Here is a 56,813-nt window from a genome sequence, read left to right on the forward strand (position 1 = left end):
CCCTCATGCGGTCAGCCGCTCGCCGCGCGACTTCCTGGAACTGCTGCACCGCGAGGGCGTGACCGTCCTCAACCAGACACCCTCCGCCTTCGAACGGCTCATCGAGGCGGACAGCGAGCAGGGGGCCGAGGCCGCGCCGACCCCGGCGGACACACTGCGGTACGTCATCCTGGATGGACAGCCCTCGCGTCCCGAGCGGCTGCGGCCGTGGGCCGACCGGCACGGCCTGGACAGCCCGGCACTGGTGAACATGTACGGCTTCACCGAGACCACCGGATTCGTCACGCACCACCGCGTCACTCCGGCGGACCTGGCGGATCCCCATGGCAGCCCGATCGGCAGGCCGTTGGCGGATCTGCGGGTGTACCTGCTGGACGCCGCGGGGTGTCCGGTGCCGCCCGGCGCGACCGGCGAGATGTACGTGGCCGGTGCGGGCGTGGCCGCCGGATACCTGGGCCGGCCCGAGCTGACCGCCGAACGCTTCCTGGACGACCCCTTCGGCCCGCCCGGCGCCCGGATGTACCGCTCCGGCGACCTGGCTCGGCGCCGCGCCGACGGCACCCTCGACTACCTCGGCCGCGCCGACGCACAGGTGCAGATCCATGGTTTCCGCGTCGAGCCGGGGGAGATCGAGGCCGTCCTGGCCGCTCACCCGCAGGTCTCCCGGGCCGCCGTGGTGGTCCGCAGTGCCGAAAGCGGCGCCCAGCAGCTCGTCGCCTACACCGTCCCCGCCGGGCAGGAACCGCCGAGCCCTGCCGACCTGCGCGCCCACGCCGCCGCGCACCTGCCCGAGCACATGGTCCCCGCGGCCTGCGTCTCCGTGGAGGCGCTCCCGCTGACCGCCGACGGCAAGCTCGACACCGATGCCCTGCCCGCGCCCGAAGACTTCACCGCCGCCGCGGCCGACACACGCCCCACCACGCCTCAGCAGGTCCTCGTGTGCTCCCTGTTCGAGGAGTTCCTGCAGTTGCCCCCCAACACGGTCGGCACCGACGCCGACTTCTTCGACCTGGGCGGCGATTCGCTGCTCGCCGCCCGTCTGCTGGCCCGGCTGCGCCAGGACAGCGGCGTCAAAGTGTCCCTCACCACCCTCTTCGAAAGGCCGACTCCCGCTGCCCTCGCGCAGCGGCTCGCCGACCGGCCTGGGAAGGCTCCCGCACGCCCGGCCCTCGGCGCCATGGACCGTCCGGAGCGCGTGCCGCTGTCCTACGCCCAGGAACGCATGTGGTTCCTGAACCGGCTCGACGACTCGGCGGCCACCTACAACATTCCGCTGGTCGTGCCGCTGGTACCGGACGTGGACGCCGACGCGTTGCGCGCGGCGCTCGGCGACCTGGTCGACAGGCACGAGAGCCTGCGCACGGTCTTCGCCGAGCAGGACGGCGACCTCCACCAGCGCATCCTGCCGCCTGGCGAGCTGCGCCCCCGGTGGCACCGCGTGGACTGTCCGGCCGACGAGGTCGCCGCCCACGTCTCGGCGGCCTGCCGGTACCGCTTCGACCTGACCGGCGAAAGCCCTCTGGCCGCTTTCCTGTTCGGGCCTGAACAGGAGCGGACCCTGCTGCTCGTTCTCCATCACAGTGTCGCCGACGGCTGGTCGATGCGCCCCTTCGCCGAGGACCTGACCGCCGCCTATGCGGCGCGGTGCGCGGGCCGGGCGCCGGAGTGGGTCCCGCTGCCGGTGCAGTACGCCGACTACGCCCTGTGGCAGCGCGCCCTGCTGGCACCCGCCCCGGACGGCACGGGGCGGCTGGAGCGGCTGACCGCGCACTGGCGCGAGACGCTGGCCGGTCTGCCCGAGGAGTGCACCCTGCCCGGCGACCGGCCCCGTCCCGCAGCCTTGCGCGGTGGCGGCGCCCACGTCACCGTGGCTGTGGACGCCGCCCTGCACCGAGACCTGCTGGAGCTGGCCGAACGGGAGGGCGCCAGCCTGTTCATGGTGCTGCACGCCGCGGTCAGCGCCCTGCTCACCCGTTGCGGCGCGGGTGAGGACATCGTCCTGGGCACCCCTGTGGCGGGCCGCACCGAGCCCGCCCTGGACCAGATGATCGGCCTGATCACCAACACCCTGGTGCTGCGGGCCGACACCTCGGGCGACCCCGCCTTCCGGGACCTGCTCGCCCGGCTGCGCACGGGTGACCTGGCGGCCCTGGACCACCAGGACCTGCCCTTCGACCGGCTGGTGGAGGAGCTCAACCCGCCCCGCAGGCCCGGCCGTCACCCGCTGTTCCAGGTCATGCTGGCCCTGCAGAACAACGAGCCCGCCGTGCTCCGGCTGGGGGAGCACGAGGTGCCGCTGCGGCCGACGGCCACCGGCACCGCCAAGTTCGACCTCTTCGTCGACGTCTTCCAACGGCACCTCGACGAGGGCGCCCCCGCCGGCTTGGATCTGCACGTCGAGTACGCCACGGACCTGTACGACGCCGGTACCGCCGAGGCGTTCGCCCGTGCCCTGAACGACGTCCTGCGCACGGTGTGCGCCGATCCCGGCGTCCGTGTCGGTGAACTCCCGGCACTGCCGGAGCGCACCCCCGCTCCGTCCGGGCCCGATACCGCGGAGCTGGAGGGCACGGCGCTGTCCGTGCCCGGCATCCGCGACGCGGTCGCCCTGCCCGGCGCCGACGGTGCGCCGTCGTGCCTGTACGTGGTGCCGGGCCGCGCGGACGCCGCGGAACGTGTCGAGGAGGTCTTGCACCGCGCGGGCCACGGTACGGTCCGCGTCACGGCGGTCAACACGCTGCCGCTCGACGGTGACGGTGTGCTGGACGCCGAAGCGCTGCGTGCCCTGCCTCTCGTGGACCGCGTCGCGGCCGAGGCCTGGCGGGACCGTCTGACCCGTGTCCCCGGCGTCTCCACCGTCGAGGTGTCGGTGGAGAACACCCCCGAGGAGCTGGGTCGTCGGCATGTCGGTCTGCCCGGCCGTGCCGAACCGCCCGCCCAGCCCACCGACACCGGTGCTGCCTCCGTCGTTCCGGCGCTCAGTGAGGGGCCGGGGCTGGTCGAGCCGTCGGTGTCGGGCTGGGCGCAGGCTTTGGTGCGGGCGGCGGAGCGGGGCCGGGGTGACATCGTGCATGTGCATGCCGATGGCAGTGAGCACCGGCGCAGCTACGCCTCCTTGATCCCGGAGGCTTCGCGGGTGCTGGCGGGTCTGCGGCGGGCCGGGCTGCGCCCGGGCGATCAGGTGATCTTGCAGTGTGATGCCAGCGAGGATTTCCTGGCGGTGCTGTGGGGCTGCATCCTGGGTGGTTTCGTCGCGGTGCCGCTGACGGTGCCGGCCTCTTATGACACGTCGTCGGCGGCGCTGGCGAAGCTGGAGGGGATCTGGCGGATGCTGGGCCGGCCCTGGGTGGTGTGTTCGGCGGGGCTGGAGGCGGGGCTGCGCGGCCTGGCGGCCCGGCAGGGCTGGCCGGGGCTGCGGCTGGTCACGGCCGACGCGCTGCGCCAGGCGCCCGAGGACCGGGACTGGCATGCGGCCGGGCCCGATGAGCTGATCTTGATGCTGATGACGTCGGGCAGCACGGGCCTGCCCAAGGCGGTGCGGCTGACCCACCGCAACGTGCTGACCCGGTCGGCGGCCACCGAGCAGCTCAACGGGCTGGGCGAGCGGGATGTGTCCTTGAACTGGATCCCGCTGGACCATGTCACCGGGGTGGTGATGTTCCATCTGCGGGATGTGTATCTGGGCTGCCGGCAGATCCACGCACCGACCTCGTTCATCCTGCAGGATCCGCTGCGCTGGATGGATCTGGCCGACCGGCACCGGGTGAGTGTGACCTGGGCGCCCAACTTCGCCTTCGGCCTGCTGGCCGGGCAGGCCGAGCGGTTCGCCGGCCGGGCCTGGGACCTGTCGGCGATGCGGCTGGTGATGAACGCCGGCGAGGTGGTGGTGGCCGCCGCGGCCCGGCGCTTCCTGCACGTGTTGAAGCCGTTCGGGCTGGCGCAGGATGTGATGCATCCGGGCTGGGGCATGTCGGAGACCTGTTCGGTGGTCACCGATGCGGTGCTGGCGGACCAGGCACCGGCCGACGGGGATGAGACGTTCGTCAGCTGCGGCCTGCCCTATCCCGGCTTCGCCATGCGGGTGGTGGACGAGCACGGCACGGTGCTGGCCGAGGGGGAGGTGGGCCGGCTGCAGGTGCGCGGCACCTCGGTGACCGGCGGCTATCACGACAACGCGGCGGCCAACGCCGAGGCGTTCACCGGCGACGGCTGGTTCGACACCGGTGACCTGGCCTTCCTGCGCGGGGGCGAGCTGTATATCACCGGCCGGGCCAAGGACGTCATCATCGTCAACGGCGTCAACCACTACAGCCACGAGATCGAGGCGTGTGTGGAGGAACTGCCGCAGGTGGTGCGCAGTTTCACCGCCGCGGTCGCGGTGCGTTCCCACCCGGCGGCCACCACCGACGAGCTGGCCCTGTTCTTCCACCCGGCCCCCGGCCACGACCTGGCCGCGGTGCTGCGGGAGATCGCGGGCAAGGTGACCCGGGAGATCGGCGTCAGCCCGGCCTTCTTGGTCCCGGTGCAGCCCGGGGCGATCCCCAAGACCGAGATCGGCAAGATCCAGCGCACCAGGCTGCGCAAGAGCTTCGAGGCGGGCGACTTCGACGACACCGTCCGCGAAACCCAGCTGCTGACCGGCAGCGCCGCCACCCTGCCCGACTGGTTCCTGCAACCGGTATGGCAACGGGCCCGTGCGTACCGGACCGCCGCGGTCCCGCCCGGTCGGCACACCCTCCTCCTGGCGGGCGGTGACCCGGATATCCACCGGCTCGCCGGGCGGGTCGCCGGCGCGCTGCGGGCCGGGGGCGGGCTGTGCACCGTGGTGACCGACGGGACGTCGTATGCCCGGCTGGACGCCGCCCACTACCGGATCCGGCCCGCCGAGGAAGCCGACTACACGGCACTGCTGCGGGCCCTGGAGGCCGACGGGCGACCGGTCGACGCCATCGTGCACCTCGACGGGCTGAGCAACGCCGGGGCGCCGGAGACGGCACCGGCCGACGACACCGGTACGGAACGCCTGCTCGCCCTGGGCCGGGTCCTCGCCGCCCGGTCCGGCTCACAGCGTCCGGTCGATCTGCTGTATGTGACGGCGGGCGCCCAGGCGGTCAGCGACACCGACCGCCCCTCTCCGGTGCGGGCCATGGCCGGTGCCGTGCTGAAGTCGCTGGGGGAGGAACTGAGCGGGCTGCGGTGCGTCCACCTCGACCTCGACCCGCACGGCGAGCAGGACCCGCTGCCCGTGCTGCTGGCCGAGGCGGGCGGTGTCCCGGCCGACACCGAGGTCGCCCACCGCGGCGGACACCGCTACGTGCGCCGCCTGGCCCCGCTGCCGGACACGCCGTCCCGGACCGAACCGTCCGCCGCCGACGGCTTCACCCTGATCACCGGCGGCCTGGGCGGGGTGGGCGCCGAGCTGGCCGCCCACCTGCTGCACACCCCCGGCACCCGGCTGCTGATCCTGGGCCGCACCCCGCTGCCCGCCCAGGGAATTGAGGCCGCCCAGGAAAGCGTGGCCGCCCGTATCGAGGCCTACCGGCGGCTGCGGGAGCTGGGTGAGGTGCGCTACGCGTGTGCCGACGTCACCGACGAACACCAGGTGCGCGAGGCGGTCCGGGCGGCCGCCGAGCGCTGGCAGGCGCCGCTGACGGCGGTGCTGCACCTGGCCGGCGCCCTCGTCGAGCGCCCCGTGGGCGACCTGGATCCCGCCGCCTGGCGCCAGGCTCTGGCGGCGAAGGTGCACGGGGCCTGGACCCTGCACCGGCTCACCGAGGAGCATCCGGTGGCCTCTTTTGTCACCTTCTCCTCGGTCAACGGCTACTTCGGCGGCGCGCTGAACACCGCCTACGCCGCCGCCAACGCCTACCTCGACGCGCTCGCGGTGCACCGCCGCGCCCTGGGCCTGCCCGCGCAGAGCCTGGCCTGGAGCATGTGGCGCGAGCGCGGCATGAGCCGCGGCTACCGCCTGAGCGCGCTCACCGAGGCCCGCGGCTACCGGCTGCTGGATGCCGGTGCCGCGCTGCGCTCCTTCGACCTGGCCCGCACCCTGGACGAGCCCCACCTGCTGATCGGCGCCGACCGCAGCGCCCCCTGGATCCGCAGCCACCTGGCCGCCCCCGCCCGCCAGGTGCGCCGCCTGGCCGCCCGCCTCACCCTGGAGGAGGGCACCGACCTGGGCGCCCTCTACCGCACCGCAGCCGACGCCGCCCGCGCCGCGGGCGTGTCCGACGGGGAGCACTGGGTGCTGCGCGCGGCCGGAAGCGCCGAACACCGCGGCCCGGCGGACCCGGGCGAGGACCTGCGGGCGCTGGAGCGCCGCCTGGCCGGGCTGTGGTGCGAGGTGCTGGGCCGCGACCGGGTCGGCCGGGAGGAGAACTTCTTCGACCTGGGCGGCAACTCGCTGCTGCTGGTCGCCGCCCAGAGCGCCGTCAACCGCACCTTCGCAACCGACTTGCCGGTCGTCGACCTGTTCGCCCACCCCACCGTGCGTGACCTGGCCCGCCACCTGTCGACCCTCACCGGCTCGGGAAGCACCGACGCCGTCGCCGAAGCAGAGCCCCAGGCGCCGCTGAGCCCCGCCGCGAGGACCGGGGCCAGCGGCCTGGACCGAGCCAAGGAGCAGGCCCAGCGGCAGCGCGCGGCCCGCGCCCGCCGCTCCGCACGGCACGGGAGGGACCGAGGCCGTGCCTGAGACCACCGAACCGCAGGACGGGCCGACACCGGCCACGGACGGAATGCCCGGTGCTGCCGCTGTCCACGCGCACCGCTGCGGCCCCGAGCGACCAGCCCGCGGTCTTGGTCCGCGGCCTCGGGCGGGATCCGGAACCGCGCCTGGCCGGCATCGCCCACGCGCTCCGCGCCCGCTCGGCCGCGCTGCGCGCCGCTCGCTGCCCACCGCCCCTCCCGGGCGAACCGGTACGGGTGGCATGCCGAATACCGGGGGCGGATCCCAGGAGCACGGCGTGGGCGTGACGCTCACCTCGACCACGGTGCCCGCCGGAACTCCGCGCACCGCCCGATGGTGCCGGGCCGGCCTTCGGCGGGGCGTCCAGGGGGCCGGCCCTGAGTGGCCGGGACATGGAGCATCGAGGCCGCTCGAATTCCATTTGGCGTCACCCTCAGGAGATGTGCAGTGGTCATTCTGGATGACTTTTTGAAAACCGCCGAAGTCGCCGTGGTCGACTCGTTCTCGCTGTATCGGATCGCCGTGGGGCACACGCCGGACGGAGCGGCTCTCGGGGAAGCGGCGCGGGCGGGAAGGATCCGCCTCGTCACGCCCGCAGTGGCGTTCGCCGTCGCCTGCAGTATGCGCACTTGCTGGGACGAGTCGTGCGACGAGAGCCACAAAGACGGCACGGGCCTCCCGGTTCGCAAGTTCCTGGAGCTCGGGGGCGTTGAGATGGTCGACCTCACTCCCGCGGAGACGGTTTCGGCCGGAAAGCTGTACGCCGGCTGTCTGGACCGCCGCGTCACGGGTGCCGAGGTCCTGGCGGCCTGCCACTCCGCGTTACTCGCCAAGACATGGGAAGTGCCACTCATCTCCGCGGTGAGAGCAGCGTACTGCTATTCGGCTCTCGACCGGACGGAGATGGACTTCGGTATCGAACTGATCTGACACAAGGCGTAGCCACGCTCGCCACACGGCGGGCGTGGCGTTCGCGTCGGTGCCGGGCCCGCCTTCGAGGCGGCGGTCCCCGCCTCGGCCCCGTCGGGGATCCGCGGGTCGTGCGGTGCTTTCTCGCCGCTGAGGCGGGGATCCGTCCTGCGCTTGCGGCCGGTGTCCGGACGGCGGGGCGAGGCCCGCGGGCCGTCGCGTTTTCGTCTTGCGCGGGGATACCGCCCGCGCTTCCCGGTGGGGCTCCCGGGCTGCGCCGAGCACACGGCCGGATGCGCTTCGGGGCCGTCCCCCAGGCCGGCCGTCGGCACCGGGCACGCGGCGGGAGGCCTGATCACTGCGCTCACTCCGCGCGCCGGGGTACCGGACCACTCGGCCGGCCGGGAAATCAGGTCCCCTCGATGCGGATGACGCTCGTGACGCACCGGACGTGGTCCGCGGTGCGAAGGGCGCGGACCGCGGCGGACAGCGAGGCGTCCGTGGCGTGGTGTGTGGACACGGTCAGCGAGAAACCGCCGTCCCCGTGCCGCCGGGAGAGGGTCGCTATGGACACACCGTGCCGGCCGAGGACGGCGGCCACCTCGGCCAGGGCGTCCGGCTGATCGGTCGTGTCGAGGCCGAGGTGGTACCGGGTGACGACATCCGCCATGGGAGACACGGCGAGCCGGTTGTGGACCGCGTCGCCGGGCCCCGTGACGCCGGCCAGCCTGTTGCGGCAGACCGCGACCAGGTCGCCCAGTACGGCGCCGGCGGTGGGCGCCCCGCCCGCGCCCGGGCCGTGGAACATCAGCTGTCCTGCCGCGTCGGCCTCCACGAGGACGGCGTTGAACGCGCCGCGCACCGCTGCGAGCGGGTGACCCGACGGGATCATCGCGGGGTGGACGCGGGCGTTGACGGAGGATCCGCCGGCGCCGCGTTCGCAGACGGCCACGAGTTTGATCACGCTGCCCGCGGCCTTGGCGTTGTCGATGTCGGCCGAGGTGATCGCGGTGATGCCCTCGCGGTGCACCTCCTCGACACGCACCCGGGTGCCGAAGGCGAAACCGGCGAGGATGGCGGCCTTGGCGGCGGCGTCGTGCCCCTCGACGTCGGCGGTGGGGTCGGCTTCGGCGTAGCCGAGAGCGGTCGCCTCCTTCAACGCCTGGGGGTAGTCCGCGCCGGAGGAGTGCATTCTGTCGAGGATGAAGTTGGTGGTGCCGTTGACGATGCCGAGGACACGGTTGACCCGGTCTCCCGCCAGGGACTCGCGCAGCGGCCGCAGCAACGGGACGGCGCCGGCCACGGCGGCCTCGTAGTAGAGGTCCGCGCCGTGTGCCGCCGCGGCGGCGTGCAGTGCGGCGCCTTCCGCGGCGATGAGCGCCTTGTTGGCGCTGACCACGGACGCGCCGTGCTCGAACGCGGTCATGATCAGGTCGCGGGCGCGGTCGACCCCGCCGATGACCTCGATCACGACATCGATGTCGCCTCGCCGCACCAGCGCGTCCGCGTCGGTGGTGACGAGGTGCTCCGGCGCACCGGGGCGCGGCAGACCGGCCTGGCGGACCGCGATCCCGGCCAGCTCCACCGGGGCTCCGATGCGGGCGGTGAGGTCGGCGGCATGCCTCGTCATGTAGCGGACGACGTCGCTGCCGACGGTTCCGCAGCCAAGCAGCGCTACTTTCAGCGTGCGCATGTCCGACCACTCCACTTCAGAGCCCGTGTCGATGTGCGTGCGAGGGTGGCGCAGGTCCCGGCCCGGCGCGGACGCCGCGCCGGGCCGGCGGTTCGAGAGGGGACTACACGGTGATGAGCGCGGCGATCGCCCGCACGCTCGAGTCCTCGAGGATCTTCTTGAGCCGCAGCCGGACGCCACTGCGCCGGTGGATCTCGTTGATCAGCCGGCTGGCGAGCAGGGAGTCGCCGCCCAGCTCGAAGAATTCCTGGTCGACGTCGACCGAGGAGACCCCCAGTACCTCGCTGAACAGCTCGGCCACGAGGACTTCCTCGGGTGTGGACGGCTCGCGGCCGGCCTGTCGCACCGGCGCCTGCGGCTTGGGCAGCGCCTTCCGGTCCAGCTTCTCGTTCGGGGTGAGCGGCAGCTCGTCCAGAACGACGAACGCGGTGGGCACCATGTAGTCGGGTAGTGTCGCCACGGCCTGTGCGCGGAGCTTGTCCACGTCCGGGACGGTGCCGGGCACCGGGACGACGTACGCCACCAGCCGCTGATCGCCGGGCACGTCCTCGCGTACGAGGCAGACGGCCTGGCTGAGCTGCCCGTCCCGCAGCAGCACCGACTCGATCTCCCCGAGCTCGACCCGGAAGCCGCGGATCTTCACCTGGTGGTCGAGCCGGCCGAAGAACTCGATGACGCCGTCGGCACGCCAGCGGGCCGCGTCCCCCGAGCGGTACATGCGGGAGCCGGGCTCGCCGAACGGATCACTGACGAAGCGGTCGGCCGTCAGTTCGGGCTGTCCCAGGTAGCCCTCGGCGAGCTGCACGCCGGCGATGTACAGCTCGCCGGTCACCCCGGGCGGCAGCATGCGGCGCCGCTCGTCGAGGACGTACAGCTTCGTGTTCCACACCGGGCGCCCGATCAGCACCGGCCCTGGCTCGGGGTTCCTCGGGCACAGCATCGACGAGACGTCCACGGCCGCCTCGGTGGGGCCGTACACGTTGAACAGGTCGGCCTCCAGCACGGAGGCGAACCAGGCCTGCAGCTCGGCGGGCAGGGCCTCGCCGCCGCACACGACACGGCGCAGGCTGACGCACTTGGCCGCGTCGGGTTCCTGGAGGAACACCTTGAGTCCGGACGGCACGAAGTGGGCGATGGTGATGTTCTCGGCCACGATCGTCTCGACCAGGTAGGCGGGGTCGCGGTGACCGTCGGGATCGGCGACCACGATCGACGCCCCCGCCAGCAGCGGCCAGAAGACCTCGCGCACGGTGACGTCGAACCCGGCGGGAGTCTTCTGCAGCAGCCTGTCGTCCGGTCCCAGCGGTATCTGGTGCTGCATGTGGTGCAGCCGGTTGGTGATCGCACGGTGGGCGACCACGACCCCCTTCGGGCGGCCGGTGGAGCCCGAGGTGTACAGCACGTAGGCCGCGGCGTCGGGAGTGAGCGGCGCCCGCCGGTCGGCATCGGTCGGGCGGCTCGGGTCGGTGTCCGCCAGGAGGGCCCGGGTGGCCTCCTGGTCGAGCACGATCCGGGCGGCGCCCACCTGGAGCGAGTCCGACAGCGCGGTGACGGTCACCACGTGCGAGACGCCCGCGTCGGACAGCACCTGGTCGATGCGCTGCACCGGGTAGCCGGTGTCCACGGGCAGGTAGGCCGCGCCCGTCTTGACGATGGCCAGCGCGGTGACGACGTAGTCGATCGAACGGGGCAGCACCATCGCCACGATGTCCCCGGCGCCCGCACCGCGGCCGATCAGCAGCCGGGCGATCCGGTTCGCCCGCGCGTCCAGCTCCGCGTAGGTCAGCCGCTCGTCGTGGTGGCTGATGGCGAGCCGGTCCGGGTGGGCGGCCGCATTCGCTTCCACCAGTTCCGGGAGTGTGAGCTGCGGGACCTCGTGAGCGGTGGCGTTCCACTCGTGCATGATCCGGTGGTACTCCGCCGGGGTGAGCAGGTCCGCCTCGCCCACCTCGGCGGCCGCGCCGGCCTCGAACAGGCGATGGGCGAAGTGGCCGATGCGCTCGGTGTGTTCGGCCGGCTGCCCGTCGGCCGAGCGGCTGGGACCGCCCTCGGCCCGGACCCGCAGCGTCCCCCCGCGGTGCTCGAACACGAAGGCCAGGTCGTTCAAGGGCGCCGGGGCGTCCACGCAGACGACCCGGACACGCGCCGGCAGGGCGTCGCTCCCGGGCTGCGGCGACTCGCCCCCACCGGCCCGCGACCGGCGCTCCCGTACCTCGGCCACCAGGTCGGAAACGGTGGTCGAGGGCTCGACGGTCAGCCGTACGGGCACGGAGTCCACGGCGAGCACGATGTCGCGGGCCGCCGTCATCCGGTGCCGATAGGCCGCCGTGGCGGCGACCGCCAAGTCGGTCCAGTCGGGCGAGGCGACCTCCAGGAGGCCTTCGATCGGGATCTCGCGGGGCCCTACCGCGTCCAGCACGTCCGTGGTGCTCCGTTCCGTTCGGATCTCCTCCATCCCGATCACGCACCGCGCTTCTGGAGGAAACGATGCGCGGCTTCGGCCACGTCCGGGTTCCTCAGCAGTTCCCCGGTGCCGATGGGGAAGCTCTGCTCCCAGAGGGCGTGCGGGGCACCGGGGCTCGACTGCGCCGAGGTCAGCGCACCGGCCGTGGCCCAGCCCTCCTCCGGGCTCAACTGCCGGGCGGCGAACAGGTAGGACACGTACGAGCGGAAGACCCCCCGCAGATCCTCGCTCGCCTCCTCGTCCAGGCCCAGCCGGTCGAAGACGACGCCCACGGCGGTCTCGTAGACCTTGATCACCTGTGTGGCGACCGCGTGGAAGTCCCCCTGCTCCGCCTCGCACAGGGCCCGCACCTCCGCGACGTGGCCGGCCCGTTCCTCCTCGGACAAGGTCGACATCGTGCCGACCGCCTTTTTGAAGTCGCGGTAGAGGGACAGCCGGTCCACCGGCTCCGGATCGAACAGCAGGAGAGCCGGCCGGGTGCCCGTGTCCTCGGCGATCCTGTCGGCCAGCGCCGAGGCGAACACGCCGCCCACGCAGTAGCCCATGACGGTGTCCACGTGGCCGTGCACCTCTTCGGGCAACTCCCGCCACCACTGCAGATACGTCTCGGCGGACAGCAATTCGTTCTCGGCCGCGTCCGGCTGGACGCTCTGCCAGATTTCCCGGTTCGGTTTCAGCAGCGCGGCGAACTGGCGGAAGTCCGCCTCCGACCGTGCCGTCGAGCCGAAATCGACCGCGAGGACCGTCTTCTTCGGGTCGCCTTCACTGATACGCCGCCACGAATCCGTGCTCATGAATGTCCACCTCTGTCCATGTCGAGAATCCGCCCCGCTTTTCCGGCCGGATGAGCCCCGCTGTGCGCCCGCGGTCCAGCCCCTGGTCCGCGTTCGCACCGGGAATGCCGGCGCCGACTTCCCGGGAGGGGTGCTGCCGGGGCCCGCACCGACCGCCTCGCGGGGCGGTGCGCCATGAGCCGTAAGGACACCGCGGCCCGCACCGGCAGCCGCTCGGCTCCGCGCCGCACCCGGGCCCGGCCTCCTCCGGCGGACACGGCCGGTGCCGACCGGGTCCACCGTCCCCGCGCAGTCGGCACACGTGCGCGGTGACGGATCCGCCCCGGTGACGGCGTCGAGCACCGCGGGCAGCGGTCCCACGCGCCGAGGCGACCGCGCCGAGCGAGGGAGACCACTGCCGTGCTGTGCGTCATCGGCCGGACGCGCAGCGTCTCGGCCGGACACCGCGCACAGTGCATGTCGCCTGCTCTCTTTCCTTGGCTCGGCTTCCTGCGTACGCCGTGGCGGCGGTCTGCCGCAAAGCATCGTCCCCGGGGCTCGGCGTCGTCCGAGAATGCATCACCGAGAGCGGCGGATTCCACTCGCGCGGGAGCGCCGGGAGGAAGTTGCGGAGATTCCCTAAACGTGGTCCAGGAGTGGCGCTATCCCGGTTCTCCCTTTCTTCAGGGGAACACCTAGATTCTGTTTGGAACGCTGACCGAGATGTCACGGCGGCTGCCGTATCAGGGCGAGTCGCACGGCCGTCCCGTAGCGCACGGCGAGCTCGTCGTGACGGGGCGCCACGCCGCGGGTCCGTTCGCGGCGGCCGATCCGGCACCCGGCCCTGTGGCGGTTCTTGTGCCCGTCGGTGTCGGTGCCGGCCGGGCGGGCGGCCGTCTGCCGAACCATGACGGACCCGCCGGGCTTCGCGGACGACGTCGCCCCTCCCGCCGGAGGCCGGGGGAGAGGCCGCGCCCGCCGGGGCGATCATCGCGTCGGCGCTGTCGGTGCCGTGCCGCCGGTGATCGCGCGGCGGATGCCGTCCGCGGATCAGATCTGGTTCTCGCCGCCGTCCACGTACCAGTTGGCGCCGAGGACGTAGCTGCTCTGCTCGGAGGCGAGGAACGCCACTACCGCGGCGACCTCCTCAGGGCGCCCCATCCGGCCTATCGCGGCAGTGGTGGCGAGGTGCGCCTTGACGCCGGGTGCGTTCTCCTCGCCGAAGAGGTCCGTGATCCCGGTGGTGTCGATCGGGCCCGGCGAGATGGCGTTGACCCGGATGCCGCGGCCCTTGAGTTCGTTGGCCCAGCCCCGCGCGAAGGACCGGACGGCGGCTTTGGACGCCGCGTACAGGCTGAACGCCTCCGTACCGTTGTCGGCGGCGGTGGAGGCGTTCAGGATCACCGAGGCGCCGCGGTTGAGCAGCGGCAGTGCCTTCTGCACGGTGAGCAGCGTGCCCCGCACGTTGACGCCGAAGGTCTGGTCGATCTGCTCCTCGGTGATCTGCTCCAGGGGCGCGAGTGAGGCGGTCGCCGCGTTCGCGAAGACCACGTCCAGCCCTCGGCCCCGGGCGCGGACCGCGTCGTACAGCCGGTCCAGGTCGGCCGGGTTGGTGATGTCACCCGCCACCGCGGTGGCCCTCGCCGAGCCGATGGTCTCCACGGCCGCGTCCAGCTCGGCCTTGCGCCGGCCGGTGATGAACACGTGCGCGCCCTCGGCCGCCAGCCGGACAGAGGTGGCCAGGCCGATCCCGGTATGGCCGCCGGTGATGACGGCGGTCTTGCCTTCGAGCTGTCCCATGCGAATGACCTCCACGGATTTCAGTACCGATCGGTACTGAAAGAGACCGTAACACATCTGCACCGTTCGGTACGGAAGAGATATGGTGGACGGCATGGAGACACGGCAGAAGGCGTCGATCGGCCGGCCGAGAGGTTTTGACGCCGACGAGGCCCTGGAACGTGCCATGCGGGTCTTCTGGGAACAGGGCTACGAAGGCGCCAGCCTCACCGACCTGACCAACGCCATGGGCATCACCCGCACGAGCATGTACGCGGCCTTCGGCAACAAGGAGGACCTGTTCCGCAAGGCCCTGGAACGCTACGCCGAAGGCCCCGCCTCGTACGGGGCCCGGGCCCTGCGGGAACCGACCGCCCGGCAGGTGGCCACCGCGTTCCTGGAGGGCTCCGTCCGGGCCACCACCCGTCCCGGCTGCCCCGCCGGATGCCTCGGCGTCCAAGCCTCCCTCGCGGCCGGCGACCCCGGACGCAGCGCCCGGGACGCCCTCGTCGCCTGGCGCAACGAAGGCACCGCCCACCTTCGCGCCCGGTTCCGGCAAGCCGTCGACGAAGGCGACCTGCCTCCCGACACCGATCCCGGACTGCTCGCCCGCTACGTCATGACGGTGGCGAACGGCATCGCGGTCCAGGCCGCCAGCGGCGCCACCCGCGACGAGCTGCAGCAGGTGGCCGACATGGCTCTGCGGAACTGGCCGTCCGCCTGAGTGGTCGAGGTCGGCCAGGCCGCTGCCGACGTGGCTGACGGGCTAGCGGTGGTGGTGCGCGGACGAGACCTCGTACGAAGGACGCAATTCGCCGCAGGGGCTTGAGCCGGGTGCGCAGGAGGCGGAACTCGTCGCCCTGGAGTGGTCGCCGCCGAGCCGGACGAGTTCGTCCTCGACGAGGAGGGCGAAGCGGCGCGGCGGGTCCCGTCGGTCCGGAGGCCGGATTCATGGCTCTCGGGGTCCGGCGGCGGCCGGCCGCCGCCGGGGGAGGCGAGTACGAGATCGGCGCGGGCCGCGTGCGGCGGTCGGGATTACAGCAGGTGCAGGAGGCGGCGGGTGACCGTCATCGTGGTGTCGAGGGGACTGATGTCCCGGTGGATCTTGGCCATGACGCTGGCTCCGAGCCACATGTCGTACAGGACCTGCGCGGTGGCGCGGGGGTCGCCGTCGACGCTCAGCGAGCCGTCCTCGAGGCCGGCGGCGATGGTTCGTTCCAGGCGGTCGACGATGGCGGTGGTGCCCTCCTTCAGCGCGAGTCGCATGGACTCCGACAGGTCGGAGACCTCCGCGCCGAGCTTCACGGCCAGACACTTGCCCTGGCACTCGTCGATGCTCTGCGTCTCGCGCCAGCTCTGCCAGTAGTTCATCAGCCGCTGCGCCGAGGTCAGGCCCGGCTCGGTGAGGATGCGGTCCATGTCGGCGAGGTAGTCGGTGAAGTAGGCCCGCATCATCGCCTCGCCGAAGGCGTCCTTGGAGCCGAAGTAGTGATAGAAGGAGCCCTTGGGCACGCCGGCCTCGCTGAGGACTTCATTGATGCCCACCGCGGAGAATCCCTTGCGGGACATGATCCGCTGGGCGGCGTCGAGGATGCTGCGACGGGTGTCGCCCTGGATGACTGGCATGGCGTCAGGGTACCATCGAATAGACCGGTCGTCTAGTTACCGGAGTGCTGCGAACAGACGGGATTCGAGCATCTCTCGCCTGTCTCGGGATACTCCCGGCGTGGGGAATCCCTCGCGCTCGATCCCCGCGAGCTCGGGCGAGAGGTCCTTGAAGGACGCCTCGAGATCTCCTTCTTCGTGGGCTTTGCGGAGAGCGCCGATCACCTGGACGTCCGGAGAGTCGCGCATTGCGTTTCCCGTTCTGCGAAGAGCCGTCCGGGCCGGCCGGTGTGGACGGCCGGCCCGGACGGTCACCGCGATGTGACGGCGAACGCATTCACACGCCGGCCTTGCTGACCAGCTCGACGAGGGCGGCGGCCGCAGGGCCGGAGAAGGCCGGGTTCTGCCCGGTGATCAGCAGGCCGTCCCGCACGACATGGGGCTCCCAGTCGACGGTCTTGGAGTAGATGCCGCCCAGGCGCTTCAGTTCGTCCTCCACGAGGAAGGGGACGACCTCGGTGAGCGCCACCGCTTCCTCCTCGGAGTTGGCGAACCCGATGACCTTCTTGCCCCGCACCGGCGGTGTGCCGTCCTCGTCGACCGTGTGACGCAGGACGCCGGGGGCGTGGCGGACCACCGCGAGCGGCTTGCCCGAGCGCAGGGTCGCCTCGATCAGCTGCTTGGAGTCCGCGCTCTCGGCCAGATCCCACAGGGGGCCGTGGCCGCCGGGGTAGAAGACCGTGTCGAAGTCCTCGGCCGAGACCGAGTCCAGGCGCACGGTGTCCGCCAGCGCTGCGGTCGCCTCGGCGTCGGGCTCGAACCGCCGGGTTTGCTCGGTCTGGAAACCGGGCTCGTTGCTCTTCGGGTCCAGCGGGGGCCGACCGCCCTTGGGGGAGGCGAGGGTGACCACCCAGCCGGCCTCACGGAAGTGGTAGTAGGACGCCGCCCTGGTTCCACCTCCGTGCGCCGCTACCCGCCGGCCGCCAGCAGGGCCGCACCGGTGAGCACCGTGCGGCGTCGGGCGTGTGAGTCCGGCATACCCCCATCCATCGTCCAAGGGGCACCGGGCCTTGAGGCCGGCACCCGTCACCGAACACGAACAGGTGGCAGGAAGCCGATGCGGAGGACCAGGTGCTGCCGGGCCGGGGCGGCCCGCAAGGACGATGACGGCAAACTGCTCGCGGTCTTCCGGTCCGAGGACGCCGGTGGTGGGGCCGGGTGGTGTGCGGGGGGAAAGGCACGGGCTGCGGTCATGAGGGCGACATGGTGGTGCCGGCCGGGCCGGGACCGGCCTTCGAAGTGGCCCGGGCCCAGGCCGTGAAGGCCGAAGGTGTGCGAGCCGTGTCCGCACCGCAAAGGCCGAGGTGAACCTCGTGCTCTGCGAGTGCGTCGACGGATTCCGTGACGGCCGCCTCGTCGAAAGCGGCTCGACCTGGTCAAGTTCGAGGGGAAACACTACATCTGTAGCGACCGGGCGACGGCCGGGCAAGCGAACCTGAGCGTCCGTCAACCCCGTCCTGACCAGCCGATCAGTGTCTTCTGCAAGGAAGAGGGAACCTCATCTCATCTCTGCGGCAGGTCGAGGCCCGCTTTGCGGGAGACCGCGAGGGCGAGGATCATCAGATGCGCCCGGTTGCTGGCTCCCGTCTTCCCGCGGATCCTGCGCAGGTACGTGTCCACGGTGTGCGGGCTCAAGTTGAGCCTCCGGGCGATGGAGAGGTAGGTGTACCCCTCGGCCAGGTAAGACAGTACTTGGCGTTCGCGGTCGCTGAGGGTGTCCAGGACTTCGACGGCGATGGAACTCACGGGGGGCCTTTCGTGGGAGGCGGAGCCGTACGACGCGGTGGTGCGACGGTTCGGGCGCGGGTTGACCGAATCGACCGGCAAGCCTCTGGCCCGAGTTAGAGTATGAAGATTTTCGTAGACGGCGATCGAGGGTGCGGACTGATTCGTGAAGGCCTGGCTCGAGTGCGAGCAGTGCGTGGCCGGCATCTCGTCGGCGCGTCTGCGGCGGCACGCCGTACCGCCGACGCGGAAGCCGGCCACGCGTCGCCTGCCGGATCAGTCCCAGCCCCAGCCGCTGTCGCCGTTGTCGTCGGCCGCGGTCGCCGAACGGCCCCAACCGCTGTCGCCGTTGTCGTCGGCCGCACTCTCCGAACGCCCCCAACCGCTGTCGCCGTTGTCGTCGGCCGCACTCTCCGAACGCCCCCAGCCACTGTCGCCGTTGTCGTCGGCCGCACTCTCCGAACGGCCCCAGCCACTGTCGCCGTCGGTCCGGGCGGCCGAGGCGGCCGTCATGAGGGCCGGGGAACCCGCCGGGGCGGAGGAGGCGTGCACTCCGCAGAACCCGACCGCGAAGACCGCGACCAACGGCGCGGCGATGGCGAGGTGGGAACGAACGGTTCTCATCGGGGCACTCCTGACGCTGTGTCGGGAACCGGCGGTGCGATTCCGCTGATCTTCGGTGCTTCAAGATTGTCGTGTTAGCGAGTCCATGACTACCGATGACGGTGCTCACCAAGTTGTCCGGCAGCAAGACGAACAGGGATCAGAAGTGTTCACAGCGGACGAAAACTACTCAATCGGGTCGTTGATTCAGCCGAACGAACAGGAAGCGGCGCTCTACCGCTGGATAGCTCGCAACCAGCGCCTCGAACCGGATCGCGCCGCACGTGAACTGGGCCTCGACCGGGAAGAGATAGACGCCGCCCTGCTGTCCCTGACCGGCATGGGGCTGCTCAAGGCGGACGCGGAGGACCCCACCCGGCTGCGGCCGGTCGACCCGGACCTGGTCAGCGCCGTCGTCACCGGCCGCCTGGAGGCCGCGATCCGCACCCAGCAGGCCGAACTGCACCACATCCGCGAGCAGTTCTCCGACCTGCGTGGGCACTACATGGACAGCCTCAACCACGCCTCCGCCGACGTGGAGGTCGTGCCGCGCGTGGAGGAGGTGCGCGCCGCCCTCAACCGTGCCTCCGCCGAGTGCACCGAGGAGATGCTGACCAGCCAGCCCGGCGGCCGGCGGGACCCCGCGGTCCTCCAGGAGGCCCTCGGCCGGGACACCGCCTTACTCGCCCGAGGCGTGCGCATGCGCACCCTCTACCACCACACCGCCCGCTTCAACGGCCCGAGCCAGGCGTACGTCGCCACGATGTCGGCGCTCGGCGCCGAGTACCGCACCGCCCACCAGCTGTTCGGCCGGCTCATCGCCTTCGACCGCAAGATCGCCTTCGTGCCCGAACAGGGGGACTCCGCAGGCGCCGTGGTGGTACGCGAGCCGTCCCTCGTGCACTACCTGTGCGAGGTCTTCGAACAGGCGTGGTCCCTCGCCGAGCCGTTCTCCGACGCCGCCGCCGACGGGCTCGAAGCCGTCGCCAAGGACATCGACCGGACCATTGTGCGGCTGCTCGCCGCGGGGTTCAAGGACGAGACCATCGCCCGCCGTACGGGCATGTCACTGCGCACGGCGCGCAAGCACATCGCGGATATCATGGAGACGCTCGGGGCGGAGAGCCGCTTCCAGGCGGGTTTCCTGGCCGCCCGGAACGGCCTGATCGACTCCAAGGAGCCCGGCCCCGGCAACGGTTGAGGATCCCCGTAAACCGGTGGCGCCGCCCGCCCGCCGTCTTGGTACCGTGAATCCGGGACTACTGCGACGCGCCCTCGGGTTGCAGAGTGACGAGCACGCCACGCCGACGTGCCGGAGCCAAGGTCCGCACACGGCTGCGGCCACGTGGGGGAGGGGACGAGCAGCTCCTCCTTCTCCGGACGCGCCGTACGCCCTCGGGCGACGGCGCGAGCACACCCCGGCTCAACGGGTGACCCGAACCATGGGCCACGTCCGTCGCGTCATCGGCAGCGTGCTTCCAGGGGGCATTCGTCGTGGTCGTACGGCTCGCCGGTGAAAGGCGCGACGAGGGGGAAGCAGCACGTGGACATGGAATCGGCTCTGATCGCCGGCAGATCTGCCCTGGACGTGTTCGCACGGGACCTGGCGCTGTGCCTGTCGGTCCATCGCGACCGCGGCCCGGCCCTCGTCTGGCCGGACGGCCTGGAAGCCCTCGTGCCCGAGTCCCCCGTGGCCGACTTCGCGCAGGTGAGCGCCGGGATCGCGCCGGTCACCCCGCCACCGGCGCCGCCCGGCCCCGCCCGCGCCGGGGAACTGGCCGAGGAACTGGGCCGGCTGCTGGGCTGCGAGGCGCGCGGGTCGTTCGTCCTGCTGCCGGCCGGCGCGGAACGCGCGGGCACCAGGGCCGCCACCGATCTGGTGCTGCTGCCCGTGCGAGGCGGGTGCGACTGCCGGGTGGAACTGCAGCCGCGCGGCGCGGACTCCGCCGCCTTGGGCCAGGACCTGAACCTGCGGCTGCGGACGGGCGAGGCGCTCTACGTGCCCGGCGGACTGACCTATGCCCTCGGAGGGGTGTACGCCCCGTGCGTCCTGCAGGTGATCTCGCTGCACGCCGCCACCTGGTGACCGCCGGCCCGGACCCGCCCCGCACGGGGACCGTGAACCCGTGACTACCTTCCGGTCCGCCCGCCGACGACGATCGCTGTCGTCACGAAAGGTGGGTCGTATGAAGTTCACCGTCCTTGGACCGCTCACGCTGAGCGACGGCGGCGGCCTCCGGGCCCTGCCCACGGCGCCGAAAACCCGTAGCCTCCTCGCGCTGCTCGTGCTCCACGTCGGCCAGCCGGTGCCACAGGACATCTGCCGGGAGGAACTGTGGCCCGAGGAGATGCCGCCCACCGCCGTGCAGAGCCTGCACACCCGGGTGCTGCACCTGCGCCAGGCCCTCGCGGCCGTGCCGTCGGTGGGCTCGCTGCGCGCCGCCAAGCAGATCCTGGCCACCGAGCCCGGCGGTTACGCCCTCCGGCTCGGGGAGAACGACCTGGACCTGCACGACCTGGAGCACCGGCTGCGCGTCGCCCGCCAGGCGGAACTGGTCCGTGACGACCGCAAGCTGTCGTTCGCGCTGCGCGACGCCCTGAGCCTGTGGTGCGGCCCGGTTCTCGGGGACACCCCGGCGGGCCCGCGCATCCAGGCCCACGTCACGAGCCTGGAGGAGCGGCGCGTCACTCTGCTGGAGAAGTGCGTGGAGGCGGAGCTGCGCCTCGGCCTCCACCACGAACTGCTGCCCGAACTGCGCAGTCTGACGGTGTACTTCCCCACGCACGAGAACCTGCACGCCCAGTACATGATCGCCCTCTACCGGTCCGGCCGGGTGGCCCAGTGCCTGGAGGCGTACCGCCAGCTGCGCGACCGCCTGGTGAGGCAGATCGGCATCGAGCCGTCGCCCCGGCTGCGCGAACTGCACGCGGCCGTCCTCGCGGAGAGCCCCGAACTCACCGCGCCGGGCCCCGGCCCGGCCGGCCGGCTCTCGCCCTCGTTCGGCTCGCGCCTGCTCAGCGCGGGCTGAGCGCGGCCGGCCGGGGCCCGTGCCCGGGTCCTCGCACCGAGGCGAGGACCCGCCGCTCCACGTCCGCCACCAGCGTCTCCAGCACGTCCTGGAGATAGAAGTGCCCGCCGGGGAAGTCCAGGACCTCGGTCGGCCCGGTGGTGTGCCGCGCCCACTCACCGGCCGCCTCGGCGGAGACGTCCTTGTCCTGCCGTCCGTAGTAGACGGTGATCGGGGCGTTCAGGGCGCGCTCGGCGCCGGTGAACGTGTAGGTCTCCATCAGCCGGTAGTCCCCGCGGACGGCCGGCAGGAGGAAGGCGCGGAACTCCTCGTCGGCCAGCATCGCCGCGTCCGTGCCGCCCTGCTCCAGGATGTCGGCCACCAGCGCCTCGTCCCCCTCCAGGTGGCGGCGTCCCGGTGGCACCAGGTGCGGCGGCACCATGCCCGACACGAAGAGGTGGGCGATGTCCTTCCCGTGGTCCCGGCGCAGCAGCCGCGCCACCTCGTAGCCCAGGGCCGCCCCCATGCTGTGCCCGAACAGGGCCAGCGGCCGGTCCGTCAGCGGCAGCAGCGCGGCGGCGACCTCCTCGGCCAGCACGGGCATGCGCGTGATGCACGGCTCGGTGAAGCGGTCCTGACGCCCCGGGTAGCACACCGGGACGACGTCCAGGGAGCCGGCCAGCCGCTCCGCCCACGGGCGGAAGAACGTCGGAGCCCCGCCCGCGTGCGGCAGGCAGACGAGGGTCGCCGGCAGCGGCGCCGCGGCGGGGACGTAGCGGCGCAGCCACACGCCCCGGCCGGGTTCTTCGTCGGCGTGCACACTCATGGTCGGTCCTTCGCTTCGGATGTCGGTTCCGCGGTCAGTTCCCCGGCGGGCATCCACCGCAGGAACGGGATGATGATGACGGCCGCCGCCAGCGCGAACACCGCGAAGGCGGCGGACAGGCCGGCCGCCTGGGCGAGCGCGCCCGCCAGGGCCGAGCCCAGCGGCAGCGCGCCCCAGCTGAACATGCGCAGCGCGGCGGTGTACCGGCCCAGGAGCGCGTCGGGCACCAGCGACTGCCCGATGGTCCGGGAGTTGACCGACCACAGGACGCCGCCCATCCCGCCCAGGAACGCCGCCACCGTGTTGAGCACCAGCGACGACGTCAGCCACGGCGTGGCGACCAGGACCAGGGTGCCGAGCAGGTCGGCGAACATCGCCCCTTTGCGGCCCAGCAGCCGGTTGACGAGGCCGACGGTCACCGCGCCGACCACCCCGCCCAGACCCAGGGCGCTCATCAGCACCCCGTACCGGCCGTCGTCGGCGCCCATGGACCGGGTGGCGGCCAGCGGGATCAGCGCCATCCAGGCACCCCAGCAGGCGCACATCACGGTCAGCGTGAGCGCCATGGTCCGCAGCACCCGGTTGCCCCACAGGAAGGCGAGGCCCGCCCGGATGTCGCCGTGCACCGAGCGGACCGTGCCGCCCTGGCCGGCGTCGGCCCGGAACCGGCCCGCCAGGGGGACGAGCGGGAGCAGGATCAGCGTGCCCAGCACATAGGTGGCGGCCGTCGCGCCGAGCGCCGCCGCCGTGCCCGCGGCCAGCAGCGCCGCGCCCACCAAGGGCCCGGCGAACTGGTTGCAGACGGTCTCCGCGCCCGCCATCCACGCGTTGGCCCGCTCCCGGCCGGGGCCCGCCGCCACGGCGGCCGGCACCAGGGACGCCGCGGCGGTGAGCGCCACCACCTCGGCGATGCCGAGCACCAGGCCGCAGGCGAACAGCAGCGGCACGCCCGCCTCGCCCCCGGACACGGCGGCCATCAGGACGAGCACCGCCAGGGCCCGCGCCCCGTCCGCGAGCCACAGCAGCAGCCGCCGGTCGAAGCGGTCGACGAGGACGCCGACGTGCAGCGAGGTGAGCAGCCACGGCAGGGTCAGCGACAGGGTGACGGCGGAGACCGCCAGGGGCGAGTCGGTGATGCGGGCGGCCATCAGCGGGATGACCAGTTTCGTCACGCCGTCGGCGAGGTTGGTGACGGCGGTGAAGACCGTCAGCAGCCAGGTGTTGCGCCGGCTCACCCGGTGCGGGCGCTCTGCCGCGCCGGAGGCGGCGGGAGGGAGGGCGGGCGTCGCGGTCATACCGGGAACTCCAGGGGCGAGGGCCGGCGGGCGAAGTGCACCAGGGGCGCCACGTCCTCGCGCGTGCGGGTGTGCAGGACCCGGCCGGAGACCAGGACGTGGTCGTCCAGGGTCACGCAGTCCGCCACCCGGCACACCACACCGGCCACGGTCCCGTCCAGCAGCGGAGCGCCGTGGACCGTGTCGTGGGGAACCTGGTCGAACCGCAGTTCGGCGGGCAGTCGTGCGAACCGGTCGGCGAGGGCACGCTGCTGCCACGACAGCACGTTGACCGCGAAGGAGCCCGCCGCCCGGACGGCGCGCAGCGTGCCGCTGCCCGAGGCGAGCGACACCACCAGCGTCGGCGGACGGTCGGTGAGGGAGAACACCGCGGTGGCGGTGCAGCCCGCCGGACGGGTCCCCGCCTGGGCGGTGATCACCGTCACGCAGGTGGCGAAGCGGGTCATCGCCTCCCGGAACTCGGCGGGCACGACCGTGCCGGCCCCCTCGGGCACGGGACTCGCGGCGGAGGCCTCCGCGGTGAGCGAGGTCATCGGCGACTTCCTTCCGGACGGGGCGTCGGGCGGCTTGCCGGCGGGCGGGTCATCGGGGAACGGCCGCCCTGACGGGGTATCGGGCGGCTCGCTGGCGGGCGGGGCATCGGGGCGTCCTCCTGGACGGGGCGTCGGGGGTCCTGCCGGCGGTCACCGGGGAACGGCCGCCGGACGGGGCATCGGTGGGCTTCCTGCGGGGCGCGTCATCGGTTGCTTCCTTCCACCGGGCGGGCGTCCGGACGCGTGGCACCGCTCGCGGCGCCGGGCGCCCGCAGGATGCGCCGCAGGACCGTACGGTCGATCTTGCCATTGGCGTTCAGCGGCAGGGTCTCCAGGACCGTGAGCGAGGCGGGGACCATGTACGCGGGCAGCCGCGATCGCAGCGCGGTCAGCACCCCGGAGGGGTCGACGGCGTCGCCGGTGCACGCGGCGGCCAGAGCGGTCTGGCCGCCCGTGCCCGGCACCGCCAGGACGACGGCGTCCCGCACCCCGGGCGCGGCGCGCAACGCCGCCTCGATCTCGCCGAGTTCGACCCGGTAGCCCTGGATCTTGACCTGCTGGTCGAGACGGCCCAGATGGACGAGGCCCTCCTCGCTCACGCGCACCCGGTCGCCGGTGCGGTAGTACAGGCCGGGCTCCGGGGGCGCCGTGTCCGTCACGACGGTGGCCGTGCCGTCCGTGTACCGCACGAAGCGGCCGCGGTTGTCCTCCGGGTCGAGGTAGCCGGGGAACCGCTGGACGCCGCGGACGCACAGCTCGCCCTCGGCGGCCGGGCGCCCGTCCTCGTCGAGCACCAGGTGGTCGAGGCCCGGGTACAGCGTGCCGATCGGCACCACCGCCCCCGTCCGCGCCGGACCCTCCGCGTCGTCCAGGCGGAACTGGGTGCAGCTCAGGGTGAGTTCCGTCGGCCCGTACAGGTTCTCCAGCACGGACGCCGGTGCCGCCGCCTGCCAGGCCGCCGCCTGGGCATGGGTGAGCGGCTCGCCGCAGAACAGGCTCCAGCGCAGCTTCGGCATGGAGTTCGGGCCGAGCTGCCGCAGCCGGGCGGCGAGCGAGACGACGGACGGCACGGAGAACCAGTGGGTGATGCCCTCCCGGGCCACGAACCGGGCCGGGGCGAGCAGGTCGTGCGGGCCGGGTACCACGACGGTGCCGCCGGACGCCCACGCCCCGAACAGGTCGAAGACGGACAGGTCGAAGGTGAGGTCGAAGGTCTGGCTCAGCCGCGACCCCACGCCCAGGCCGTAGCGCGGGACGACGTGGTCGAGGTAGGCCTCGATGCTGCGGTGCTGCACCGGAACGCCCTTGGGGGCGCCGGTGGAGCCGGACGTGAACAGCACGTAGCACACGTCGTCCGGGTGCACCGGGCGGGCCGGCGGGGCCGGGTGGTCCGCCGCTGCGTCCGGTGCGCCGGCGGCGATCGGGGTGATCACCGGCACCGGCAGCGCCGCCCCGGCCTGGTCGGGCTGCGCCAGGACCAGGTCGAGACGGGCCCGCGCGGCGATGTCCGCGGTGCGCGCCACGGGGAAGGCCGGGTTGAGCGGGACGACGACGGCGCCCAGGCGCTGCACCGCGAGGTAGCCCGCGTACGCCGTGACGGTGCGGGAGGCCAGCAGCCCCACGCTCCGGGGCACGGCGCCGCCGCGCGCGTCGAGGAGCAGCCGGGCCAGCCGGCCGGCCAGCGACTCCAGCCGCCGGTAGGTGTACGACTCGCCCCCGACCTCCAGGGCGACCGCGTCCGGGTGGCGGCGTGCGGTGGCCGCGAACCGGCCGTACAGCCCCGCCGGGGTGTGCGTGACGCCGTCAGCGCTCATGGCTCAGCTCCTCCGTCCGCGAGGTGTCCGTCGTCTCCAGGTCCCGCAGGGCGTCGAGGAGTTCCGCGAACGCCCTCTCGATCACGGCCGGCCGGGGCCGGCCGCGTGCGGCGGAGGCCGCCGCGAAGCGGGCCGCGCGCGGCAGTTCCGCCCAGGCGGCCGCCGCCCGTTCCACGGCCCGCGGTGTCCCGGCGCCCGCCGCACCGAGCCGGTAGCGCTGGTGACGGGCCGCCGTCCACAGGTCGTCGGCGTGCGCGGCCAGGGCCGACGGGTCGTGGCACACCCGCTCGGCGACGTGGCGCAGGGCGGCGGCGCCGTGCACCCAGCGGCCCTCACCGGCCGGGCGCCGCACGGCGCCGGCGCGTTCCAGCCACCGGTACTCCCGGGCGTTCGCCGGGCTGCCCTCCTCGCCGAGCGCGTAGCGGTCCCGGTTGGCGGCCTGCGGGGTCAGGGCGGCCGGCGGCGTCAGGGCGGCGCGCAGCTCGGCGTCGGTCAGGGTGCCCGCCCAGGGGTCGTGGGCGCCGTGCGGCGTCAGGGCCTGGAACGGGTCGCGCACCGCCCAGCGGCCGTCCGTCAGGGCTTCGACGAGCAGCCAGTGCGGGGTCTCGGCCCCGCCGTACGCGGGGGACCAGGGCAGGTACCGGGTATTGCCCACGGCGATCACCCGGCCGCGGCGGCCGGCCTCCCCGGCCAGTGCCGCCCGCGCCGCCTCCCAGCCGGCGGCCGAGCGGTGGACGAGGCCGGTGCCGTGGGCGTCGACGTCGATCCGGGCGTGGTGGGAGAAGGCCATGCCGCCCTCGGCGGGGTCCGTGCGCACGGCCAGGCGTATCGCGGCGGCGAACTCGGCGTGCACCGCCGGGCGTTCCGTCTCCAGGTAGGGCAGCAGCGCGGCCGTGTAGCAGCTCAGCTCCGGCGCGGCGGCTTCGGTGGTCATGGCGTCTCCGGTGCGGAAGTCGGGTCCGGAAGGGCGGTGTAGGCGATGCTCAGCGGGACGGTCGTCCGGCCGCGCAGGCTGGTCCAGTGGTAGGGGCCCCAGGTGCCGCGGGTGGCGGGCAGCGGGACGTCGATGGCCCACGGCCGGCCGGCCAGGCCGGTGCCCGCCGCCTTCACGCACGCCTCCTGCACGGTCCACAGCCAGGCGAACTCCCGGGCGCGCAGCCGCTGCGGGAGCCGGATCAGCGCGTCCGCGCGCCGGTGGGCGCAGCGGCGCAGCAGGGCGTCCGCCACGGACGGCGGCGGGTGCTGCACGTCCAGCCCGACCGCGTGGCCGAAGGCCGCGCAGGCGGCGACGGCGTCGCCGTCGTGGCTGACGCTGATACCGATGGCGGGCCGGCCGGCGAGGGCGGGGCGGCCGTGCGCGGAGTAGACCACCTCGGCGTCCTGTGCCTCGGGGAAGCGGGCGGCGAGCAGCCCGCGCAGCGCCCGCCGGGCCGCGAGGCGTTCGGCGGCGCGGCGCGGGGGCAGCGCGGCGGCGTCGGCCAGGTCCCGTTCGGTGAGGTGGCCCCGGGGCGGGCAGCCGTCGGCGAGCGCCACCCACACCCCGGGCGCCGCCTCGGTCAGCAGCCGCCCCCGGGTCCGTACGGCCCGCGGGGGAGCGGGGCGCACCGCGGTGCCGGTCATACGGCCAGCCCTTCCACCAGCGGCACCAGCCGGTCGGCCACGGTGTCCAGGACCACCTCGGTCGCGCCCCCGCCGATGCCGAACAGGGCGGCCTCGGCGCGCAGTTGCTGGATACCGCCGGTGGAGAACCCGTCCGCGCCCCACAGGTGGGCACAGGCCGACAGGACGTGGTCCACCGTGGCACCGGAGGCCGCCTTGAGGACCGCGGCGGCGGTGGCGTCCCGCTCGCCGGTGATCCGCTCGCGCGAGGCCGTCCACAGCGCGTCCAGTGCGCTGACCCGCACGGCGCACTCCGCGAGCCGCTGCCGTACGGCGGGGTGGCGGTCGAGCGGGGTGCCGTCGAGGGTGCGCCCGGCGAGCCGGGCGGCGGTGTCCGCGAGCACCCGGCGGCACAGTTCGGTGCCCCAGGCGGCCGAGGCGAGCCGCTCGACGGCGATGCTCCGGGCGAACAGGGCCAGGCCGTGGCCGGGCCGCCCCAGCAGGTGGCCGCGGTCCAGCCGGCACCCGGAGAAGGTGACGTGGCCGACGCCGGACCCGGCGAACAGCGGGGTGTCGGCCGGGCGGACCGTCACGCCCGGGGCGTCGAGCGGGACGAGCAGCCAGGTGAAGCTGGTGAAGTGACGGCCGGGGCGGTGCCGGGCGAGGACCAGGGCGTGGTCGGCGGTGGTGGCCGAGGTCACCCAGCGCTTCACGCCGTCGAGGACGACCGTGCCGCCGTCGCCGTCCGCCGCCGTCAGGTCCACGCGGGTGGCCAGGCCGGCGAGGTCCGAGCCGGCCTGCTCGTCGGTGGCCGCCAGCGCCAGCAGGGCCTGCCCCTCGGACGCGGCGCGCAGCACCTTCTCCGCCACCGGCGACGACGCGGTCTGCGCCAGCAGCGGCAGCGCCGTGGCCAGCTGGACGAGCAGCGACAGCACCAGCCCCTGCGGGCCCCGTGCGTCGGCGGCGCCCAGCAGGCGCCGCAGCAGCACCGCGTCGATCTCCCCGGCGGGGCCGGCGGGGTACAGCCGGCCGAGCAGGCCCGTACGGGCCAGCCCCGCCAGTACCTCCCGGGCGTCCCGGCCGGGCGGCAGGACGCCGGGCGCCTCAGGCATAGCGCACCTCCTGGTCGAGCAGGGTGAGCCGGCCGTCGGCCAGGTGGAGGCGGTCGTTGCTGTAGTTGAGTGCGGCCGACCGCAGGTCGCGCAGGGCGCGTTCGAGGCCGGTGGGGGAGTCCTTGAGGTAGCCGTGCCGCATGCCGAGCGCGGTCACCAGGTCGTCCACCGCCCGGTGGCACTGCTCGGAGGCGGTCAGCTTCAGGGCGTTGACCAGCAGCTGGTGGCGGGGGTGCGACAGGTCCGCGTCCTCCTCCACGGCCCGGCGGACCGCGCCGGCGGTGTGCCGCAGCATCGCGTGCACCGTGTCCAGGCGCTGCCGCGCCGTGGAGAGCCGGGTGAGCAGCAGCTCGGAGGAGAGGCCGGAGCGGCGGCGGCCGGGGCCGCCGCGCAGCTCCGCCACCACCCGTGACAGGGCGCCGCTCGCGGTGCCCAGCCACGCCGCCGACCAGCCCAGGTGGGCCAGTGGGCCGAAGGTGTTCATCGCGATCCGCCGGAAGGCGCCGTGCTCCCCGACCACCTGGTCCTCGGGGACCCGGCCGGTCAGCTGGAGCGCGGTGCTGTGGCTGGCGCGCATGCCCAGGGGGTTCCAGGTGCCGCGCTGCGCCACCTCCAGCTGGTCGCGGTGGGCGAAGACGAGGGAGACCTCGCCGTCGGAGCGGGCCTGCGGGCTGCGCATGGTGATGAGGTAGCCGTCGGCGTGCATCCCGCCGGTCACCACGGGGGCGAACCGGTCGATCTCCAGCCAGCCGTCCCGCGCGCCGAGTTCGGCCCGCGCCGAGAGCAGGTGGCCGCCCTTGTCGGCCTCGGTGGTGACCGAGGCGAGGTACATCCGTCCGGCGGCGATCTCCGGCAGCAGCTCCGCGGCCAGGCGCGGGCCGGCGTGCCCGGCGATCGCGGCGACCTGCTGGCAGTGCATGGCGAACACCATGGCCGTGGACATGTCGGCGCGGCCCAGCTCCATGGTGACGTCGATCAGGTCGTCGACGCTGCCGCCGGGGCCCCCGTGCCGGGCGGGCACCAGCAGCCCGAGCAGCCGGGGCCGCAGGGCGTCGAGCACGGCGAGGGGGAACTCGGCCCGCTCGTCGCAGTGCGCGGCGTGCCGGGCGGCCAGGGCGGCCACCTGGTCGACCTCGGCGCGCAGCGACGCGGACAGCGCGGACGCGGGGGCGGCCGGCCCGGACACGGCCGGCGCGGGGGCGCTCACACCGACTCCGCCGTGGCCGTGACCGCGTCCGTGCCCTGCGCGGCCTGCGTGGCCCGCCACAGGCTGCCGGCCGTGGCGAAGGTCTCCTCGACCAGGGCCTCGTCGGGCAGGGAGACGCCGAGGCTGTCCTCCAGCGCGAACATCAGCTCGATGGCCTGCATGGAGTCCAGCCCGTAGGTGCGCAGGGGCGTGTCCTCGGTGATCGTCTCGCCGTGCAGGAACGGCAGGAATGGCGTGAGCGTCTCGACGAAGCGTGCGTCCATCGTGATCAGTGCCTTTCTGGGAGGAGGAAGTAAGGAGGAGGAAGGGGGAAGGCGGGAAAGGGGGTGGTCAGCGGGCGGAGGGCGAGCGGCGGATCAGGGCGCACAGGTCGTCCACGCGGTGCAGGTTCTCCGGCACCAGGTCCTCGGGGGCGAACTCGACGGCGAAGCGCTGCTCCAGCCGTTCCACGACCTCGACCATGCGCATCGAACCGAACTCCGCGAGCCCGCTGAGGTCCCCGTCGAAGCCGCCGGTCCCGACGACCAGGGCGTCCTCGCAGACCTGCAGCACCTGCGCGACGACGGCGCGCACCTCGTCCTCCAGGCTCCGCGGACGGTGCCCGCCGAACACGGTGGCGTCCGCACGCAGCGCCTCGCCGGCCCGTTCGAACACCCCGGCCGGTTCCGCCCGTCCGCGCGCCACCCGGCGGTAGGCGAGGTAGGTGTGCTCGACCACGCCGTCCCACCGCGCCAGGTGCGCGCGCACCGCCTCGTCCTGCGGACCACCGGCCAGGTGGGCGGCGTACGCGGCGTGCAGGTGCCGGGCGCGGGCCAGCAGCCAGGTCTCCAGCGTGAACCGCTCCAGGGCGAGGACGCGGTCCTCGTGGTCGGCGTAGGCCCGCAGGTAGGCGTCGATCACCGCCTCGTCGGCGGGCGTGTGCACCGGCGCCGGGGCGGGCCCCGGCGGGCGCGCGGACAGCCGTACGGTGACGGTCTCCTCCGGCAGCGCCGCGAGCAGGGCGTCCAGTCGGTCGCGGCGGTAGGACAGGCGCAGCGGGCGGGCCCGGCCCCACGCGGTGTCGTTGTGGTAGGCGTCGGTCACCGTCACGCCGTCGGCGCCCGGCTCGACGAGGAAGCTGTGCTCGACGTGCTTGTGCCCGTGGTAGGGCACCCACGGCAGGTGGAAGGCGTCCGCGACGACGTACGACGGCTCCGTCGGCTCGCCCGGCGCCGTGCCGGGCAGGCGCGTGGCGTGTTCGCGGACGGCCAGGCCGAGCAGTTCCCCGGCCGCGGCGAGCTGGTCCTCGACGGTGGGCTCGACGGTGGGCAGGCCGCCGGGCCCGCGCGGTGCCGGGGCGAAGCGCAGCACGGCGCCCAGGCGCAGATGGGTGTCCGGGCCGTGGTGGCGGTCGGCCAGCACGGCGAGGTTGGCCTGGAGGCAGTCGAGCAGCGCGGCCCGCACCTGCGGCGCCTCCAGCGCGCGCGGCCCGGCCGCCTGCGCGCCCTCCTGGGAAACGAGGACGGTCACGCCGTGCCTCCCGTCGCCCCGGCCGTGTCCGGCCCGTCGCCGATGCGGGTCAGGCCGCGCACCGCCTCCCGCAGTCCCGCGGGGTCGGGCGCGCTGTCCGCCAGCTCACCGGCCAGCAGCTGCTGGTAGGCGCCGAGGTCGAGGTAGCCGTGGCCGCTCAGGCAGACCAGCACACCCTGGGGAAGGCCGTCGGCCTCGTCCCCACTGGCGAGCCGGGCCGCCACGGCCAGCGCGTGCCCCGACTCGGGGGCGGGCAGCACCGCCTCCGACAGCGTGAACCGGCGGCCCGCCTCCAGGGCCTCCACCTGTCCGACGGCCACCGCCTCCACGTCACCGGAGTGCCGCAGCGCCGAGACGAGCTTGGCGGCGCCGTGGTAGCGCAGCCCGCCGGAATGGGAGTCGGGGATGCGGTAGTCGCTGCCGATGGTGTACATCGCCTCGCGGGGGCCGGTGCCCGTCGCGTCGGTCTTGTCGTACGCGTACACGCCCCGGCTCAGCTTGGGCGAGGCGGCGGACTCGGCCGCCACCAGGCGCGGCGGCCGGGCGCCGGCCGCCCGGGCGGAGGCGAGGAACGGCAGGGCGATGCCGCCGAAGTTGGAGCCGGCACCGACCGCGCCCACCACGGCGTCCACCGAGGTGCCCGCGGCGGCGAGCTGCTCCTCGCTCTCCAGGCCGATGACCGACTGGTGCAGGATGCTGTACGTCTCGCCGCTGCCGATGCAGAACGCGGCGCCGTCGTGCGTCTGGGCGTACTCGACGGCCTCGCCGATGGCGAGCGAGAGGCTGTTGCCCTGGCTGCCGTCGTCGGCGGCGGCCACCGAGGTCAGGTCGCTGGGGCTGGCGTGCACCTGCGCGCCGAGCATCCGCATCAGCACACCCCGGTAGGGCTTCTTGGCCAGGCTGGAGCCGACCATGAAGACCGTGCAGCGCAGGCCGAACATCGCGCAGGCCGCGGCCATCGCCGTGCCCCACTGGCCGGCGCCGGTGCCGGTGACCAGCTCGCTCACCCCGGCCCGCTTGTAGTAGTAGGCCTGGGCGAGCGCCGTGTTCAGCTTGTGGCTGCCGGAGATGTTCCCGCCCTCGTACTTGACCCAGACCGGGACGCGGGCGCCGACCGCCCGCTCGAAGCCGCGGGCCCGCCACAGCGGTGTGGGCCGGAACGAGCGGTAGGCCTCGGCCACTTCCTGCGGGATGTCCCAGAACTCCCTGGGCTGCAGGCTCTGCCGCATCAGCTCCATCGGCAGGTTGATGTGGATGCCGGAGCCGGACGCGGGGTTCTCCGGCGGCAGGTCGGCGGGCAGCTCGGTGTCCAGGTGCGGCAGGACGCTGCGCCAGCGCGCCGGCACCCGGGCGGCGGGGGCGGCCGGACGCGCGGTGACGCGCTCGGTGACGGGCGCGCTCATCGCTCGGTCTCCGCGGCGGTGGCGACCAGGTCGATCAGGTCGCGCACGGTGGCGAAGCTGCGGCCCACGAACAGGTCGTCGGGCAGGGCCAGCCCGAGGTCGTCCTCCAGGCGGATGAGCATGCCCAGGAAGCCCAGGGAGTTGACCTTCAGCAGGGGGCCGTTGAGCGGTTCGTCCTCGGCGATCGTGGCGGGGTCCACGGAGAGCCGGGACTCGGTGACGACCAGGCGTCGCACGGCGGCGGCGATGCGGTCGCGCTCCGGTGCGGAGGAGAGGGGCGGTGCGACGGACACGGGCGGTTCGCTGGACATGTGGGATGAGCCCTTCTCGGCCCGGGACGGTGCGCGGGCCGGATGGAGGAGGGAGTGCGTCGGGGGAGCGGCGCAGGCGGTCAGGTGCGCAGGGTGCCCCGGGCCTGGACCACCCACTGGGTGGTCAGCAGCGAGCCGAGGGCGACCGGGCCGCGCACGTGCAGCCGGCCGGTGGAGATGGACAGTTCGGGGCCCAGACCCATGGTCGGGCCGTCGTGCAGGCGCAGGGAGCCGTTGACGATCAGCGCGGCGGCGTCCACCGCGCTGGTGTAGGCCGCCACGGCCGCCTCGTCGGTGGCGACGATGCCCTCGGTGTGCCCGGAGCCGTGGCGGCGCACATGGGCCACCGCCGCGTCCAGGCCGTCGACGACGTGGACGCCGATCGCGGGCTCCAGCACCTCGCGGCCGAAGTCGTGCTCGGCCAGCGGCTCTTCGCGCAGGCCGTCGGCGGCCGCGCCCCGCGGGTCGGCCGGGGGCGGCAGGGCCGGGTCGGTGCGCAGCGTCACCGGCCCCTCCCAGCGGCGGGCCGCCTCGCGCAGGTGTGCCGTGAACTCGCCCGCCACGGCGCGCTCGACCAGGACCAGTTCCAGGGCGTTGCAGGCGGTCGGCTCGGTCATCTTGCTGTTGAGGGCGATCGACGCGGCCAGCGGCAGGTCGGCGCTGGCGTGCACGAACAGGTGGTTGACCCCGCCGCCGCTGGCGATGACCGGTATGGAACTCGCGGTGCGGCAGTAGTCGACGAGCGACGGCCCGCCCCGCGGGACGAGGATGTCCACGACGTCCGGCCGGGCCAGGAGCCAGCGCAGCTGGGAGCGGTCCGGGTCGTCCAGCACCGTGGCCAGCGCCTCGGGCAGCCCGGCCTGTGCGCAGGCGGCGCGGATCGCCCCGCCCAGTTCGGCGTTGGTCGCCGCGATCTCCTTGCCGCCGCGCAGCAGCACGGCGTTGCCGGTGGCGACGCACAGCAGGGCGCCCTCGACGGTGGCCGTCGGCCGGGCCTCGTACACCATGAGGACGACGCCCAGGGGCTTGCGCACCTGCCGGCGGCTGCCCCAGGCGCCGATCGGGCTCTCCGGGCCCGGGGCGGTGACGTGCGGCAGCGCCTCGTGCACCTGCTCGGTCAGCCGGGTCAGCACCTCCAGGTGAGTGTCGCCCAGGCGGAGCCGGTCCACCAGCGTGGGCGGCAGGCCGCGGCGCTCGGCGGCGGCGACGTCCTCCTCGTTGGCCTTGCGGATCCGGGACCAGCGGGCGCGCAACTGGTCCGCCAGGCGCAGGCAGTACTCCTGATAGGCCGGGGCGCCGACGGGGGGCGCCAGCACGCTGGCCTCGCGTGCCGCTCGGGCGGCTTCTTCGATCATGACTCCCTACCACATGAATTGGCCGCCGTCGACGATCAGCTTCTGCCCGGTGATGTACGAACTGCGGGAGTCCACGAGGAACTCCAGGGCGTCGGCGATCTCGGCGGTGGAGGCGATTCGTCCTTGCGGGATCTGGCGCAGCACGGCCTCGCGTGCCGCGTCGTCGTCCAGGCGGAACCGGGTGACGACCTCGTCGGTCCAGGTGAAGCCGGGGATGAGGCAGTTGACCCGGACCTTCGGCGCCAGTTCCAGGGCCAGGCACTTGGTGAGGTGCAGCAGGGCCGCCTTGGCGGCGCAGTAGGCGGCCCCGTCCGTGCGGGGGCGCAGGCCGGTCGTCGCGCCGATGTTGACGATGCTGCCGCCGGGCTCGTCCAGCATGTGCGGGGCGCACGCGTGGGTGAGGTTCAGGGCGCCGAAGAGGCTGGTGCCGATCACCGTGTGCCACTCGTCGGGGGTGCTCCGCAGGAAGGGCTTGTCGATGTTGACGCCCGCGTTGTTGACCACGACCCTCGGCGGTCCGTAGCGCTCCACGGCGTCCGCCACGGCGGCGGCCACGGCGCCGGCGTCGGTGACGTCGGCGCGGACGGCCCGGACGGCGGGGCCGAGGTCGGCCTCGGTGGCGCGGGCGGCCTTCTCGTCGGCGACGTACAGGGCGACCACCCGGTGGCCGCGGCGGGCCAGGCGCTCGGACAGGGCGCGTCCGATGCCCCGGGTGCCGCCGCTGACCAGGGCCAGGGAGCCGGCGCCGGCCACGGAGCCGCCGGCCGGGGCCGCCGTGGTGGCGGTGCTCATGCTCCCCCCGTCCGCGCCAGCACCTTCGCCCGGTCGACCTTGCCGGTCGCGCCGAGCGGCAACTCGTCCAGGACCCTGATCACTTCGGGGACCATGTAGGCGGGCAGCCGTTCGCGCAGCGCCTGGCGCACCCGGGCGGTGAAGACGTCCGCCTGTGCCGCGCGGTCCTCCGGCACGACGTGCGCCTCCAGCCGGTCCCGGCCGCCGGGACCCCTGCCGACGCCGACCACCGCGCCGCGCACCTCCTCCAGGCCGCGCAGCACCACCTCGATCTCCTCCGGTTCGATCCGGAAGCCGCGGATCTTCACCTGCCGGTCGACGCGCCCCACGAACACCAGGTCCTCGCCGTTCCGGGAGACCAGGTCGCCCGTGCGGTAGTACACGCCCTCGCGTCCCGGAAGCCGTACGAAGCGCTGGGCCGTCAGGTCCGGGCGGTTGAGGTAGCCGCGCGCCACGCACCTGCCGCCCAGGTACAGCTCGCCGCTGGCGCCGGGGGGCACCTCGCGGCCCTCGGCGTCCAGCACCACGGCCTCGTGGCCCGGCACACAGGTGCCGATGGGCACCTGGTCGCCGCCGTCCCAGCCCTGCCGGATCCAGTAGCGGGTGGCGGCGATCACCGCCTCGGTGGGGCCGTAGCCGTTGCACAGCGGCACATGGCCCAGCGGTCCGGACGCCCACCGCCGCACCACGGCGGCGCTGGGCGCCTCCCCGCCGAAGAAGACGGCGCGCAGCCCGCTCAGCAGCTCCACCTCACGCGCCGTCAGCTCCTCGCCGAAGAACGTCTCGAAGTAGGCGGTGGTGCAGCCCACGTAGGTGACACCGTGCTCGTGGACCCGGGCGAACAGCTGCGGGCCGGTCCACAGCGCGGAACCGCGCAGCAGCACGGTGCCCCCGGCCACCAGGCCCGCCCACATCTCCATGACGGTGGCGTCGAAGGCGGGCGCCGAGAAGGAGAGCAGCACGTCGTCGTCGGCGAGTTCGTACGCCTCCACCGCGCCGGCCAGGTGCGCCGCCAGGGCGCCATGGTCCACGCACACGCCCTTCGGGGCGCCCGTCGAACCGGAGGTGTAGATCACGTACGCCTGGTCGTCGGGGCCGGGGCGGCCGGGCAGCGGGCCGTCGTCCGGTGCGCCGGACGCGGCCGCCTCGGCCACGGACAGGACCGGGGCCCCGTGCAAGGAGGCCGGGGCGGCCGGCCCGTCGGTGGCCAGGACCAGCGGCGCGCCGGTGTCCGCGAGCACGTGCCGCTGCCGCTCCTCGGGCCACGCCGGGTCCAGCGGCGTCCAGGACGCCCCGGCCAGCCAGCAGCCGAGGACGGCGGTCATGAAGTGCTCGTTGCCCGGGCCCAGCACCCCCACCACGGAGCCCCGGGCCGGGCCCCGCGCGGCCAGCGCCCGCGCCACGGCCCGCGCGCCGTCCCACAGCCCGCGGTAGCTGAGCCGGGCGTCGGCGCAGATCACCGCCGTACGGTCCGGGGTGCGCCGGCCCCGCTCCTCGATCGCGTCCAGGGTCGTCGTCATGTCCGTCCCTCCTGCCATCGCTCAGGCACCCCCGTCCACGTGGGCGGCGAGCGCCCGGACGGTCGGCCGGCGGAAGAAGTCGCCGACCGTGGGGGGCCGGCTCGTGGTCTCACGCAGCGCCGCGATCAGCTTCAGCACGTCGAAGGAGTTGCCGCCCAGGGCGAAGAAGGACTCGTCGGGGCCGCTCGGCGCGCTGCCGAGCAGCGTCGTCCACAGATCGCGGATCATGCGCTCGGTCCCGGTCGGCTCCCAGCCGGACGCCGCCCCGGCCGGCTGGGCGGCACGCAGCCGGCCCGCCTGGAGCGCGGTCGTCAGGGCGGTGCGGTCGACCTTGCCGTTCGGTGTCAGCGGCACCGCGTCGATCAGCCGCACGTGCCGCGGAAGCATGTAGGAGGGCAGGATCTGCTCCAGGTGGGCCCGGACGGCCGGCTCCTGGGGCTGTGCCTCGCCGGCCGGGCGCAGGAACAGGCACAGGGCGGCCTGTTCGCCGGTGCCGGTCACCGCCGCCACGGCCTCGCCCACCTCGGGCAGGCGCTCCGCCGCGGACTCCAGCTCGCCCAGCTCCACCCGGTGCCCGCGCACCTTGACCTGCGCGTCGCGGCGGCCGAGGAACACCAGGGCGCCGTCCTCCGCGAGCAGGGCCAGGTCGCCGGTGCGGTAGACGCGGGCGGTGGAGCCGGGCGGCGCGTCCGGCGCCGGCAGGAACGCCGCCGCGGTGCGCTCGGGGTCGTTGACGTAGCCCACCGCCGGGCACACCCCGCCCAGGTAGAGCTCGCCCACCGCGCCCGGCGGCACGTCGCGGCCGTCGGGGGCGAGCAGGTAGGCGTCCACGCCCGGCACCGGACGGCCCACGGGGACGTGGTCGTGGGCGGGCAGCTCGTCGCCGCGCACCACGTGCCAGGTGACCGCGGTGGTCTCGGTCGGGCCGTAGAGGTTGACCAGTTCGCGTCCGGTGTCCCGGGCCAGCAGCCGCCGCAGCCGCTCGTCCAGGTTCAGCTGCTCCCCGGAGACGCAGACGTGCCGCACGGTGGGCAGGGCCAGCCCGGCCTCCTCGACCGCGCCGGCGAACGCGCCGGCCACCGCGACCGGCAGGTAGACGTGGGTCAGTTCCTCCTGCTCGGCGAGCCGGGCCACGGCCGTCAGGTCCCTGCGGTCCAGCGCGCCGAGTCCGACCACCGTCCCGCCGCAGGCGAGGGTGGGGAAGATCTCCTGGTAGGAGACGTCGAAGCCGAGGGGCGCGTACTGCAGGAACCGGCTGCCCGGGCCCATCCGCAGCTCGCGCAGCTGCCAGTGCAGCAGGTTCACCAGGGGGCCCTGTCCCATGTGCACGCCCTTGGGGCGGCCGGTCGAGCCGGAGGTGAACATGATGTACACGGGGTCCGTGCCGTCCGCCGCGTCCGGCCCCTGCGCCGTGCCGGCCTCGGCCTCCAGCTGCGCCGGGGTGGCGCGCGGCGGCCCGTCCGGCACCGCGTCCCGGTCGCCGACCGCGAACCGGCACCCGGACTGCTCGATCATGTAGGCCAGCCGTTCGGCGGGCAGCGAGGTGTCCAGCGGCAGATAGGCCGCCCCGCGCCACAGCACGGCGAGCATCGCCACCACCGTCTCCACCAGGTCGCCCGGGACGACCGCCACGGTGTCGCCGCGGCCCACACCGCGCCCGGCGAGCCCGGTGGCGGCCCGCTCGGTGCGCCGCAGCAGCTCCGCGTAGGTCACCTCGGCGCCGCCCGGCTGCCGCACGGCGACGGCGCCGGGGTGGCGGTGCGCGGCCTCGCGCACCAGGCCGAGCAGACCGCCCGGCGCGTCGGTCCGGCCGTCGGCGCCCCGCCGCAGGGCGCGCGCGACCGTGCCGCGCCGCGCGCTCAGCCCGGCCAGCAGGCTCGCGGTGCCCGCCGAGGGCGCCTCGACGGCGCGCAGCAGCAGCTCCCGGTACTCGGCCAGGAAGCGCTGCGCGTAGGACGTGGGCAGCAGGTCCCGGTCGTAGTCCAGCTCGATCCGCAGGCCGTCCTCGACCGCCGTCGCGCCCAGCCAGAGGTCGAACTTGGCCGAGCCGTTCTCCAGGATCTCGACGCGCCCCTCGATCCACGGCATCAGCGCCACCCGGGTGCGCAGTTCGTCCTGCATGGCGAACATGCACTGGAAGACCGGGTTGCGGTTGCTGGAGCGCTCCGGGGCCAGCCGCGTCACCAGGGCGTCGAACGGCACCGACTGCCGGGCGCGGGTCTCGCGCACCGTCGTCGACACCTCGCGGCAGTGTGCCTCGAACGGCACGTCGCGGGCGGGCAGCGCCATGGGCAGCGTGTTGACGAAGAACCCGCACAGCTGGTGCGAGGCCACCGTGCGGCGGGTGGCGAACGGGCTGCCCACCAGGACGTCCCCGGTGCCGGCGTAGTCGCCGAGCAGCAGCGCGTAGCAGGCCAGCAGCAGCTCGTACGGCGTGGTGCCCAGGTCCCGGGCCGCCCGCTCGACGCGCGCCCGCTCCGGCCGGTCGAGCAGCACGCGCAGCCGCTCGGCCCGGTGGGCGGTGTCCTGCGGCCGGCCGGGCACCGGGTACAGCGTGGTGGGGGCCACGCCGGCCAGCGGTTCGGCGAGCGCGTCGGCCTCCCCGGCGGCCACCGCCGCCTGCGCCGCCGCGCACTGCGCCGCGAGCTCCGCGCGCAGCGTGCGCTCGCGCGCCCGGGCCAGTGCCGCCGGGTCCTCGTCGCCGTCGGCGGCCGTGCGGCCCAGGGCCTGCCGGTACCCGGCGCTGATCTCGTCGACGAGGACCCGTACCGACACCCCGTCGCTGACGGTGTGGTGCACCGTCGCCAGCAGGGCGGACCGGGCGGGCGCGCCCGGCGCGGACGTCAGCAGCCGGAACCGGCACAGCGGGGCGCGGGCCAGGTCCAGCGGCAGCCGCACGAACTCCTCGGTCTGCTCCTCCAGCCAGGTCTCCCACGGCACCGCGCCGCCGTCGTGCCCGACGGCCTCCCAGGGCAGCGCGACCTCCTGCGCGATGCGGGCGACGGGGCCGTCCGGGCCGGCCTGGAACTCGGTGCGCAGCGCCGGCTGCACCAGCACCAGCCGCTCCAGGGCGGTGCGCATGGCGTCGGCGTCCAGCGCCCCGTCGAAGACGATGCGGAAGCTGTTGTTGTACAGGTCCTTGCGGGCGGCGGCCTCCTGGATGAACAGCAGGCTGCGCTGGGAGTCGGTCAGGGGGAGCACGTCACCGTGCTCGTCGGGGCGCATCGCGGACGTCTCCTGCGGCAGGTCGAGGGCGGTCACGGGCGCGGCCCGCCGTTCCACCGGCCGACGAACTCCGTCAGGTCGCCGACGGTGACCAGCCGTGCCAGCTCGTGCGGCTCGATCTCCTGCGTCTCGTCCGCCGCCAGGTCGGTGATGATGCGCAGCAGCAGCAGGGAGTCGACACCCAGGGCCGTCAACTCGCTGGTCTCGCTCATCGGTTGGTTCCCGACCCGGCGGGTGATGCAGGCCAGGACGTCTTCGGTGGTCGTCATGCGGAGCAACCGCCCTTTCTGCGGGATCCGGCGTCGGTGACCAGCACAGCAGCCCGTCCTAACGATTCGGTTGTCGCCGGCTACCGGGCGGGCCGGGCACGGCCGCCGACCTGCGTCGCTAGTGACCCGGTAGCCGCCGGTGAGCCGAACGTCAGGGGCCGGTGGTGTTCTTGGTGCGCACCCCAGGGGCGGTTCCGCGGCCCGCGGCACGCACCCGGCCCGCACGGCCCGCACGGCCCACGCGGTCTGCACGGCCCGCACGGCCCGCACGCCGCGCCGGCCCGGCCGGAGCGCGCGAGCCCGGCCGCGTCCGCCCCCGCCCCCGCCCACAGGCCCGCCGGGCCGGAGAACCCGGGCCGGAGAACGGAGAGCGGAGCATTGGCAACCCCACAGGACCTGATCGAACGACACACCGCGCCCCCCGCGGCCGGCGGCCAGACGGTGCACGGCCTTCTGGACGAGGCCGTGGCCGAGACCCCGCACCGCCCGGCCGTACGGGATGCGACCGGCGCCTGGACCTACGCCCAACTGGCGGACCGGGCCGCACGGCTGGCCGCATGGCTGGCGGCCCGTGGCGTGGGCCGCGGTGACCGCGTCCTGCTCCAGCTGCCCACCGGCCGGCCGCTGGCGGCGCTCTTCTACGCCACGGTGCGGCGCGGGGCGGTCTTCGTGCCGGTGCACCCGGCCATGAAGCCGTTCCACCTGCGGTCCGTCGTCGCCGACGCCGATCCCGCCCTCGTCCTGACCGACACCGAGGGCGTCCACCGCCTGCGCTCCCTCACCGACGCCCCGGTCCACGACATCGCCGACGTCCTCGCCGAGGCGGCGGCACGCGAGCCCGGCCCGGACGCGACCGCGTCGCCGGAGGTGTCCTACGACGACCTGGCCACCCTCATCTACACCTCCGGCAGCACCGCCGCGCCCAAGGCCGTGGCCTGCCCGCACGACGCCGTGGTGTTCGCCTCCACCGCGCTGGTCCGGGCCCTGGGCTACCGCTCCGACGACGTCGTGTTCTGCCGTTTCCCGATGTCCTGGGACTACGGCCTGTACAAGGTCCTGATGACCTGCATCGCCCGCTGCGAGATCGTCCTCGCCGACGGCGACTCGGACTTCACCCTGCTGCGCCGCATGCAGGAGACGGGTACGACCGTGGTGCCGCTCGTCCCCTCCTACGCCTCGATGATCGTCTCACTGGCCCGGCGCCACCCCGACCAGCGGCCGCCCGTGCGCATGTTCACCAACACCGGCGCCGCCCTGCCCGCCGCCACCGCCGACGCCCTGCGCGCCCTGTTCCCCGGCGCCCGCGTGGTGCGCCAGTACGGGCAGACGGAGGCCAAACGGATCACCGTCATGCCGCCCAAGGAGGAGCACGAGCGGCCGCACAGCGTCGGACGGGCCCTGCCCGGCACCCGTGTGCTGATCTGCGGGCCCGACGGCGAGCCACTGCCGCCGGGCACCGTCGGTGAGATCGTCGCCATCGGCCCGCACGTGATGCGCGGCTACTGGCGCAACCCCGAGGCCACCGCCCGCAGTTTCCGCCCCGACCCCGACGACCCGGCCGTCACCCGGCTGCACACCGGCGACTACGGACACCTCGACGAGGACGGCTACCTCTACTTCCAGGGCCGCCGTGACGACATGTTCAAGCGCAAGGGCTTCCGCATGAGCACCGTGGAGATCGAGACCGCGGCCCTGGACATCCCCGGTGTGCGGGCCGCCGCCGCGCTCCCCCCGGACGACCGCCACGACCTGACCCTGTTCGTGGAGAGCGACCTCGACGAACGCACGGTCGTACGGGAACTGATGGAGCGCCTGGAGACCGCGAAGATGCCCGCCCGGTGCCGAGTCCTGGCCGAGTTCCCGCTCACCCTGCACGGCAAGAACGCCCGGCGGGAACTGGCCGCCCTGATCGACGGAGAGCGCCCGTGACCGTCAGCCCCCACCACCGCGACCTCGCCGAACGCTACGGCACCCCGCTGTACGTCTACGACCTGGCCCGGGTGCGCGCCGCCCGCCGCGACCTGTTCGGCTTCCTGCCGGAGGGCGTGGAGGTCTACTACGCCTTCAAGGCCAACCCCCACCCCGACCTGGTCCGTGCCCTGCGCACCGGCGACGGGCCCGCCTGCAAGGCGGAGATCAGCTCCACCGGCGAGCTGGCCGCCGCCCTGGAGGCCGGCTACCGGGGCCCGGACATCCTCTACACCGGCCCCGGCAAGACGGCGGGCGAACTCGACCAGGCCGTCCGCAGCGGCGTGGGCCTGTTCTCCGCGGAGTCCCTCACCGACCTGGAGCACATCGGCCGCGCCGCCCGCGCCCACGGCACCACCGCCCGCTGCCTGCTGCGCATCAACAGCGTGACGGCGAGCGCCGCCAGCGGGGTGCGCATGACCGGCAAGCCCACCCAGTTCGGCATCGACAGCGAGACCGTCCCCGAGACCGCCGCGGCGCTGACCTCCGTGCCCGGCACGTCCGTCGAGGGACTGCACCTGTTCTCGCAGAGCAACGCCCGCGACGAGGAGAGCCTGCTGGCGGAGTTCCGGCACACGCTGGAGACCGCCGCCCGCATCCAGGACGAGCTGGGGGTGCACCTGCGCGTCCTGGACATCGGCGGGGGCTTCTCCGTGCCCTACGGCCGCACCGGCGACCGCGCCGCCTACCCCAAGCTGCGCGGTGAACTCGCCGCCGCCCTGGACGTGTTCTTCCCCCGGTGGCGGCAGGGCCTGCCGCGGATCGCCGTGGAGTCCGGCCGCTACCTCGTCGGTGACAGCGGCCACCTCGTCACCGCGGTGAGCAACATCAAGACCGGGCGCGGCCACACCTTCGCCGTCCTGGACGCGGGCATCAACGTGTTCGGCGGCATGTCCGGCCTCGGCCGCCTGCTGCCCGTCTCCGTCGAGGTCCCGGGGGACGAGGACGGCCGGCAGGTCACCCTGGCCGGCCCGCTGTGCACCCCGGGCGACGTCCTGGGCCGCAACGTCACCGTCCCGGCCGGCCTGGCGCCCGGCGACCTCCTCGCCGTGCCCAATACCGGCGCCTACGGCCCCACCGCCAGCCTGCTGATGTTCCTCGGCCGGCCCAGCCCGGTGGAGGTCGTCACCGACGGCGAGGACATCGTCTCCGTCACCCGCATCGAACGCACCCGGGTCCCCCACGGCGCGGAGCACACGCATGGCTGACCTGTCCCAGCCGGCCGGCACCGCCCCCGACCGCGCCCGGGCCACGGTCGTCGTCACCACCGTGGCCTCCGACTCCCACACCTGGAACCTGGTGTTCCTGCAGCTGCTGCTGGAGGAACTCGGCTACCACGTCGTCAACCTGGGCCCGTGCGTCCCCGACGACCTGCTCGTGCGCCACTGCCGGGAGATCCGCCCGGCCGCCGTGATCATCAGCAGCGTCAACGGCCACGGCGCCCAGGACGGGCTGCGCGTCATCCGCGCGCTGCGCGACGACGAGCTGACCGCCGCCCTGCCCGTCGCCATCGGCGGCAAACTCGGCGTGGACGGCGGTGCCACCTCCCACGCCGAGCGGCTCCTCGGCGCCGGTTTCGACGCCGTCTTCGAGGACGGCACCGACACCCTGGCCGCCTTCCGCCGCTTCCTGAACGACCTGGGCACCGGATCGGACCGTGCCCTGGGCAGCCGCCCGCGGCGCGCCGGAGCCGGGCAGGCGCGCCGCGCCGACGAGCAGATGGGCGTCCCCGCGTGACGCCGCCCAGGCCGGGCGGCGTGCCGGACCGCCGCCCGGGTCCCGCCGCCGAACCCGCCCCGGCCGCCCCCGCCGGGGCGGGCCCCCCCCGCGTCGGCGGCTTCGTCCGGGCTCACGGCGGCCACGGCCGCCTGGGGGTCCAGCCCCGGATGGGGTTCTGCGTCCCGGCCGCCATGCGCGCCGGCCTGGCCGCCACCCGGGCCGCCGCCGCCCGCACCGTCGGCACCATCACCCTGGACGCCCACACCCGCGTCGGCCACCTCGACGCCGCCGCGGCCGCCCTGCGCGACGGCACCCCCCTCAACGGCTACCCCGTCGTCACCCACCCCCCGGCCACCACCGCGCAGGTCCTGCACGGCATCCGGGGCCCCCGCTTCCCCGTCCAGGTCCGGCACGGCTCCGCCCGCCCGGTCGGCATCTTCCGGGCCCTGGCCGCCCTCGGCCTGGACGCCAGCGAAGGAGGCCCCGTCTCCTACTGCCTGCCCTACGGCAGGACCCCCCTGGCCGAGTCCGTCACCCAGTGGGCCACCGCCTGCGAACTGTTCGCCTCCCTGCGGGAGACCGGCCGCGAACCCCACCTGGAGACCTTCGGCGGCTGCATGCTCGGCCAGCTGTGCCCGCCGAGCCTGCTGGTGGCCATCAGCGTCCTGGAAGCGCTCTTCTTCGTCCGGCACGGCGTGCGCAGCCTGTCGGTCAGCTACGCCCAGCAGAGCTCCCCGGAACAGGACACCGAGGCCGTCGCGGCGCTGCGCCGCCTGTGCGCGGAACTCCTGCCGACCGACGACTGGCACGTGGTCCTCTACACCTACATGGGCGTCTTCCCCGAAACCGAGCAGGGCGCCCGGCGGCTGCTGGCGAGCTCCGCCGAACTCGCCGTGCGGACGGGAACGGAACGGCTCATCGTCAAGACGGTCGCCGAATCACGGCGCATCCCCACCATCCAGGAGAACGTCGACGCCCTCGAGCTGGCCGCGGCCACCGCGCGCACCGCCGGGCGGACCGCACCGGTCCCGTCGTCCCTGCCCGCCGACAGCCCCACCTACCAGGAGGCCGCCGCCCTCGTCCACGCCGTCCTCGACCTGCACCCCGATCTCTCCCGGGCCCTGCTCCACGCCTTCCGCCGCGGCTACCTCGACATCCCGTACTGCCTCCACCCCGACAACCGGGGCCTGACCCGCAGCTACATCGACCCGGCCGGACGGCTGTGCTGGGCCGCCACCGGCAACCTGCCCATCGCCCACCTGGTACGTCCCCGCAGCGGCACCCGCCTCACCTCCGCCACCCTGCTCGCCGACCTCACCTACGTCCGCAACCGCTTCGACGCTCTCCCGGCCCCCGCCGTCGCCTCCCGTACGGCGACGGCGGACTGAACCGCCCCGGCCCGCCCGGGCGGCGGACGCGCAAAGCGGCCGCCTTGAGAACGGCCCGGCCCCCGGCTCCGCCGGCCGCGAGAACGTCCTCGGGGAACCGCACCGGATCGCGGCGTCCCGCAGCGACGTGGTCGCCGCGCGGGCCGCCGCCGTCCCCGTCCCCGTCTTCGGGCCCGCCGGGGCCGACGGGGCCGACGGGACGGCGACCGTGGCGGACGCCGCCCACCGGACGCCGCACCTGTTTCCCGGCCCGGCCCGTCCCGGCCCTGGTGCGGCCCGTCGCCTTCCAGGGGTCCTTGCCGATTCCCCCTCGGGTGGGGGCAGCCCCACCTCGTGACCGGAGGCCGGCCGCAGGGACCGGCCGGGCGTTCCCGCGCTACCGTCCCTCTCCGGGGGATCCCGGTACCCCGGCCACAGCGGGAAGACGCCGCCTCCTACGGACTCGAAAGTTCCCCATGAACGGTTCCAAGCCCGTCCTCCGCCTGACCGCTGCGCCACAGCGGCGGATCAGCGCACTGACCGCGCTGGCCGCGGCGACCCTCCTGGCCTTCTTCCACGCGCCCGACGCCCTGACTCGCGGTTCCGTCAGCACGGCGAACGTCGGCGACTCCTTCCGCCGCGGATTCGTCGCCTACTGGAACTCCGGCAGCCGGGACTTCCCCGCCCGGCTGGAGAACACGGTCGCCTTCTGGTTCCGCTTCCACCTCGTCAAGGCCGGTGTCTCCGCGCTGCTCCTTGCGGTGGCCGTGGCGCTGGGTGTCGTCCTGTGGCGACACTTCCGGCAGCGGACCGGCGGCCGGTCCGCCCGTCTCCCCCTCGGGCTGTCCTGTGTCCTGGCCGGGATGCTCGCACTCTTCGCGCTGGTGGCGCTGGTGGCCAATCTGCAGGGCGCGGCGGCGCCTTTCGCCTCGCTGTTCCCCATGCTGACGAGCGGCGGCGCGGACGGCGAACTCGCCGCCGCCCTCGCCCAGGTCCGGCAAGAGGTGGCCGTCCACCCGAGCCGCCGGCACTCTCCCGCCCTCACCGTCATGGTCGGTGACTTCGCCGTCCACCACGCCGTGCTGGCCGCGATGGCCGCCCCGATCGCGTTCGCGCTGGCCGGCACGAGCGTGATGCTGTGGAGGCGGCCGAGGACGTCGCCCGGCACGGGGTCGAAGCGCGCGGCGAAGCCGGGCGCCGCCGTCTCGTCACTCCTGGCAGCCGTCGTGCTCGTCATCGCCGTCGCCAACGCCGTGAACGCGGTGAACTCACCCCGGGCGCTCGCCCACTTCTTCGCCGGAGGATGGTGAGACACCCCGTCGGGGCCGGGTCCCCGGCGACGGGCACGAGGACGCCCCTCGCACGAGGCCGGCCGGCGTGTGGCCGGCGGCTGCGCGCAAAGCGCCGGCCCCGGTCACCGTCAGGGCGTGCTCGAACGCAGCCGCACCGCGGTCTGGTCGTGCGCCGCCCCCGCGGCTGCGGCTACCCACCGACGGCCTGTGCCCGTGCGCTCGCCCCGCGCGACTGCGCGGCGCCGGGCCGCCGGCCGACCTCGGGGGCGACCGCGCGGCCGGGGCCGCGGGCCCCGCCCGGCGGCGAAGCCGGGATGAATCGCGGGGCCGTCGCGGTTGGGGGAGGAACAGGTCCGCCCCGAGCCCGGGAGAAGGAGCGCACATGACCCTCCAGGACGCCGAACGGCAGAGCTTCACCGAGGCGTGGCAGCAGTGGCACCGGCAGAAGGAGAAGGTCCTGGCCGATCCGCACGGATTCCTCGCGATCACGAGCCTGCGCTGGCTGAGCGCGGAGCCGGTCCGCTTCGAGGACGCGCCCGGAGCGTGGTCGAGCACCGCCGGGGGCGTGGTGGTCGAGCTGGCCGAGGACGAGGAACTGACCGTCGACGGCACGGTGGTGCGCGGCCGGCACGGCTTCGGGGTCATCGCCGAGCGGGACAGCCTGTACGTCGGTGCGGGTGACGCGGTGATCGAGGTCGCCAAGCGCGGCGGCCACGACATCCTGCGGCCCCGCCACCCCGGCAACGGGCTGCGCACCTCCTTCACGCACACCCCCGCCTACGCCCCGGACCCGCGCTGGGTGCGCCGGGGCCGTTTCCTGCCGTTCGACGAGCCGCGGCCGGTGACGGTCGGCGCCGCGGTGGAGGGACTGGAACACGTCTACGACTCCCCGGGACAGGTCGAGTTCGAACTGGACGGTTCGGTGCACCGGCTCACCGCGTTCAACGGCAGGACCCCCGGCAGCCTGACGGTGCTGTTCACCGACAGGACGTCCGGGGTGACGACGTACGCGGCGAACCGTTCCCTGCAGATCGCCTCCCCGGACGCCGAGGGGCGGGTGACCCTCGACTTCAACCGTGCCGGGAACCTGCCCTGCGCCTACACGGACCTGGCGACCTGCCCGCTGCCGCCCGCCGGGAACCGGCTGCCCGTCGCGATCGAGGCGGGCGAGAAGATCCCCCTGGAGCGAGGCGGACAGCCCTGATCCCCTCGGCGGGCGCGACGGGGGAGGGCCGCGAGGGGGGAGGCCCCATTGCGGAGCCGATGAAGACGGTAACGGGGGCCGGTCGTGCCCGCTGTGCGACGATGCCCCTCCGGACACACCACATCCATGGGGGATCCATGCGCACCCGCGCCGCCGCCGCCGTCCTGCTGCTCGCGCTCACCGCCTGCACGTCCAGCGACGGTGACGCCCCGGCCGCCGGCGACTCCGGCCCCGCCGACGCCGAACAGACCACGGAAGTACCCGCCGAGCACGAGAACGACGACCTGGAAGCGGCCGTGGCCGTGTACACCGCCGCGTATTTCCAGGGAGACGCGGACACGGCGTACGGAATGCTGTCGAAGCGCTGCCGGGAGCGGATCGGCCCGGAGGCGTACCGGGCGGTCGTCGAGCAGGCCGCGAAGGACTACGGCCCCGACCACCCGGCGACGGACGTGAAGGCCGAGGTGTCCGGAAAGCTGGCCCGGGTGAGCTACAAGGTCGAAGGACTCCCCAAGTTCGACCAGGCGCAGCAGCCGTGGGCGCTTGAAGGCGACGCCTGGAAGTACGACGCCTGCTGACCTCTGGCACACCGGCCATGGCCCCGCCGGGTTCCCCCGTCCCGGCGGGGCCTTCGCCGCTCGCGCCCGCGGTGGCCGGCGCCCGCCCGGTGACCGCGACGGCCTGACCGGTGCCCACCGCCACCGGTCAGGCCGTCGGCCCCTGTCCGTTGCGGACCAGCTGCCAGGCCTCGGCGAACAGCTCGGGGAGCGTGCCCGGAAGCAGTTCAAAGGCTCTCACCTGGCTCCCGTCCGCGCTCAGCCGAGCTCCGATCAAGGGCGCCTTCCAGGTCTCCATCGGGGGCAGCGGCTTCTTGGCGTGTGCCCACGGCCCGGGCAGGAAAAGTGTGCGTCCCGCACGGGCCCGGCGGTCCTGCACCACGAGGCCGCGCGCCACCAGCTCCGCCGCGGCTGCCTTGTGGCGGGCCGGTGTCCAGGCGTTCCAGCGCCGCACGTCGCGGTCCGACGGTGCGGGGAGCGACAGGAGCTGAAGATAGAGTGCCGCGGCGTCCTGGGGCAGGCCGAGAGCGGCGGCGGCATCGGCGACCAGAGGGGGGACGCAGGCGCGGGGGTCGGACTCGTAGCGGCCGGAAGGCAGGTCGCCGGCGGTGATGCGGGCCATGACGCGGTCGCAGGTGCCGTCCGTCAGCCAGTTCCACCGCAGGCTCCCGCGGTTGCCGCGGAGCACGCCCGAGCGAAGGACACGGGCCGGCGAGTCGCGCCGGTCCAGCACCTTGCGCAGGTGGCGGACGACTTCCGGCGCCCCGGTGCGTACGGGGTCCCCGGCGGGAAGGTCCGCGTACGCCCACGACAGCCCGGCGAAGACGGCGTCCGCGACGGTCTCGGCGTCGTAGTCGCCCATGACGTCCCACGCGGTGCGCAGGTGGCGGTGCTCGGACGGGCAGGGCCAGGCCCGCAGGTGGAAACCCGGCGGCAGGGTGGCGTTCGCCGGGTCGAGGAACAAGTGGCACAGATGGGCCGCCGGCATCCGGGTCTCCAGAGCGACCGCGGCCTGCCAGGTGCTCCACGGCGCGTGCGGACGGGCGCCGTGCTGCTCCGCCCAGGCCGCGGCGGTACGCTCCGCGACGCGGGCGAGGCCACCCGGCCTCCACAGGTCCGCGGGATCCGCGGGCATCACGTCGGCGAGCAGGGTGAGCCGCTCGTCGTCGTGCAGCATCGACAACTCGACGCGCGCCGATTCGAGTTCACCGGCCTTGAAGCCGAACACGACGCGCTCGTGCTCGTCGAGGAAGGGCTTGTAGTAGCCGCCCGCACCCGGATTGCCCGCCAGGACGAGGGCCGCCGCGGGGCGGCTCAGACCGGTGGCCTCGCTCAGAGCGAGGACCGCGCCCGCGTCCCAGGCGACCGGGCCGCGCTCCCGGACGAGCTCCACCAGTTGCAGCAGCTGCTCCGGAGTGCCCCAGCCGCGGTGGCGGTCGACGACGTGGAGCGGTTCCTCGGGGCGCGGGGCGGCCCGGCCACCGGGAAGCACGGCCTCGAAGTAGAGGGTCCTGCGCGCGGCCGGCAGGTGCAGGCCGAACGAAGCGCCCTGGTGGTCGCGGACGCTGAACGAGGTCGTCCCCGCGAGCCGGCCCAGGCGGAAACGGTAGGCCGGGTCGGCGAACGGCGTCCGCGCCCACATCTGCAGAAAGTCGAGCAGCACCTCGCGGCGCTCCGGCCTGGTCGCGGGAGCGGCCGCGCGCAGCGCGAGTGCGCCCGTGCGTCCCACGAGTTCCGTCCAGCTGCCCGCCGCGGGCGGACGGACCTCCCGTTCGCCCGGCCCGGGCGCCCAGCTGCCCTCGATGTAACGGCCCACGCGCCTGATGTCGGCGAAGGAGTCGTCGTTCCAGCAGCCCGAGGCTCCGACGAGACCCTGCAGGGCGGCGGATGCGGCGAATCCGCTCCACGTGCGGCAGGTCTGGGGCGCGACCGTGTCGATCTCGTTCATCCGCCCGATCATGACGGACGGCACCGACAACGCATCCCGCCGACCTGTGGCTGTGGAGATGTCCTCGGCGGGGAGAGGGGCCTGCCGCCCCGGCTGAACCGGGTAGCTTTCGCCGCCCTGCCCGTCTTGCCGGGCGCCGGACCGCTCGGGATACGGGCCGGACCCGTCCACCCCGGTGCGGACGCGCCGTGACGTTCATCGATACAACTGCTGTCAGGTGCAGTGGAGTTGGTGTGAGAAGCTGTCCCGTAGCCGTTCGAGGACAAAGGCGTCGTGGCGGTCGCCGGGAGGAGCGCAGCGTGAGTCGGGACGGTTTCCCTGCTGAGAGGATCGACACCAGCAGGCCGCACCCTGCGCGGATCTACGACTATCTGCTGGGCGGCAAGAACCACTACCCGGTGGATCAGCAAGCCGGCGAGGCACTCGCCGCCAAAGCGCCCGAGGTGTGGGCCTCCGTGCAGGCCAACCGCGCCTTTCTGCAGCGAGCCGTCCGGTACGTCGTCGGCGCCGGCGTCCGCCAGATCCTGGACATCGGCACCGGGCTGCCCACGTCCCCGAACGTGCACGAGACCGCCTACGAGGTGGCGCCGGACGTGCGCGTCGCCTACGTCGACAACGATCCGATCGTGAAGGCGCACGCCGACGCGCTGCTCAGCCACTCCGGCATGACCAGCATCGTGCTCGCCGACCTGCGCGACCCGCGAACCATCGTGGATCATCCCGACGTCCGCCAGATCATCGACTTCGATGAGCCGGTCGCGCTGTTCCTGGTGGCCATCCTCCACTTCATCACCGATGCCGAGGAACCCGAGCGGATCGTGGCCACCCTGCGCGACGCGCTGCCGGCCGGCAGCTTCCTGGTGCTCTCGCACGCCACGGGCGACTTCGCCGATCGAAGCGAGGCCCAGGCCGTCTACAACGACGCCACCGCCACCATGAACCTGCGCTCCCACGCCGAGATCGAGCGTTTCTTCGACGGCTTCGACCTGGTCGAGCCCGGCCTGGTCCAGGTCCCGTTCTGGCGCCCGGAAACCACGTCGGCACGATCAAAGGAGATCGGTTTCTACGGGGGCGTGGCCCGGAAGACCGGCTGATCCGCGTTCCCGGCCGCGTCCGGCGTGGTGAGCGGCGGTCCGGGCAGCCACTGGCCGGCGTACGCCTCCCCGCGGCGCCTCATCGTGCGCAGCCGGCCGGGCGACCGCCGGATCGTGATCCGCACCGGATACGCCCGCTGACCGCTCACCTGCCCTGTTTCCGCGACGGCGGCCGCCGCGCCCACGGCCTGGAAGCCGAATGCACCGATGCGGAACATCTCGAATGCGGCCGGTAGGAGCAGACGCTTGAGGGCGGGTTCCAGAAAGCGGGAACCCGCCCTCACGGGTTTCGCACGGATGTTTCCGATGCGCGCCGGGGATGTGCGACACGGGGCCGGGCGGCGCCGGTGGCGTTCAGGGCGTGCCCGAAGGCGTCGCGGGTGGTGCAGTCGATCTCCCGGCCGGCGTCACCGCGCGGATGCCGTCGGTGACCGCCGACGCGACGGACACCGCGCCCGTCTGCTGCGCCTGCTCGGTTTGTTCGGTTTCCGGCCTGGGTGTTTCAGCCATACCAGTGATACTTACATACCGAAAGCCTCGTCACGGGTGTCATCCCGCACACACGGGTGAGGCGCTGGGTGTGACGAAATCGGCACCGGCGTGCCCGGCGTGGGCCGTGTACGCACGGGGTACGCGCCGGGGGTGGACGGGGTGGCAGGGATGAACGCGACGGGTCCCGGATGTGCGGGCGAGGACGGCACTTTGCCGTACGAGCGGGACATGCAGACCACGATGGCGTTGGACGGCGACGGCACGTGCATCGCCCAGGCCCGCCACCTGGCCGCGGATTTCCTCACCCGGGTGCAGGCCGAGCACGGTCTGCCCGTCTCGCAGCGGGTCGTGGACGTCACACAGCTGGTGGTCAGCGAGCTGGTCACCAACGCCCGCAAGTACGCGCCCGGCCCGGTGCTGCTGGACCTGCGCATCGCCGGCGCCGTGGTCGAGGTCGTGGTGTGGGACTCCGATCCGGTCCTGCCGGTGGCCAGGACCGCGGACGCGGGCCGGGTGGGACAGCACGGCCTGGAGATCGTCATGGCCCTCTCCCAGGGCTTCGAGGCGCAGCGCGAACCGGTCGGCAAACGCATCACCGCCCGCATCGCCCTCACGGACGACCCCGGCGGCACCGTGGCCGGACACCGCCCCCTGTAACCGGCAATCGCACGGCTCCCCAGGGGAAGGACCCAGAACACGAGGACCGCCCCGGGCCGGAACGACGCCGGCTCGGTCCCGGCGGCGCGCACGCCGGTTCCTGTTCCGTACCTCTTCTGCACCTCAGTGTCCGTCGTGGTGATGGCTCGTTGTCTCGTGCATGAAGATGACCGAGCTGGACGATTATCTTGTGCGGCCTGGGCAGGTACGGGAGTGGACGCTGCATCCGTCCGTGATCTCGGCCGCCCACCAGGTGGAGCGGGATCCGACACCCCCCTCGTACAACCAGGAGTCCCACATCCTCACCATGGCCCGGCTGGAGGAACGTGGGGCGCGTACCGCCGACTGGGCCGGTGTGGCGTTCGAGCTGCCGGGCGAACTGGACGTGAAGGCGTTCGGCAGGGCCTTGGTGGACTGGATGGGCTGGCACGAAACGCTGCGCAGCGGATTTCGCAGGTCGGGCGGGGAGATGCACCGCTTCACATTGCCCAGGGAGGCGATCGAGGTGAGCAGTGCCGTCCTCGGGGACTTCCGTGATGCCGCAACCATGAGCCGCTTCCTGCGAGACCGGCTCGACGCGGGGACCCATACGCTGCGGTGGCCCAGTTTCGTGGTGGAGACGGTGCAGCGGACCGGTTCGGTGACGGTGGTGCTGGCCTTCGACCACATGCACTTCGACGGCTACACGCTGTTCGGGATGGTGCAAGAAGTCCGCGAGTTCTACCTGGCCGCCCTTGAAGGGCGGAATCCCCTGGTGGCGGCGGCCGGCAGCCATGTCGGCTACTGCGATGTGGAACGCCGCGAGGCGCTGCTGGTCGGCCGTGAGCACCCCGCCGTCCTCAGGTGGGAGCGGTTCATCGCGGACAGCGGCGGCCGGCCGCCGGGTTTCCCGCTGCCCTTGGGGGCCAGGGAGGAGGAGCTGCTGCCCCAGAAGTCGGTCTTCGACTGGTTGCTGGATCCCGCCGAGACGGACGCCTTCACCGAGGTCTGCCACGCCGAGCAGACCATCCTGCCCTCCGGGGTGCTCGCGGCGGTCGCTCTCGCGGTAAGGGAGTTGGGTGTGGCCGGGCCCTATCGCACGGTGATGCCGTTCCACACCCGTTCACGGCCGGAGTGGGCATCCTCGGTCGGCTGGTTCGTGGGTGTCGGCCCGGTGGAGGTCGACCTGCCACCCGGGTGCGACTTCCGTTCGGCCCTTCCCCTCGCTCAGCATGCGGCTCGCGAGGCGAGGCAGGTGGCCCGGGTCCCGTTCTTCCGGGTCTCCGAGCTTCTGGGGGTGGACTTCAGGCAGGATGCGCCTGATCCGTTCTCACTGCTTTCCTACATGGATCTGCGTCACCTCCCCGGTGCCCGGGGGTGGGCCCGGTGGAACGCCCGGCTCCTGACGCGGATCTCCAACAGCAGCAAGGCGTGCCTGTGGGTCATGTGCTCGCCGGAGGGCCTCTACCTGTTCGCCCGCCACCCCGACACGGGCCTCGCCGCCGCCAACATCGCCCGGTTCGTGGGAGCCGTCCGCGACATCGTCCAGTGCGTGGCCCGGACGGGGAACTTCACCTCCGCCATGCTCCACCAGGTGCCTTCGCCCGCATGACGCCGCGCATATCCCGTGTCGGCCGGTGGACGGCGGCTGCGAGCACGGCATCACCAGGGCGGTGCCTGCGACAGCCGAGGGACCGGGCGGCGGAGCCGACGTCGGGCGGCCACGGCCCTGCGCCCACCGTGTCCGTGGACGGCCGTCCTCGACCTGCGCGGGGGTGGACGGCCGCCCGGCCCGGGGTGTGCCGCGTCGCCCGCGCTACGTCGCCACGCCCGCCCACCGGACGGCGATGAAGATGGCGATGTAATGCGCGGCGAAGGCTGCCACGGTCAGGGCGTGGAACACCTCGTGGAAGCCGAACCAGCGGGGTGAGGGGTCGGGACGCTTCAGGGCGTAGACCACCGCGCCTGCGCTGTAGAGCAGTCCCCCGATCACGGTCAGGACGGGTACGGCCGCTCCGCCGTGGCGCAGGAAGTCGGGCAGGTAACCCACCGGTGCCCACCCCAGGGCCAGGTAACAGGGCGTGTAGAGCCAGCGGGGAGCTGCGACCCACAGGACACGGAAGGCGACCCCGGCCAGCGCACCCGTCCATACGACCCACAGCAGCGGGCCTCGCCGGTCGGAGGGGAGCAGGAGGACGGCCAGAGGGGTGCAGGTGCCGGCGATGATCAGGAAGATGTTGGCGTGGTCGAGGCGTCGCAGAACGGCTTCGCCCAACCGCCCCCAGGTGCCCAGGTGGTAGACGGCACTGGTCCCGAACAGCAGCCAGGCGGTAACGGAGTACACGGCGCAGGCCAGGGTCGCCTGCGGTGTCCGGGCCAGCCAGATCAAGACGATGCCCGCGATCAACGAGGCGGGGACCATCGCGGCATGGAACCAGCCGCGCAGTTTCGGCTTGATCGGCTCGACCAGCTCGGCCGCCCGCCCTGCCAGGGCGGCAACGGAATGAGGACTTCCCTGCGAACCCGCGTGGTCGGATCTGTGGGAGGAACCGGCTGAAGCGTCTCCCTCTCCTCCCTCCCCGTTCAGCCGCGTGGGCGGAACGCCTCCGCCGTCGGCGTTGTCGCGGAACGCAGCTTTCCGGCCTGCCTCGGCCTTGTGGATGTCACCGGAAACCATGCGGACATGCTAGGAGTCCGCCCGCGACAGCGCTCCGGAACGCCGTCTTTGTCAGGCCGTGTCGGCATCGGCGGACGGGCCCTGCCCAGTCCCTGGCGGAGTGCCGGCCCGCGAGCCACCACCGCCGGTCGTACGGGAGCGGACGCAGGCGGCGATCACCGGCCGGAGGACCCACCGTCCTGTCCGTGACGCCGCGCTCCGGGCGCATCGATACCTGTGTTCGCCGGATCAGAATTTCACGGAGCGGGCAGGCAGCTTTATTGCCGCATTGACGAGGACGGGCTCTTCCCATTTCCGTTGGTCCTTTCGGTGTGCTACCGTCGTTCTCAGTTGCAGTTGTGGTTCCCGATGCTTCAAATGCTCCCAAGTGGCCTCCGGGTCATTGGAAGCACTTTTTGTCTTCCGGTCTTTTTCCGGGCGGGGTGATCATCGCGGCGACATGGTGTCCGTACAGTGCGGACACCGATGCACTGCCCCAAAGGAGATTGACATGGCTGCTGGTACCGTGAAGTGGTTCAACGCGGAAAAGGGCTTCGGCTTCATCGAGCAGGACGGCGGCGGCGCCGACGTCTTCGCCCACTACTCGAACATCGCCACCCAGGGCTTCCGCGAGCTGCTGGAGGGCCAGAAGGTGACCTTCGACATCGCGCAGGGCCAGAAGGGCCCGATGGCCGAGAACATCGTTCCCGCCTGACGCCGACTGCCGCGTACTCACAGCTGGGGCCCGCATCCTCTGGGGTGCGGGCCCCAGCTGTATGCGTTTTCCCGCAGTGCGCCGCCGAGACGCCCGGGAATCCGAAGACGCGCCGCCGCCGGAAGTCTTTTCCATGGCCGATGGCGGTACGTCTTCGCGGGTGCGCCGAAGCCGGCGTCCTGGATATGGCATCACCATCGCGCCACCCGTTTCGACATCCGCGTGCTGTGGGAATCACCTGCCGGTGAATTCGTTTCGACTTTGCCGTTCGGTAAGTTCTTGGGTTTCTCCGTGCCGCTCATCGCTGCGGAAATTCCACGGCATGTGCAGCACCGCCGGCCCACCCTGCAGGAGGCACCTCGTGACGCCGACTCGTACGGACCACCACATGGTCAACGCAAACCCGCTGCACGGAACGGTGGCCGACGCCATGGACGCGGCCGGACCACAGGTCTGGGACGACATGACCGTCGAGGTGGCGCTGTCCGTCATGGCCGCCGCCCACACAGGCCACCTCCTCGTCTGCAACGAGGACGCCCGGTGCACCGGCATGGTCACCCGGGCCCGGCTCACCGCCGTCCGCGAAAGCCTCGGATACACCGACCGGGTCCGCCTGCGCGACATCGTCGGCGACGGCGGGCCCTTCGCCACGCCGCTCACCACGATCGCCGACGCCGAGCACACGATGCGCCACCGGCACCTCGCGACCCTGCCCGTGGTCGACGAACACGGCAACGCCCTGGGCGTCCTCGCCCTCCCTCGCTGAACTGCGGCGAACACCAGCTGTGCCATCGCAGCGGCCACGCTTCCCGACACGGTGCGCCACCGCGGGTCGTACGGCAACCGGCGCCGTCGGCTTTCACCTCACCGATCCCGTCGGCTGATCAGGGAACCGGTGCATGATTTTTTCGATGACTTCCGGATTGCGATGGTGTGTCAGGCCGGTTCGGTAGTCGGCCTCCGGCTGCCCCCGTCCGAGGTTCCGCGTTGTCCCGGGACCTCGCGTGGCAGCCGGAGTCTTGCCGTCTATGGTGCGAGGACGGTGCCCAGGCCGCCTTGGGCGGGGGTGCCGGCGGTGGAGGGGCCGA

Annotated in this window: 48 protein-coding genes and 1 pseudogene (1 of these 49 running past the window's edge); 18 read left to right on the forward strand and 31 right to left on the reverse strand. The window is 73.6% G+C overall.

Translation table 11 applies throughout. The annotated features are described in order from the left end of the window. Both AB0L29_RS32030 and AB0L29_RS32035 read left to right on the forward strand, forming a co-directional pair. Positions 1–6,694 (forward strand): SDR family NAD(P)-dependent oxidoreductase (locus AB0L29_RS32030; protein ID WP_365832220.1); only part of this gene is annotated, 6,694 nt, incomplete at its 5' end. A gap of 441 nt (positions 6,695–7,135) precedes the next feature. Beyond that, entirely contained in the window at positions 7,136–7,618 is a 483-nt protein-coding gene (locus AB0L29_RS32035) for a hypothetical protein (protein WP_365832222.1), read from the forward strand. Between the two features lie 388 nt (positions 7,619–8,006). On the opposite strand, the gene AB0L29_RS32040 is transcribed toward AB0L29_RS32035, so the two are convergent. The 5 genes from AB0L29_RS32040 to AB0L29_RS32060 form a co-directional block, all read right to left on the reverse strand. Then, positions 8,007–9,290, reverse strand: a complete 1,284-nt coding sequence (locus AB0L29_RS32040) for a homoserine dehydrogenase (RefSeq protein ID WP_365832224.1) — start codon at positions 9,288–9,290, stop codon at positions 8,007–8,009. 103 nt (positions 9,291–9,393) lie between these two features. Next, positions 9,394–11,745, reverse strand: a complete 2,352-nt coding sequence (locus AB0L29_RS32045; protein ID WP_365832226.1) for an amino acid adenylation domain-containing protein — start codon at positions 11,743–11,745, stop codon at positions 9,394–9,396. Positions 11,746–11,750: 5 nt separating this feature from the next. Further along, on the reverse strand, positions 11,751–12,548 hold the full coding sequence (locus tag AB0L29_RS32050) for a hypothetical protein (protein WP_365832228.1): 798 nt from the start codon (positions 12,546–12,548) through the stop codon (positions 11,751–11,753). 705 nt (positions 12,549–13,253) lie between these two features. Then, on the reverse strand, positions 13,254–13,436 hold the full coding sequence (locus AB0L29_RS32055) for a hypothetical protein (RefSeq protein ID WP_365832230.1): 183 nt from the start codon (positions 13,434–13,436) through the stop codon (positions 13,254–13,256). A 141-nt stretch (positions 13,437–13,577) separates the two neighbouring features. Next, a complete protein-coding gene (locus AB0L29_RS32060) occupies positions 13,578–14,327 on the reverse strand; it encodes an SDR family oxidoreductase (protein WP_365832232.1) in 750 nt (249 codons plus the stop codon). Positions 14,328–14,421: 94 nt separating this feature from the next. Here AB0L29_RS32060 and AB0L29_RS32065 point away from each other — a divergent pair, with 94 nt between their 5' ends. Then, positions 14,422–15,030, forward strand: a complete 609-nt coding sequence (locus AB0L29_RS32065; protein WP_365832234.1) for a TetR/AcrR family transcriptional regulator — start codon at positions 14,422–14,424, stop codon at positions 15,028–15,030. Between the two features lie 311 nt (positions 15,031–15,341). On the opposite strand, the gene AB0L29_RS32070 is transcribed toward AB0L29_RS32065, so the two are convergent. From AB0L29_RS32070 to AB0L29_RS32085, 4 genes and pseudogenes are all read right to left on the reverse strand, one after another. Then, positions 15,342–15,932 (reverse strand): TetR/AcrR family transcriptional regulator, encoded by a 591-nt coding sequence (locus AB0L29_RS32070; RefSeq protein WP_365832236.1) that lies wholly within the window; start codon positions 15,930–15,932, stop codon positions 15,342–15,344. Between the two features lie 316 nt (positions 15,933–16,248). After that, positions 16,249–16,857 (reverse strand): annotated as a pseudogene (locus AB0L29_RS32075) (type 1 glutamine amidotransferase domain-containing protein); the annotation flags it as partial. A 617-nt stretch (positions 16,858–17,474) separates the two neighbouring features. Then, on the reverse strand, positions 17,475–17,717 hold the full coding sequence (locus AB0L29_RS32080) for a helix-turn-helix transcriptional regulator (protein ID WP_365832238.1): 243 nt from the start codon (positions 17,715–17,717) through the stop codon (positions 17,475–17,477). Between the two features lie 255 nt (positions 17,718–17,972). Continuing rightward, entirely contained in the window at positions 17,973–18,320 is a 348-nt protein-coding gene (locus AB0L29_RS32085) for a hypothetical protein (RefSeq protein ID WP_365832240.1), read from the reverse strand. Between the two features lie 181 nt (positions 18,321–18,501). Here AB0L29_RS32085 and AB0L29_RS32090 point away from each other — a divergent pair, with 181 nt between their 5' ends. From AB0L29_RS32090 to AB0L29_RS32100, 3 genes are all read left to right on the forward strand, one after another. Beyond that, positions 18,502–19,500, forward strand: coding sequence for a helix-turn-helix transcriptional regulator (locus tag AB0L29_RS32090; RefSeq protein WP_365832242.1), 999 nt, complete (start codon positions 18,502–18,504; stop codon positions 19,498–19,500). A 348-nt stretch (positions 19,501–19,848) separates the two neighbouring features. After that, positions 19,849–20,385, forward strand: a complete 537-nt coding sequence (locus AB0L29_RS32095; RefSeq protein WP_365832244.1) for a hypothetical protein — start codon at positions 19,849–19,851, stop codon at positions 20,383–20,385. Positions 20,386–20,485: 100 nt separating this feature from the next. Beyond that, positions 20,486–21,328: a BTAD domain-containing putative transcriptional regulator gene (locus AB0L29_RS32100; RefSeq protein WP_365832246.1), complete on the forward strand. Its 843-nt coding sequence runs from the start codon at positions 20,486–20,488 to the stop codon at positions 21,326–21,328. On the opposite strand, the gene AB0L29_RS32105 is transcribed toward AB0L29_RS32100, so the two are convergent. The 17 genes from AB0L29_RS32105 to AB0L29_RS32185 all read right to left on the reverse strand — a co-directional run bounded on the left by AB0L29_RS32105 (position 21,315) and on the right by AB0L29_RS32185 (position 40,077). Continuing rightward, entirely contained in the window at positions 21,315–22,133 is an 819-nt protein-coding gene (locus tag AB0L29_RS32105) for an alpha/beta fold hydrolase (protein ID WP_365832248.1), read from the reverse strand. The two genes, AB0L29_RS32100 and AB0L29_RS32105, sit on opposite strands and share 14 nt — an antisense overlap. Further along, a complete protein-coding gene (locus tag AB0L29_RS32110) occupies positions 22,130–23,428 on the reverse strand; it encodes an MFS transporter (RefSeq protein ID WP_365832250.1) in 1,299 nt (432 codons plus the stop codon). The genes AB0L29_RS32105 and AB0L29_RS32110 overlap by 4 nt, the downstream gene beginning before the upstream one ends. Next, positions 23,425–23,961 carry a flavin reductase family protein gene (locus AB0L29_RS32115; protein ID WP_365832252.1) on the reverse strand — a complete coding sequence of 179 codons (537 nt, stop codon included), beginning with the start codon at positions 23,959–23,961 and terminating at the stop codon, positions 23,425–23,427. The genes AB0L29_RS32110 and AB0L29_RS32115 overlap by 4 nt, the downstream gene beginning before the upstream one ends. Positions 23,962–24,164: 203 nt before the next feature. Beyond that, positions 24,165–25,775: an amino acid adenylation domain-containing protein gene (locus AB0L29_RS32120; RefSeq protein WP_365832254.1), complete on the reverse strand. Its 1,611-nt coding sequence runs from the start codon at positions 25,773–25,775 to the stop codon at positions 24,165–24,167. Next, the gene (locus tag AB0L29_RS32125) at positions 25,765–26,709 is read right to left on the reverse strand and encodes a hypothetical protein (protein ID WP_365832258.1); all 945 of its coding nucleotides are present in this window, start codon (positions 26,707–26,709) and stop codon (positions 25,765–25,767) included. Before AB0L29_RS32125 ends, AB0L29_RS32120 begins: the two co-directional genes overlap by 11 nt. Then, the gene (locus tag AB0L29_RS32130) at positions 26,706–27,395 is read right to left on the reverse strand and encodes a 4'-phosphopantetheinyl transferase superfamily protein (RefSeq protein ID WP_365832260.1); all 690 of its coding nucleotides are present in this window, start codon (positions 27,393–27,395) and stop codon (positions 26,706–26,708) included. Before AB0L29_RS32130 ends, AB0L29_RS32125 begins: the two co-directional genes overlap by 4 nt. Then, a complete protein-coding gene (locus tag AB0L29_RS32135) occupies positions 27,392–28,486 on the reverse strand; it encodes an acyl-CoA dehydrogenase (RefSeq protein ID WP_365832262.1) in 1,095 nt (364 codons plus the stop codon). Before AB0L29_RS32135 ends, AB0L29_RS32130 begins: the two co-directional genes overlap by 4 nt. Beyond that, complete coding sequence (locus AB0L29_RS32140) at positions 28,479–29,693, reverse strand: acyl-CoA dehydrogenase family protein (RefSeq protein ID WP_365832264.1); 1,215 nt, start codon at positions 29,691–29,693, stop codon at positions 28,479–28,481. Before AB0L29_RS32140 ends, AB0L29_RS32135 begins: the two co-directional genes overlap by 8 nt. After that, positions 29,690–29,956, reverse strand: coding sequence for an acyl carrier protein (locus AB0L29_RS32145; protein WP_365832266.1), 267 nt, complete (start codon positions 29,954–29,956; stop codon positions 29,690–29,692). Before AB0L29_RS32145 ends, AB0L29_RS32140 begins: the two co-directional genes overlap by 4 nt. Positions 29,957–30,023: 67 nt before the next feature. Next, positions 30,024–31,202, reverse strand: a complete 1,179-nt coding sequence (locus AB0L29_RS32150; RefSeq protein ID WP_365832268.1) for an acyl carrier protein — start codon at positions 31,200–31,202, stop codon at positions 30,024–30,026. Next, positions 31,199–32,605: a TrpB-like pyridoxal phosphate-dependent enzyme gene (locus AB0L29_RS32155; RefSeq protein WP_365832270.1), complete on the reverse strand. Its 1,407-nt coding sequence runs from the start codon at positions 32,603–32,605 to the stop codon at positions 31,199–31,201. Before AB0L29_RS32155 ends, AB0L29_RS32150 begins: the two co-directional genes overlap by 4 nt. After that, positions 32,602–32,916, reverse strand: coding sequence for an acyl carrier protein (locus AB0L29_RS32160; protein WP_365832272.1), 315 nt, complete (start codon positions 32,914–32,916; stop codon positions 32,602–32,604). Before AB0L29_RS32160 ends, AB0L29_RS32155 begins: the two co-directional genes overlap by 4 nt. An 80-nt stretch (positions 32,917–32,996) precedes the next feature. Further along, entirely contained in the window at positions 32,997–34,271 is a 1,275-nt protein-coding gene (locus AB0L29_RS32165; protein WP_365832274.1) for a glutamate-5-semialdehyde dehydrogenase, read from the reverse strand. A gap of 6 nt (positions 34,272–34,277) precedes the next feature. Next, positions 34,278–35,063 carry an SDR family oxidoreductase gene (locus AB0L29_RS32170; protein ID WP_365832276.1) on the reverse strand — a complete coding sequence of 262 codons (786 nt, stop codon included), beginning with the start codon at positions 35,061–35,063 and terminating at the stop codon, positions 34,278–34,280. Continuing rightward, complete coding sequence (locus AB0L29_RS32175; RefSeq protein ID WP_365832278.1) at positions 35,060–36,583, reverse strand: amino acid adenylation domain-containing protein; 1,524 nt, start codon at positions 36,581–36,583, stop codon at positions 35,060–35,062. Before AB0L29_RS32175 ends, AB0L29_RS32170 begins: the two co-directional genes overlap by 4 nt. A 21-nt stretch (positions 36,584–36,604) precedes the next feature. Continuing rightward, positions 36,605–39,844, reverse strand: coding sequence for an amino acid adenylation domain-containing protein (locus tag AB0L29_RS32180; protein ID WP_365832280.1), 3,240 nt, complete (start codon positions 39,842–39,844; stop codon positions 36,605–36,607). Further along, positions 39,841–40,077, reverse strand: a complete 237-nt coding sequence (locus tag AB0L29_RS32185; RefSeq protein WP_365832282.1) for an acyl carrier protein — start codon at positions 40,075–40,077, stop codon at positions 39,841–39,843. The genes AB0L29_RS32180 and AB0L29_RS32185 overlap by 4 nt, the downstream gene beginning before the upstream one ends. Before the next feature lie 441 nt (positions 40,078–40,518). Here AB0L29_RS32185 and AB0L29_RS32190 point away from each other — a divergent pair, with 441 nt between their 5' ends. From AB0L29_RS32190 to AB0L29_RS32220, 7 genes are all read left to right on the forward strand, one after another. Then, a complete protein-coding gene (locus AB0L29_RS32190) occupies positions 40,519–42,006 on the forward strand; it encodes an AMP-binding protein (protein WP_365832312.1) in 1,488 nt (495 codons plus the stop codon). Beyond that, a complete protein-coding gene (locus AB0L29_RS32195) occupies positions 42,003–43,253 on the forward strand; it encodes a type III PLP-dependent enzyme (protein WP_365832284.1) in 1,251 nt (416 codons plus the stop codon). Before AB0L29_RS32190 ends, AB0L29_RS32195 begins: the two co-directional genes overlap by 4 nt. Then, positions 43,246–43,782 carry a cobalamin-dependent protein gene (locus tag AB0L29_RS32200; protein ID WP_365832286.1) on the forward strand — a complete coding sequence of 179 codons (537 nt, stop codon included), beginning with the start codon at positions 43,246–43,248 and terminating at the stop codon, positions 43,780–43,782. The genes AB0L29_RS32195 and AB0L29_RS32200 overlap by 8 nt, the downstream gene beginning before the upstream one ends. Before the next feature lie 131 nt (positions 43,783–43,913). Then, a complete protein-coding gene (locus tag AB0L29_RS32205) occupies positions 43,914–45,152 on the forward strand; it encodes a methylaspartate mutase (protein ID WP_365832314.1) in 1,239 nt (412 codons plus the stop codon). A gap of 455 nt (positions 45,153–45,607) precedes the next feature. After that, positions 45,608–46,441 carry a tat (twin-arginine translocation) pathway signal sequence gene (locus tag AB0L29_RS32210; RefSeq protein WP_365832288.1) on the forward strand — a complete coding sequence of 278 codons (834 nt, stop codon included), beginning with the start codon at positions 45,608–45,610 and terminating at the stop codon, positions 46,439–46,441. A 364-nt stretch (positions 46,442–46,805) separates the two neighbouring features. Beyond that, a complete protein-coding gene (locus tag AB0L29_RS32215; protein ID WP_365832290.1) occupies positions 46,806–47,627 on the forward strand; it encodes a DUF1684 domain-containing protein in 822 nt (273 codons plus the stop codon). 137 nt (positions 47,628–47,764) lie between these two features. Continuing rightward, positions 47,765–48,205, forward strand: coding sequence for a hypothetical protein (locus AB0L29_RS32220; protein WP_365832292.1), 441 nt, complete (start codon positions 47,765–47,767; stop codon positions 48,203–48,205). A 127-nt stretch (positions 48,206–48,332) separates the two neighbouring features. Here the strand turns inward: AB0L29_RS32220 and AB0L29_RS32225 are convergent, their stop codons facing one another. Next, positions 48,333–50,132, reverse strand: coding sequence for a hypothetical protein (locus AB0L29_RS32225; protein ID WP_365832294.1), 1,800 nt, complete (start codon positions 50,130–50,132; stop codon positions 48,333–48,335). 299 nt (positions 50,133–50,431) lie between these two features. Here AB0L29_RS32225 and AB0L29_RS32230 point away from each other — a divergent pair, with 299 nt between their 5' ends. Further along, on the forward strand, positions 50,432–51,226 hold the full coding sequence (locus AB0L29_RS32230) for an SAM-dependent methyltransferase (RefSeq protein ID WP_365832296.1): 795 nt from the start codon (positions 50,432–50,434) through the stop codon (positions 51,224–51,226). On the opposite strand, the gene AB0L29_RS32235 is transcribed toward AB0L29_RS32230, so the two are convergent. Both AB0L29_RS32235 and AB0L29_RS32240 read right to left on the reverse strand, forming a co-directional pair. Beyond that, the gene (locus tag AB0L29_RS32235; RefSeq protein ID WP_365832298.1) at positions 51,196–51,510 is read right to left on the reverse strand and encodes a hypothetical protein; all 315 of its coding nucleotides are present in this window, start codon (positions 51,508–51,510) and stop codon (positions 51,196–51,198) included. The genes AB0L29_RS32230 and AB0L29_RS32235 overlap by 31 nt on opposite strands. Positions 51,511–51,580: 70 nt before the next feature. Then, the gene (locus AB0L29_RS32240; protein ID WP_365832300.1) at positions 51,581–51,736 is read right to left on the reverse strand and encodes a hypothetical protein; all 156 of its coding nucleotides are present in this window, start codon (positions 51,734–51,736) and stop codon (positions 51,581–51,583) included. 210 nt (positions 51,737–51,946) lie between these two features. Between AB0L29_RS32240 and AB0L29_RS32245 the strand changes: the two genes are divergently transcribed. Both AB0L29_RS32245 and AB0L29_RS32250 read left to right on the forward strand, forming a co-directional pair. Continuing rightward, complete coding sequence (locus AB0L29_RS32245; RefSeq protein ID WP_365832302.1) at positions 51,947–52,375, forward strand: ATP-binding protein; 429 nt, start codon at positions 51,947–51,949, stop codon at positions 52,373–52,375. A gap of 160 nt (positions 52,376–52,535) precedes the next feature. Then, positions 52,536–53,966, forward strand: coding sequence for a condensation domain-containing protein (locus AB0L29_RS32250; RefSeq protein WP_365832304.1), 1,431 nt, complete (start codon positions 52,536–52,538; stop codon positions 53,964–53,966). A gap of 204 nt (positions 53,967–54,170) precedes the next feature. Here the strand turns inward: AB0L29_RS32250 and AB0L29_RS32255 are convergent, their stop codons facing one another. Then, on the reverse strand, positions 54,171–55,031 hold the full coding sequence (locus AB0L29_RS32255) for a hemolysin III family protein (protein WP_365832306.1): 861 nt from the start codon (positions 55,029–55,031) through the stop codon (positions 54,171–54,173). Between the two features lie 490 nt (positions 55,032–55,521). Here AB0L29_RS32255 and AB0L29_RS32260 point away from each other — a divergent pair, with 490 nt between their 5' ends. Then, positions 55,522–55,725 carry a cold-shock protein gene (locus tag AB0L29_RS32260; protein ID WP_365832308.1) on the forward strand — a complete coding sequence of 68 codons (204 nt, stop codon included), beginning with the start codon at positions 55,522–55,524 and terminating at the stop codon, positions 55,723–55,725. A 388-nt stretch (positions 55,726–56,113) separates the two neighbouring features. Further along, positions 56,114–56,491 carry a CBS domain-containing protein gene (locus AB0L29_RS32265; protein ID WP_365832316.1) on the forward strand — a complete coding sequence of 126 codons (378 nt, stop codon included), beginning with the start codon at positions 56,114–56,116 and terminating at the stop codon, positions 56,489–56,491. A gap of 260 nt (positions 56,492–56,751) precedes the next feature. Here AB0L29_RS32265 and AB0L29_RS32270 read toward each other — a convergent pair whose 3' ends face one another. Then, on the reverse strand, positions 56,752–56,813 hold the end of the coding sequence (locus tag AB0L29_RS32270) for a hypothetical protein (RefSeq protein ID WP_365832310.1). 1,375 nt of this gene lie beyond the right edge of the window; only the last 62 of its 1,437 coding nucleotides appear in the window; its start codon lies off the right edge, out of view; the stop codon is at positions 56,752–56,754.

It is taken from the genome of Streptomyces sp. NPDC052701 (assembly GCF_040678355.1).
In the GTDB taxonomy this organism is placed as follows: domain Bacteria; phylum Actinomycetota; class Actinomycetes; order Streptomycetales; family Streptomycetaceae; genus Streptomyces.

Bases quoted from the DNA above. Each gene is read 5' to 3' on its own strand.
- AB0L29_RS32170 (WP_365832276.1), bottom strand. From the start codon at position 35,063: ATGAGCACCGCCACCACGGCGGCCCCGGCCGGCGGCTCCGTGGCCGGC.
- AB0L29_RS32255 (WP_365832306.1), bottom strand. From the start codon at position 55,031: ATGGTTTCCGGTGACATCCACAAGGCCGAGGCAGGCCGGAAAGCTGCG.
- AB0L29_RS32220 (WP_365832292.1), top strand. From the start codon at position 47,765: ATGCGCACCCGCGCCGCCGCCGCCGTCCTGCTGCTCGCGCTCACCGCC.
- AB0L29_RS32245 (WP_365832302.1), top strand. From the start codon at position 51,947: ATGCAGACCACGATGGCGTTGGACGGCGACGGCACGTGCATCGCCCAG.
- AB0L29_RS32070 (WP_365832236.1), bottom strand. From the start codon at position 15,932: ATGCCAGTCATCCAGGGCGACACCCGTCGCAGCATCCTCGACGCCGCC.
- AB0L29_RS32120 (WP_365832254.1), bottom strand. From the start codon at position 25,775: ATGAGCGCTGACGGCGTCACGCACACCCCGGCGGGGCTGTACGGCCGG.
- AB0L29_RS32050 (WP_365832228.1), bottom strand. From the start codon at position 12,548: ATGAGCACGGATTCGTGGCGGCGTATCAGTGAAGGCGACCCGAAGAAG.
- AB0L29_RS32065 (WP_365832234.1), top strand. From the start codon at position 14,422: ATGGAGACACGGCAGAAGGCGTCGATCGGCCGGCCGAGAGGTTTTGAC.
- AB0L29_RS32155 (WP_365832270.1), bottom strand. From the start codon at position 32,605: ATGAGCGCGCCCGTCACCGAGCGCGTCACCGCGCGTCCGGCCGCCCCC.
- AB0L29_RS32210 (WP_365832288.1), top strand. From the start codon at position 45,608: ATGAACGGTTCCAAGCCCGTCCTCCGCCTGACCGCTGCGCCACAGCGG.
- AB0L29_RS32215 (WP_365832290.1), top strand. From the start codon at position 46,806: ATGACCCTCCAGGACGCCGAACGGCAGAGCTTCACCGAGGCGTGGCAG.
- AB0L29_RS32165 (WP_365832274.1), bottom strand. From the start codon at position 34,271: ATGATCGAAGAAGCCGCCCGAGCGGCACGCGAGGCCAGCGTGCTGGCG.
- AB0L29_RS32100 (WP_365832246.1), top strand. From the start codon at position 20,486: ATGAAGTTCACCGTCCTTGGACCGCTCACGCTGAGCGACGGCGGCGGC.
- AB0L29_RS32145 (WP_365832266.1), bottom strand. From the start codon at position 29,956: ATGGACGCACGCTTCGTCGAGACGCTCACGCCATTCCTGCCGTTCCTG.
- AB0L29_RS32060 (WP_365832232.1), bottom strand. From the start codon at position 14,327: ATGGGACAGCTCGAAGGCAAGACCGCCGTCATCACCGGCGGCCATACC.
- AB0L29_RS32125 (WP_365832258.1), bottom strand. From the start codon at position 26,709: ATGACCACCGAAGCCGCCGCGCCGGAGCTGAGCTGCTACACGGCCGCG.
- AB0L29_RS32130 (WP_365832260.1), bottom strand. From the start codon at position 27,395: ATGACCGGCACCGCGGTGCGCCCCGCTCCCCCGCGGGCCGTACGGACC.
- AB0L29_RS32225 (WP_365832294.1), bottom strand. From the start codon at position 50,132: ATGAACGAGATCGACACGGTCGCGCCCCAGACCTGCCGCACGTGGAGC.
- AB0L29_RS32055 (WP_365832230.1), bottom strand. From the start codon at position 13,436: ATGGTTCGGCAGACGGCCGCCCGCCCGGCCGGCACCGACACCGACGGG.
- AB0L29_RS32110 (WP_365832250.1), bottom strand. From the start codon at position 23,428: ATGACCGCGACGCCCGCCCTCCCTCCCGCCGCCTCCGGCGCGGCAGAG.
- AB0L29_RS32185 (WP_365832282.1), bottom strand. From the start codon at position 40,077: ATGACGACCACCGAAGACGTCCTGGCCTGCATCACCCGCCGGGTCGGG.
- AB0L29_RS32250 (WP_365832304.1), top strand. From the start codon at position 52,536: ATGAAGATGACCGAGCTGGACGATTATCTTGTGCGGCCTGGGCAGGTA.
- AB0L29_RS32095 (WP_365832244.1), top strand. From the start codon at position 19,849: ATGGAATCGGCTCTGATCGCCGGCAGATCTGCCCTGGACGTGTTCGCA.
- AB0L29_RS32115 (WP_365832252.1), bottom strand. From the start codon at position 23,961: ATGACCTCGCTCACCGCGGAGGCCTCCGCCGCGAGTCCCGTGCCCGAG.
- AB0L29_RS32045 (WP_365832226.1), bottom strand. From the start codon at position 11,745: ATGGAGGAGATCCGAACGGAACGGAGCACCACGGACGTGCTGGACGCG.
- AB0L29_RS32040 (WP_365832224.1), bottom strand. From the start codon at position 9,290: ATGCGCACGCTGAAAGTAGCGCTGCTTGGCTGCGGAACCGTCGGCAGC.
- AB0L29_RS32160 (WP_365832272.1), bottom strand. From the start codon at position 32,916: ATGTCCAGCGAACCGCCCGTGTCCGTCGCACCGCCCCTCTCCTCCGCA.
- AB0L29_RS32105 (WP_365832248.1), bottom strand. From the start codon at position 22,133: ATGAGTGTGCACGCCGACGAAGAACCCGGCCGGGGCGTGTGGCTGCGC.
- AB0L29_RS32240 (WP_365832300.1), bottom strand. From the start codon at position 51,736: ATGGCTGAAACACCCAGGCCGGAAACCGAACAAACCGAGCAGGCGCAG.
- AB0L29_RS32085 (WP_365832240.1), bottom strand. From the start codon at position 18,320: ATGAGAACCGTTCGTTCCCACCTCGCCATCGCCGCGCCGTTGGTCGCG.
- AB0L29_RS32265 (WP_365832316.1), top strand. From the start codon at position 56,114: ATGGTCAACGCAAACCCGCTGCACGGAACGGTGGCCGACGCCATGGAC.
- AB0L29_RS32175 (WP_365832278.1), bottom strand. From the start codon at position 36,583: ATGACGACGACCCTGGACGCGATCGAGGAGCGGGGCCGGCGCACCCCG.
- AB0L29_RS32260 (WP_365832308.1), top strand. From the start codon at position 55,522: ATGGCTGCTGGTACCGTGAAGTGGTTCAACGCGGAAAAGGGCTTCGGC.
- AB0L29_RS32200 (WP_365832286.1), top strand. From the start codon at position 43,246: ATGGCTGACCTGTCCCAGCCGGCCGGCACCGCCCCCGACCGCGCCCGG.
- AB0L29_RS32135 (WP_365832262.1), bottom strand. From the start codon at position 28,486: ATGCCTGAGGCGCCCGGCGTCCTGCCGCCCGGCCGGGACGCCCGGGAG.